The organism is Bartonella melophagi K-2C (assembly GCF_000278255.1).
Classification (GTDB): domain Bacteria; phylum Pseudomonadota; class Alphaproteobacteria; order Rhizobiales; family Rhizobiaceae; genus Bartonella; species Bartonella melophagi.
On sequence record NZ_JH725082.1, the window covers coordinates 81575 to 139245 of the forward strand.

Consider the following 57671-nt stretch of genomic DNA (forward strand, 5'->3'; position numbering starts at 1 on the left):
TTCAATGAAGCGATGGAACACCAAAAAGCGGAGGCTCGTGCTAATTGGTCTGGTTCTGGTGAGTCTGTAACGGAAGCGGTTTGGTTTTCTGTTCGTGATCAAGTAGGTACTACAGAGTTTTTGGGTTATGAAACAGAAAAAGCGGAAGGTGTTATTACTGCCCTTATCTGTGATGGTCAGATTGTTGATAAAGTTTCTTCAGGGCAAAAAGCTATGTTTGTTGTTAATCAGACACCTTTTTATGGTGAGTCTGGTGGGCAAATGGGGGATAGCGGTATAATTTCTGGTGAACATTTTGTTTTTGAAGTACATGATACCCAAAAAAAGGCTAAAGGTGTTTTTGTTCATATTGGTGAGGTTAAAAGTGGTCAAGCAAAAACATGTGATTGTGTGGAATTAACAGTTGATTGTGTTCGTCGTAAAAAAATTCGTGCAAACCATTCTGCTACTCATTTATTACACAAGGCTTTGCGTCAAATATTGGGGAATCATGTTGTACAAAAGGGTTCTTTTGTATCACCTGACCGGTTACGTTTTGATTTTTCTCATCCACGGTCAATTTCACCAGAAGAATTGAAAAAAGTAGAAGATTTAGCCAATGAAATTGTGTTGCAAAATAGCAAAGTAATAACACGTGTGATGACAGTGGATGATGCAATTTCTGAAGGGGCAATAGCATTATTTGGTGAAAAATATGGTGATGAAGTTCGTGTTGTTTCTATGGGAAAAAGGCATGAGCAGATAGGGGAAAAAGACGGTTGGTCAATTGAGCTTTGTGGGGGCACGCATGTGCACAGAACAGGTGAAATTGGTTTGATTCATATTGTTTCTGAAAGTTCTGTAGCGGCTGGAGTTCGTCGTATTGAAGCATTAACGGGTACTGCTGCGCGCCTTTACCTCCGTAATCAAGATAAGCGAATTTATAAAATTGCTGCTCTTTTAAAAACTTTCCCTGTTAATGTACAAGAACGTATTCAAACTTTACTGGATGATCGTCGTAAGCTTGAAAAAGAATTAAGTGATTTACGTGGGAAAATTGCTCTTAATTGTGGAACTACAAAGAACAATAAAGCAGATATAAAAATTATTAATGGCATTTCTTTTATGGGGCATGTCATTCAAAATATTTTACCAAGAAATCTTAAGACATTAGTGGATTCTGGAAAAAAGAAGATTGGATCTGGTGTTGTAGCTTTCATTGCTGTTTCAGAAGATGGCAAGGGAAGTGTTGTTGTTGGCGTAACTGATGATTTGATTGATAGACTGAATGCTGTTGATTTAGTACGTATTGTATCAGATACTCTTGGTGGCAAAGGTGGTGGTGGGCGTCCTGATATGGCGCAAGCCGGTGGTCCGCAGGGGGATAAAGCTTATGATGCTATTGCAGCATTAGAAGTTTTTCTTGAAAACTTGTAATTTATCTTCGTGTTACTTAAACTTAGGCCTTGTAAGGAGTTAGAAAACTGTACTTTAGATAAAGTTGGCGTTTGAAGATATAGAAAAATAACTGATTTTACGATGCAATAGATTCACGTAGTGGAATCACATTTTCATTTTCTACTTTTATCATTGGTTGATCGTTTGTTAACCCACCGGCTTTTAATAGTTTATAGAAACGGCCACCTTTTTTAGTCAATTCTTGAAAACTACCTTTTTCAATTAAGCGACCGTGATCTAGAAAAAGTATAAGATCAGCATTGCGAATTGTTGAAAGTCGATGCGCTATAATAAAAGTTGTACGATTTTGGCTTACGTAATCGATAGCGTCTTTAACGCGTGCTTCTGTTTCAATATCAAGAGCGCTGGTTGCTTCATCTAAAATGAGAATAGGTGCATTTTTTAAAACAGCACGTGCAATTGCTAATCGCTGTCTTTCTCCACCTGATAATTGGGATCCCCGTTCGCCAACTAATGTATTGTACTGATCGTTTTTATTCAAAATAAAGTCATGAGCAGCAGCTATTTTTGCAGCCTCATAAAGTTCTTTATCTGTTGCAGTCGTTCTACCTATTGCAATGTTATCACGAATGCTACGGTTGAAAAGACCAGCATCTTGAAATACTGTTGCTAGAGTTTTGCGTAAGGATTCACGGTTAATGGAACGTATATCTATTCCATCAATTTTAATATACCCAACCGTAGGGTCGTATACGCGTTGCAACAAATTGATTAGTGTCGTTTTTCCTGCGCCTGTAGGTCCTACAATAGCAACAGTTTGTCCTGTTTTGACTTCAAATGAAATGTCAAAGACACCTTGAGAGGTATTTGGGAATGCATAGGTCACGTGATGAAATTGAATCTCACCTTTAACATTGTGGAGACAAGGAAGGTTGTCAGGTTCTTTCATATTAAAAGTTGAGTCTTCCATTTCAAAGAATTCTTGTAATTTTGCTTGTGAGGATACAGCTAAATTAATAAAGCCACTAATTTGATCAAGACGGCCAATCATTAATTGAGCAAATCCAACAAAAGAAACGACTTCACCTACACTTAGTTGACCTTTTGTCACAAAAAAAGCTCCAAGAAGAAATACACACACTATTGAAATGGTTGAAGCCATTCTATTTAAACCACTAGCAAGTGCCCACCAGTTTAGAACAGGATTTTGTGCTTTAAGAAGATCACTGGTGTGTTGATGAAGCTCTGATGTTTCTTCTGCTATTCGGTTATAACTTTGTACAATTGAAACGTTAGAAATTGAATCACTGATATGTTTGAAAACACTATGATGATAACGTTCTACAGCGGCTTGTCCGTCTTTTGTTTTTTGCATCACTAAGCGTGCAATTAATACATAGATGACGGCAAGAACCACTAAGACTATTAAAAGGCGCCAGTTCATATTAAAAGCTATGGGCACTAGAACAAATAATGCGACAAAGGTAGAAAGGTGTTGGCGCATAAAATCAAGCCATATAGCTGACATGGAATCTGTAGCACGCAATAGCGTATGAAGGGTATTAGAAGTTCCACGTTGTTGATGCCAAATTAATGGCATGGTAATGATACGTCCAAAAGATTCTGTTAAAACACTTAAACGTCGTCTGTGAACTAAGCGATCCGAGCCACGAGCTACAAGGATATAAGCAATAATATTGAAAACACCAAAACACACCCAGAGTGAGAGGTTAAAAATAATACCTGATTTGTCTGCAATTGCATCAATGACGTGACCAAACAAGATAGGTTCTGCTATCGTAATGATAGCTAGTATAACATTAGCACCACAGATTAAAAAAAATACGCTTTTTTCTCTATCTAGATAAGAAAGAACACGCACGTATGTTTTTAATAAAAGCATGGGATAGTTATCTCCAACAGCTATTGCAGTTACAAAATTAGGATTACTAATTTTTTATCTAGTTGTTTTCTTTGAAGTAATGAAATTTATACAGAAAGAAAATGCAATTTTGGATACTGATTGTAATGCAATGTGATAAAGTCTAATTTTAAAAGGATGTAGTTTTTGCATTTATAAAGACGAGAAAATACAATTGGTAAACAAAGAAATTGTGTAGCAAGAGGGTCTGTTACAGTGGGTGTAGAAATCAAAAAGGTTAAGGAAGGTGAAAGCGGAATGCGCTTAGATCGTTGGTTTAAGGTGCATTATTCAGGACTTGCGTTTGGGTATCTACAAAAACTGCTGCGTTCTGGTCAGATACGCGTTGATGGCAGGCGTGTTAAAACTGATATACGTCTTGTTATAGGGCAGTCTATTCGCGTGCCGTTTTTATCTGTTGATAATAAGAAAAATCTTTCTGTAACGGATAAAACTATTCATGATCAGGACAAATTGGCCATTTTAGAAGAAATGCTTCTCTATAAAGATCCAAAAATCTTTGTATTAAACAAACCTGCAGGTTTGGCTGTACAAGGTGGTTCAGGTTTAACGTGCCATATCGATGGTATGCTTGAAGTATGGCGTAATAAAAAAGGGGAAAAACCACGGTTAGTTCATCGTCTTGACCGTGAGACATCAGGTGTACTTATTATTGCTCGATCAAGAGGGGCTGCACAAGCATTGACTGCCGCTTTTCGAGCACGAGAAACGAAGAAAACTTATTGGGCGTTAGTACGGGGAGTGCCTAGAAAAAAGCAAGATAAAATTTCAACATGGATGGTAAAGGAAACAACTACACAAGGCGATAAAATGCGTGTTTGTGAACATGGAGAACCAGATTCTAATCATGCGGTTTCTTACTATCGTGTTTTAGATACACGAGGGCGGGCTCTGTCTTGGTTAGAAATGGAGCCTTATACTGGTAGAACACATCAGCTACGTGTTCACGCAGCTTATATGAACCATCCAATTATTGGTGATTCAAAGTATTTTTTTTCAGACAATAATTGGGAATTACCTGGTGGCATTCAAAATCGTCTACATCTTCATGCACGCCGTATTCGTATTCCTCATCCTTCAGGAGGCATATTGGATATTATAGCTCCTTTACCACCTCATATGGTACAAAGTTTTAATCTTTTGGCTTTTAATGAAAATGATGGTGATACAGAGTAATACAGAAAACTTCAGCTTAATTTCTATAATTGTAGTAACGAAGTTTATTAGCAGTGTTTAATTACTTATTATTATAAAAAGGCATTTGAAAAATTTGGTTATAAACTACCAAATTATGAATAGGTCGAAATATCACTAAAGTTTTACTTTATTTAAAAATGAAAGTTTTAGCAACTTTAATTCATATAAGCTAGATATCCTACCTTTTCTTGGTGTGGTGGTTTGGAAATTACACTGTATTTTCGATTAGGTATATCAGTTTTATTATTTAATTATTTTATTGGTAATGCGAATGGTTAATAATTATCTTCTTAATCACCACCTTTATAATTTTGTTTGAGTCTCATAGAGAGGTTGGTATGAAAGTAAAAGAATGCTACGCTAAAAATTCAATCTTGGATATCAATAGTAAAATCAGCTAACTATAAGTACAATTGATTTTTCCTAAGCTTGTCACATGATATTTAATGTATGAGAAGTGTATGGATTCTATTCTAGAAAATTCAGTGGATTAATTGAACATATTAGAAGTAGAACAATATGCGTAAAATTTTAGATAATTTTAATATGCCGTTAGATGACGATAATCCTGTTTACAACGTACAAAAGCTTTCATGTCAGCCACTACCTAAACGATTTTATCAAGAAGTAAGTATCACGCATGAAGAAGGAGGTTTTTCCATATTATTAGATGGAATCCCAGTAAAGACACCTGCGAGACGCTGTCTTCTCATGCCTACAAAAGCACTTGCTGCATTAGTAGCACAGGAATTTACTGTGCAGGAAGAGAGCATTGATCCAGGAAGAATGCCAATTACGCGTCTTGTTAACACTGTTGTTGATGGTATAGCCGATAATATGCAAGTTATTTTTGAAGATTTATTGCGTTTTGTTGCGTGTGATATGATTTTTTATCGTGCACAAACACCAAAAGAACTTGTAGAACAACAATGTGAGCAATGGGATTTTTTACTTGATTGGGCAGAAGAAAAACTTGGTGCACGTTTTAATATAGCAGCAGGACTTATGCATATTGAACAACCGTGGGAAGCTATTCAAGCGGTGAGTAATTATTTACGTAAGATAGAATCCCCTTATATACTTGCTGCACTTCATGCAATGACTACTTTAACAGGCTCTGCCCTTATTGCTTTTGCTGTAACTGAAAAGAAAATTAATTTGGATAATGCTTGGGATATTGCTCATTTAGATGAGAACTGGACGAAGAAACAATGGGGTGTTGATAAGGAAGCGATGACGCGGCGAGCTTACAAGAAGAGTGAATTTAATGCAGCTGCTGCAATCATTATTGCCTGCGCATAAGTGGAAATTTCTTTTGCTCATACATGAATATGAAATTTCCAATTACGATATTTTTATAATTTTAGTTGAATTAATTTTTATTTTTTCAAGTCCAAGGAAAGCTTCATTGATTATGTTTAAAGTCGTGTCGTCATTGCCACGAATAAAATACCACTGATTATTTTCGAGAAGAGCAATAATCTCACTTTTAATATAACACTTTTTTCTACTATTTATCGTAATTGCAATTTCTAAAGGCATAATAAAATAAGGAATACCGTTATCGAGTTTTCCTTCATGTTTTTGTGTTTGGTCGATTTTTATATTCTCGATTTTATAATTTCTCGCTAGCTGATCTATTTGGCTTTTTATTATTTGTTGAAATTGTGCTTTATTGAGATTTTTTTTGATAGCTAAACTCTCAATAATTTTTGGGGGAATAGAATTTAAGATAGCATTTGAATTAATTTCTTTAAGTGCTTTATTATAAATAGAAATTTCATTTTGTAGATTTATCAATTTTTCATCGGCTACTCCATTGGCTTGCACTGTTGATATAATAGGAGCAAGACATAAAAGAATAAAAAAAGATCGATAAATCTGCAGCATTAGAAATCTTGATTATTGATTCGAAAGGATTCAATCTCTTTTATAAAGGAAAAATATCTCAGTAAAAGAGTAGTAATGCTCTTTAGAAAAAAACATCACAAAAAATGGAGGTGAAGCCTCCATTTTTTAGATTAAACAACGTGACTTATTCTTTAAACAGAATAATACATATCAAATTCAATAGGATGCGGAGTCATTTCATACCGCAAGACTTCTTGCATTTTCAATCCAATGAAAGAATCGATTTGGTCATCATCAAAAACATCTCCTGCTTTAAGAAAACTACGATCTTTATCAAGAGCTTCAAGCGCTTCCCGCAAGCTACTTGAAACTGTGGGGATGTCTTTAAGTTCTTTAGGGGGCAGATCATAAAGATCTTTATCCATAGCTTGTCCAGGATGAATTTTGTTTTTAATACCGTCAAGACCAGCCATTAAGAGTGCTGCAAATGCTAGATATGGATTTGCTGTTAGATCTGGGAAACGGATTTCTACGCGTTTTGAATTTGGTGAAGAGCTGAATGGAATACGACAAGATGCCGAACGATTGCGTGCAGAGTAAGCAAGAAGAACAGGTGCTTCAAACCCAGGAACTAAACGCTTATAGGAATTAGTAGATGGGTTTGTGAAAGCGTTGATTGCTTTTGCATGTTTAATGATACCACCGATAAAAAATAAGCAGGTTTCTGATAATCCGGCGTATTCATTTCCTGCAAAGGCTGGTTTTCCATCTTTCCAGATTGATATGTGAACATGCATGCCTGAACCATTATCACCAAAAATTGGTTTTGGCATGAAAGTCGCTGTTTTTCCATAACTGTTTGCAATTTGATGCACAGTGTATTTAAAAATTTGCATTTTATCAGCTTCTCGAACTAATGTATCGTATCGAATACCCAATTCGTGTTGAGCTGCAGCTACTTCATGATGATGTTTTTCAACATTTACGCCCATGTCTTTTAGTGCAGTGAGCATTTCAGAACGCATGTCTTGACAAGAGTCAATAGGAGGAACTGGAAAATAACCACATTTCATACGTGGTCGGTGCCCGAGATTGCCCATTTCATATTCAGTATCATCATTTAATGGAAGTTCACTTGAGTCAAGCTTAAAGCCTGTATTGTATGGCTCATTTTTATAACGTACGTCGTCAAAAATAAAAAATTCTGCTTCTGGGCCTATATTAACTGTATCACCTATACCTAAGGATTTCATGTAAGCTTCTGCTCTTTTTGCGATGGAACGCGGATCTCTGCTATACAATTCTCCAGAAACAGGATCGAGTACGTCACAAAGTATGACTAAAGTAGACTGAGCAAAAAAAGGATCCATATGAGCTGTTTCTGGATCTGGCATCAACACCATGTCAGATTCATTAATTGTTTTCCATCCAGCAATTGAAGAACCATCAAACATAACGCCATCGGTGAATGTATCTTCGGTGATTGCGGTAACATCTATTGTGACATGATGTAACTTACCCCATGGGTCGGTGAAACGTAAATCGACAAAGCGTATGTCATTATCTGCAATCTGTTTAAGTATGTCTGATACGGTTGTCATATGCAATTTCCTTATTGGATTGTGGTAGATAGAAAAAGTAAAAATTTTTTTTAAATGTTAAAGAGCATCGATGCCAGATTCACCAGTACGAATACGAATAGCATCATCAATGGATGAAACAAATATTTTTCCATCTCCGCGATGTTTTGTTTGAGCTGCTTTACGTATTGCTTCAATAGCTTGTTCTAAAATTTCGTCTGCAATAACAACTTCAATTTTTACTTTAGGTAGAAAATCAACAACATATTGAGCACCACGGTAAAGTTCTGTATACTCCTCTTGATTACCAAAACCTTTTGCTTCTGTTACAGTAATCTCCTGTAAGCCAACTTTTTGAAGTGCTTCTTTCACTTCATCCAGTTTAAAAGGTTTTATAATAGCTTCAATTTTTTTCATGCTGAAATGATCTCCAACGTTGTTTTATCTTTTTAGGCTACTATACATTATATTGACAAGCACGAGATATGCCAACAAATAGTTTCTGTACGAAAAAATCAAAAATAATATAATTGTGTGTTTTTTTGGCAAACAATTCCAACATAACATATGAAGTAAAATATTATTGTATTATAGCGTAAAACAGCTTATGAAGAATAAAAACGGTACAATTATGAGTTATAAACCTTATTTTTGTACATCAACATCATTAGGTGCGTAAATTATTTTCGACTTATTTTAAGAGTCTGAATCATGCAAGGGTCGGCGTAACAAAAGCTCTTTTAGAAATTTCCCAGTATAAGATTCAGGGATATTTATAATATCTTCAGGGCGGCCAATTGCAACGATTTGACCACCACCATCTCCACCTTCTGGTCCTAGATCAATGATCCAATCAGCTGTCTTAATGACTTCAAGATTATGCTCGATAACTACAACTGTATTACCTTGCTCGACGAGTTCATGCAAAACTTCAAGAAGTTTTGCAACATCATGGAAATGTAAACCAGTTGTTGGTTCGTCTAAAATATAAAGTGTGCGACCTGTTGTTTTGCGTGAAAGTTCTTTGGCAAGTTTTACACGCTGAGCTTCACCACCAGAAAGCGTTGTAGCCTGCTGCCCAACTTTAATATAGCCAAGGCCAGTTTTGACAAGAGTCTTCATTGTGTTGTGAATAGCAGGGACAGTTTGGAAAAATTTTTCAGCCTTTTCGACTGTCATATCAAGTACGTCAGCAATGGATTTTCCTTTAAATTTTACTTCTAGCGTTTCTCTATTATAGCGTTTTCCTTGGCATATATCACATGTAACATAAATATCAGGTAAAAAGTGCATTTCAATTTTAATAACACCATCGCCTTGGCATGCTTCACAACGCCCCCCTTTGACATTAAATGAAAAACGTCCTGCTTGATAACCACGAGCCTTTGATTCAGGAAGTTCGGCAAACCAATCGCGGATTGCGGTAAAAGCACCAGTATAAGTTGCTGGATTAGAGCGTGGGGTGCGCCCAATAGGTGATTGATTAATATCAATGACCTTATCAAGCAATTCTAGTCCTTCAATTTTGGTATAGGGTGCCGGATTTTGATGACTTCCCATAACGTGGCGCGATGCAGCTTTAAACAGAGTTTCAATGAGAAATGTTGATTTTCCTCCACCTGAAACACCAGTTACGCAAGTGAAGGTTCCAAGAGGGATGTCGGCATTGATATTTTTAAGGTTATTACCTTGAGCACCAATCACTTTGAGTACTTTTGATTTTGATATTTTACGTCGCTTGGCGGGCATAGTAACTGCCATTTTTCCTGAAAGATATTGGCCTGTAAGCGAGGATGGATTGTTCATAATTTCCTGCGGTGTACCTTGAGCAATAACTTCTCCACCATGAACACCTGCAGCAGGGCCAATATCCACTACATAATCTGCGGTAAGAATGGCATCTTCATCATGTTCAACAACGATAACTGTATTGCCAAGATCACGTAAATGGCACAGCGTTTTTAGAAGAAGTCCATTATCGCGTTGGTGTAAGCCAATAGACGGTTCATCTAAGACATAAAGAACACCTGTGAGACCAGAACCAATTTGAGATGCTAGCCGAATACGTTGACTTTCTCCACCTGAAAGTGTTCCTGAATTTCGAGATAAGGTAAGATATTCAAGCCCAACATGATTTAAAAATTCTAAACGTTTACGAATTTCTTTTAAAATACGCGCTGCAATACTACGTTGTTTTTTATTAAGATATTGATCAATATTAGCAAACCAATCATTTGCTTTTAGGATAGAGAGTTCTGATACTTGCCCAATGTGCATTTCGTGAATTTTAACACAAAGTGCTTCTGGTTTTAACCGATAACCATTACAGGCTCGGCAAGGTGAAGAAGACATATAATATTCGATTTCTTTATATGAACCAGCAGAATCGGTTTCTTTCCATCGCCGTTCCATATTTGGAATAACACCTTCAAAATATTGGGTTTTTGTGTTAGAGCAGCCTTCATCTTCATGGATAAGGGGGATTTCTTTTGTTTTTGTACCGTATAAAATAGCACGCCTGGCTTCACCTGAAAGTTCACACCATTTATCTGTGAGTTTAAATTCATAGGCTTTGCCTAACGCTTTTAGTATTTGGTTATGGTAAGGTGAGGTTGATTTAAGCCAAGGGGCAATAGCTCCAGATTTTAAAGTAAGATTTTCATTGGGTACAATTTTTTCTGGGTCGATTGCTTTTTGAATACCAAGCCCATCACAAGTGGGACAAGCACCAAAAGGATTGTTGAATGAAAAAAGACGTGGTTCAATTTCAGGAATAGAGAATCCAGATATAGGGCAGGCGAATTTTTCTGAAAAAATGAGTCGTTTATGTGTTTCATTTTTTGATTTATTGGCAGATTCCTTTGAGGTTTCCTTTATTGTCAAAGGTTGATCTGCCATTTCAGCAATCGCAAGTCCATTTGCAAGCTGCAGACAGGTTTCTATACTATCAGCCAAACGAGAAGTAATATCATGACGTACAACAAGGCGGTCTACCACTACATCTATATCATGTTTGTATTTTTTGTTAAGAGGAGGAATATCAGGAATCTCATAGAATTTGCCATCAACTTTGGCACGTTGGAATCCTTTTCTTAAAAGTTCTGCTAGCTCTTTTTTATATTCGCCTTTTCTTCCTCGCACTAAAGGCGCCATAATAAAAATCCGTGTATTCTCTGGTAAGGCCATAATTTGATCAACCATTTGGCTGATTGTCTGATTTTCAATAGGAAGGCCTGTAGCAGGTGAATAAGGAATACCAATACGAGCAAAGAGAAGGCGCATATAATCGTAAATTTCAGTTACAGTACCAACTGTTGAACGAGGATTACGACTAGTGGTTTTTTGTTCAATGGAGATAGCAGGGGACAGGCCATCTATTTGATCAACATCTGGCTTTTGCATCATTTCCAAAAACTGGCGTGCATAGGCAGAAAGGCTTTCAACATAACGACGTTGGCCCTCGGCGTAAATTGTATCAAAAGCTAAGGATGATTTACCTGAGCCAGAAAGCCCTGTTATAATAATTAATTTATTACGAGGTAGGTCAAGATCGATGTTTTTAAGGTTATGTTCACGTGCGCCGCGTATAGAGATATATTTTTGGTGAGACATGCTAATCCTTGGCGTATGAACAAAAATTTTACACTATTATGTGAAATAAGACCTTTTCTTTGAAATTACAATGTGTTCCATTATTATAATGGGAAAGAAGAGTGTAAATTCTTTTGGAAAAAGGCACAGCTTTTTTCTTTTATGATGAACATAGCTATATGTTTTTATCATCTTTTATTATAATGAATTAATTTAAACTTTTGGAGTTTGTATAATGGCTGGTAGCCTTAATAAAGTTATTTTGATTGGTAACCTTGGTGCTGATCCTGAAATCCGTCGTTTGAACTCTGGTGATCAAGTGGCAAATCTACGTATTGCCACCTCGGAAAGCTGGCGTGACCGTAATACGAATGAACGTAAAGAACGCACTGAGTGGCATAGTATTGTTATTTTTAATGAGAACCTTGTAAAGATTGCGGAGCAATATCTAAAAAAAGGCAACAAAATTTATATTGAAGGTCAATTGCAAACACGCAAATGGCAAGATCAAAATGGTAATGATCGTTATACGACAGAGATTGTTTTACAAAAATATCGTGGTGAATTACAAATGCTTGAAGGTCGTGGCGCTATGGATGGTGGCGAGAGAATGCAAGACACAAGTCCGTTAGGCAGTGATAACTTTGGTGATAGTAGTTTTGATCGCAAAGAGGATTTTAGTCAGAACAATAATTATTTGGAAGGGAATTTTTCACACCAATTGGATGATGATGTGCCTTTTTGATAATCTATGAAATGATATTATTATTGCTTTTTCATTTTCAAGTAAGAAGGGTAAATTTCTAATTTGAAGCTTATTTTCTTATAAGAAAAACAGAAAAATTTATTTTGTACAGTTAAACTGATCAGTAAATATATTAGAAGATATTGCGGTAGGTTATAACATAGGGTGCTGCTATCGTACCCTCATGTCAAAAAGTATGTAAGTAGACTGAAAATGATGAAGATTATTGTAAAGGCAATGGTCTATTTTAAAAATCTTTATTTCAGTGTTTTTATTGAAAAGATTGCTTAAAATACGCGGGGAATTTGAAGAAGATTCACTGGGTATTGTTTATTTCGTTTTTTAACTCAGGGGAGTGAGTTATATTTATTTTATTTTTGATTCTTCATATAAACAAATAATATGTTGGAAATTATTGTTCAATTCTCACTCTCTTGTGGGCAGGGGAGTTAGCATTTTAAAGTATTTTTCGATATAAACGATCAAAATGATTCTTTTTTGAAAGTATTGAAACTGTGACCGATCTTACTCCACTGACAGAACGTGATGTGCTGACCGGTATTGAGCCAGTTAGTATTATTGAAGAAATGCAACGCTCTTATCTCGATTATGCGATGAGCGTGATTGTGTCACGTGCATTACCTGATGTGCGTGATGGATTAAAACCTGTTCATCGTCGTATTCTTCATGCGATGAATGAAATGGGTCTTTCTTTCAACAAATCTTATCGGAAATCAGCAGGTGTTGTCGGTGAAGTGATGGGGAAATTTCATCCCCACGGTGATGCTTCGATTTATGATGCATTAGTGCGTATGGCACAGGATTTTTCTTTGCGAAATCCGCTGATTGACGGGCAAGGAAATTTTGGCTCCATTGATGGTGACCCACCTGCAGCGATGCGTTATACAGAATGTCGTTTAGAGAAAATTTCAGAAGAACTTTTAACTGATATTGATAAGGATACTGTTGATTTTCAAGATAATTATGATGGGCGTGAACGTGAGCCTATGGTTTTACCAGCACGTTTTCCTAACCTTTTGGTAAATGGATCGGGTGGTATTGCTGTGGGAATGGCGACCAATATTCCTCCACATAATCTTGGTGAAGTTGTTGATGGGTGTATCGCTTTAATTGATGACCCCAGTATAACGCTAGATGAAATGATTAAAATCATTCCTGGTCCTGATTTCCCTACAGGGGGTATTATTCTTGGCTGTTCGGGTATTCGTTCAGCGTATGAAACGGGGCGGGGTTCAATTATTATGCGTGCTAAAGTCGATATCGAAGAAATTCGTAATAATCGGCAGGCAATTATCGTAAGCGAGATACCTTACCAGATTAATAAAGCTACAATGATTGAAAAGATAGCTGAATTAGTTCGTGATAAGCGCATTGATGGAGTTTCTGATTTACGCGATGAATCTGATCGTGACGGGTATCGGGTTGTTATTGAGCTTAAGAGAGAAGCTGTTGCGGATGTTGTTTTAAATCAACTGTATCGTTATACGCCGCTGCAGGCCTCTTTTGGTTGTAATATGGTTGCGTTGAATGGTGGCAAACCTGAGCAGATGACGTTGCTTGATATACTTCGTGCATTTGTTTCTTTCCGTGAAGAAGTGGTGAGTCGAAGAACAAAATATCTTTTACGTAGGGCGCGTGAGCGTGCGCATGTTTTAGTTGGGCTTGCTATTGCTGTTGCTAATATTGATGAAATTATAGCATTAATTCGCAAAGCATCTGATCCACAAATAGCGCGCGCGCAATTAATGGAGCGGCGTTGGTTGGCTATTGATATAGCGCCTTTAATTAAGCTTATTGATGATCCTCGTCATATTATCCATGAGGATAATACATATCATTTATCAGAAGAACAGGCGAGAGCTATTCTGGAATTGCGTTTGCAGAGGTTAACAGCACTTGGTCGCGATGAGATTGCTGATGAATTAAATAAAATTGGCGTAGATATTGCCGATTATCTTGATATTTTGGCATCGCGTTCACGAATTATGAGCATTGTTAAAGATGAACTAAATGCTCTTCGTGAAGTATTTGCAACTCCTCGGCGTACTGTTTTTGGTTTTGGTAATGCTGAGATGGATAGTGAAGATCTGATCGCACCAGAAGAGATGGTGGTGACGGTTAGTCATAGTGGCTATATTAAACGTGTACCTTTAAATACGTACCGTGCCCAACGTCGTGGAGGTAAGGGGCGTTCTGGTATGGCTACAAAAGATGAGGATTTTGTAACTCGTTTATTTGTAGCTAATACACATACACCGGTTCTTTTCTTTTCATCACGTGGAATCGTTTATAAAGAGAAGGTTTGGCGTTTGCCTATTGGTACGCCGCAATCGCGTGGGCGAGCTTTAATTAATATGCTGCCCTTGCAACAAGGTGAGCGTATAACAACAATTATGCCTTTACCAGAGGATGAGGAAGATTGGGGCAAACTTGATGTTATGTTTGCAACAATGCGTGGGACTGTACGTCGCAATAAATTATCGGATTTTGTTCAAGTTAATCGTAATGGTAAAATTGCGATGAAATTTGGTGAAGAAGGAGATGAGATTCTTTCCGTAGAGACTTGTACAGAGTATGATGATGTTGTCCTTACAACGGCGAATGGACAATGTATCCGTTTTCCTGTGAATGATGTTCGTGTGTTTGTTGGGCGTCATTCAATGGGGGTGCGGGGTATCAACATGGGTGATAATGATAAAGTCATTTCTATGACTATTTTAAAGCATGTTGAAGCTACGTCGACTGAGCGTTCTGCTTATATTAAACGCGTAATCAGTGAACGGCGTGCAGCTGGTGCAGATGATGAAGATATTGTCATTGGTAATGAAGAGTCAGAAGCAACCGTAACAGAATTAACAGATGAACGTTATATGGAGCTTAGTGCCCATGAACAAATGCTCTTAACAGTTAGTGAGTTTGGTTATGGGAAACGGTCTTCCTCTTATGATTTTCGTATTTCAGGACGTGGCGGAAAAGGGATTCGTGCAACCGACCCATCCAAAACAGCTGAAATTGGTAAGTTAGTAGCAACCTTTCCGGTGGAAGCACAAGATCAAATTATGCTTGTCTCAGATAAAGGGCAGCTTATTCGTGTTCCTGTTAATGGTATTCGCATAGCTGGTCGTTCAACTAAGGGAGTAACGATCTTTAATACAGCAAAAGGTGAGAAGGTTGTATCAGTTGAGCGTATTTCTGAGCCTGAAGTTAATGCTAGCGAACCAGATGTGGAAGAAAGTGAGCAGCATTGCAATGTGGTTGATGCGAGTGACGAAATATAATTGTGAAAACATTGGAGTAAATGATGACCATTGCTCTTTATGCAGGTTCTTTTGATCCTATTACAAATGGTCACCTTGATGTTTTACAAGGCAGTTTATTATTGGCCGATGAAGTGGTGGTGGCTATTGGTATACAAAGTGGAAAACAATCACTTTTTAGTTTTGAAGAGCGTGTTGATTTAATTACACAAGTCGGGAAAGACTTATTAAATATAGGTCCTGATCGGCTGCGAGTTATTGCATTTGATAATCTTTTAATTAATAAGGCGCGTGAAATCCAAGCTTCGTTTCTTATTCGTGGTTTGCGTGATGGTACTGATCTCGATTACGAAATGCAAATGGCAGGGATGAATAAGATTATGGCTCCTGAATTACAAACTGTTTTTTTACCGGCAAGCGTTTCTAGTCGTCCAATAACTTCTACATTAGTGCGCCAGATTGCCGCTATGGGGGGGGACGTTATGCCTTTTGTTCCTCAAAATGTTGCACAAGCTTTATGTTTGAAATTTAAATCCTTGAAGGAAAAATGATTGTGTATACTAGAATTTTTGCCATTTTAACATGTATTATTTATCTTTTTTTATTTAATGCTTTAGAAAATGAGCATAATACCCTTGTTTTATCTCTTTAAAATGGTGATATTGTTATTCGTTTGCGTCCTGATTTTGCACCAAAACGTGTTGCTAGAATCAAGCAATTAACACAAGAGGGTGCTTATAATAATGTCGTATTTTATCGTGTGATCCCTGATTTTATGGCACAGACAGGCGATGTAAAATTTGGAAAAAAAGATAGTACTAATTTTGACCTTAAGCGCGTTGGTATGGGTGGTTCAAATTATCCTAATTTAGTATCAGAGTTTTCAAAACAGCCATTTAAGGGTGGTACTATTGGTATGGCACGTTCACAAAATCAAATTCTCAATTTTTCATTTGTTTTGATGATGCTACTTTTTTAAATGAACAGTATACTGTTGTTGGGGAAGTTGTAAAAGGAATGGATGTTGTCGATAAAATTAAAAAGGGCACTGTAAGTAACAATGGATCTGTAACAAATCCTGATGTTATTGATACTGCTCATTTGCAACGTAATCAATAAATCAAAGGAATAATTATATGGCTGAGATAAAAGACCCAGAAAATACATTAATTCTTGAAACAACAAAAGGCAATGTAGTGATTGAGTTATTTGCTGATTTAGCTCCTGGTCATGTGGTACGTATTAAAGAGTTAGTGCGTGAAGGTGCTTATGATAATGTTGTTTTTCATCGTGTTATTGATGGCTTTATGGCTCAAACTGGTGATGTGAAGTTTGGAAAAAAAAATAATGAGAAATTCGATTCATCACGTGTGGGTATGGGAGGGTCAGATAAGCCTGATTTGAAGGCAGAGTTTTCAAATATTTCTCATAAACGTGGTACAGTTTCTATGGCACGCAGTCAGAATCCAAATTCTGCTAATTCGCAGTTTTTTATATGCTTTGAAGATGCTCCCTGGCTTGATCGTCAATATTCTATATGGGGGCAAGTTATGAAAGGTATGGAAAATGTTGATAAGATCAAGCGTGGTGAGCCTGTTGTAGAGCCTGATGCGATTATCAAAGCCAGAATTGCTGCGGATACAAAGTAGTACTAGAATATTGTGCAGATAATTTTTGTTTACGGTTTAATTTAGAATTTTATCGAAGTTAGTGTGAACTGTGTATTTTGTGTAAATAGAATTTTTCGATTTTGAATTTTCGAAATAACAAGCCTTATTGAAATTGGCTTTTTTACATCAGAATACACGTTTGCTTTATATTATGTTTTTCAAAACAAATATTACAAGATTTTTTATGTTTGTAATTTTTTAAGCTTTTTAGTGAAAAAATGCACTAGTTTTCATGAAGTAAAATATTATTCCGGTATAGCTACAAAGCATTTATTTTTGTTTTGGTTCTGTTACTTTAATTTATTCGAGTAAAATATTATTTCTGCCTTATTTGTTGCGTTTTAAATGTTGAGAAGATATTGAAAAGGGAAGAAATGCTAAACTATTTTTATTTCTGAAATAAAGTAACCGCCCAGATTATCAGTTTATATTTTAGCAAAAAATTTCACGATAGGCTTTAAAGATATAAAATAGAACACTATTTTGTTTTATAATGTAGAGGCTGTGTAATTTTTATTCTGAACGTAATAAGTATGCGTGATCATAAAATGGATTCAGACAAATTGATTATATTCGTACTAAAATTATTCAAGCATTTATGGCACTAAAAACATAAAAATAAAGTCATTGTTATCGAAATACAATACTTAAGGTTATTTAAGACCGTAGTGAATAATGTTAGTATTTTGGGGTATATAAGCCGAACGACACTACAGATATTTTTATTTGTCAGGCTATTTTTAGTGTGTTGATTGTTTGATAGTAAATTCTCATTTATTTTGCTCAATTCTCTTAAGGCTGATTTCAGTGTTTAATAGAGTAAAATTATTTATAACACTTATAATAATGTGATCAAAACGAGAATTATGTTTGGTTTCTAGACGATATGAATTTGTTTAATCAAAAAGACGAAAATGATGATTAAGACGTTTCACTATAATAAAATCGCTCAAGATGGACAGGCTCGTTTGGGTGAAATCATAACAGGACGTGGACGTATTCGCACACCCGCATTCATGCCAGTTGGAACTGCAGGGACCGTTAAGGCTATGTATATGGATCAGTTACGTGCTCTTGGGGTAGATGTTATTTTGGGTAATACTTATCATTTGATGTTACGGCCTGGAGCTGAACGGATTGCGCGCTTAGGAGGCTTACATAAATTTGCACGTTGGCCTGAACCTATTTTAACGGATTCTGGTGGTTTTCAAGTTATGTCGCTTTCAGGGATTTGTAAAATCACAGAGAAATGCGTGATTTTCCGTTCTCATATTAATGGAGCGTATTATGAAATGAGTCCGGAGCGTTCTATTGAAATCCAAGGACTGATTGATTCTGACATTCAAATGCAGCTTGATCAATGTATTGCATTACCTGCAAGTGAGAAAGAAATAGAAGCTGCTATGGAACTTTCATTGCGTTGGGCACAGCGTTGTAAGACAGCTTTTGGTAATCAGCCAGATAAAGCTATGTTTGGTATTGTTCAAGGTGGTGATAATATGAAATTGCGTGAACGTTCTGTTCAGGCATTAAAAGAGATGGATTTGAAGGGCTATGCTATTGGAGGACTTGCAGTTGGTGAATCTCAGGATGTTATGATGGCTGTGTTAGATGCTACTTGTTGTATTTTGCCAGAGAATAAACCACGCTATCTCATGGGAGTGGGCACGCCAGATGATATTTTAAAAAGTGTCGCTCGAGGTATTGATATGTTTGATTGTGTTCTACCAACGCGTGCAGGGCGTCATGGTTTAGCTTTTACCCGCTTTGGTAAGATGAATTTGCATAATGCACGTTATGCAGAAGATTCTCGTCCTCTTGATCCACAATCACCTTGCCCTGCTGCACGTGATTATAGTCGTGCTTATTTGCACCATTTAGTCAAATCTAATGAAGCTCTTGGTGGCATGTTATTAACTTGGAATAATCTTTCTTATTATCAACAGCTTATGCAAGATATTCGTACTTCCATTAAAGCAGGATGTTATGCTGATTTTTGTGCAGAAACGAGTGCTTTATGGAAGCAAGGCAATAAGCGTTAGCACATTAAGTGTGTCTATTTTTTACGGTATTTGATTTGTTTTTCATTGTGTTAAGTTTATTCTCTCATGGAGAGAGTTTTTCTTAACGATTTTGATTGACTAGAGTAACTTTTTTGAAAAATATAAAACTGCGCTATCATAAAAAATGAATTGCGCAGTTTTATTGAAATATTTTCTCTGTACTGTCAATTTAACAGAGATTATTACTCCGATACGCACTACCTGATCCGGAGAAAAACAGTTTGTTTTCTGTTTCTGGATAATTGTTTAAATTAACAATGTTAATTACAGGTTAGTGATTTCTTAAAGAAGTATGAAAATTGCATTTTTTATATAAGATAACTTTTAGATACGCAGCCATATTGGCATGGTGCTATTTATTATGTTTCAACCAATATTATTAATACTCGTTTTTTGTTTTACTTAATTAGTGGTGTTACAGTTTGTAAGCAGTTGCTTGTATAGCATTTATTTCGAAATTATGACTATGATTGATTTAAATGTTGAAAAAATAACGTCTGAGAGCTGTTGTTAATAGTATTACACTTGTTTTGACGAGTTACGATTGTTATCCAGGCTATACAACTTAAATTGGATGAGCTTGCAGGGAAGGGGTAAGTTGCTTTTATTTTTGTGATTGTTGTTATTTTATGGGTTTAATACTAAAAGCTATTGAATAAATAGATTTGATAGATACTTCAAAGTATCTCTCTTTTGTAAGATTCACATTAGAAAATGTGTATATATTAATATTAAAGTGTCAATATTATTTCTATGAAACAGTATTGTTGTTTCATTATTTTTTGCATTGATAAAAGAATTACCTGTTTTACTTAGAATACAGTTATTTAATTTTACAAAAATCCTCAAACTCTCCTTTCGCAGAGCTTGAGGATTTTAATTATATTAATTGGCCATTTCTTTTTTTAGATTTGCATCAATTTTATCAAGAAATCCTGTTGTAGAAAGCCATTTTTGTTCTGGTCCGATCAAAAGTGCGAGGTCTTTTGTCATAAAACCTTCCTCAACAGTGTGAACACAAACTTTTTCTAATGTAACGGCAAAGTTTTTCAATTTCTCATTGTTGTCAAGTTTGGCACGATGAATCAGACCACGTGTCCATGCAAAAATGGAGGCGATAGAATTTGTTGATGTTTCTTCGCCTTTCTGATGCTGACGGTAATGACGTGTTACTGTACCATGCGCAGCTTCTGCTTCAACAATTTTACCGTCTGGTGTCATGAGGACAGAAGTCATAAGACCGAGGGAACCAAAACCTTGAGCAACGATGTCTGATTGAACATCACCATCATAGTTTTTACATGCCCAAACATATCCACCTGACCATTTGAGTGCTGAAGCGACCATATCATCAATCAAGCGATGCTCATAATGTAGTTTACGGCTTTCAAATTCAGTTTTAAATTCTGTATCAAATATTTCTTGAAAGATATCTTTGAAACGACCATCATAGGCTTTTAAAATAGTATTTTTTGTCGAAAGATAAACTGGAACATTTCGTTGTAAGCCGTAATTAAAAGATGCGCGAGCAAAGTCGCGGATTGATTCATCAATATTGTACATGGCCATAGCAACCCCTGCGCTTGGGGCATCAAAAACATCGTGTTCTATAATCTGACCATCATCACCAACAAATTTGATACTTAGTTTCCCTTTACCAGGGAATTTAAAATCGGTTGCTTTATATTGATCACCAAAAGCGTGGCGCCCAATAATAATAGGTTTTGTCCAGCTAGGAACGAGGCGTGGGACATTTTTACAAATAATGGGCTCACGAAAAATGACCCCTCCTAAAATGTTACGGATTGTTCCATTTGGCGACTTCCACATTTTTTTTAAGTTAAATTCTTTAACACGTGATTCATCAGGAGTAATAGTTGCACATTTTACACCAACCCCATATTGTTTAATAGCATTGGCAGAATCAATAGTAACTTGATCATTGGTTTCATCTCGGTTTTTGATGGAAAGATCATAATATTTAAGATTAATATCGAGATAAGGGTGGATCAATTTGTCTTTTATATGCTTCCAAATAATGCGAGTCATTTCATCGCCGTCGATTTCAACGACGGGATTTTCTACTTTGATCTTTTCCATTAGAAGTCCTTTTTCATTTAAGTAATATTATCTTCTATAACACTTTCAAGTCTATGATGAAAAGTAAAAATAAGTGATAATAGAAGAATATTAAATTTCATAAGCAAAGAGTTATTAAATATATCAATAAGCTGTTTTGTAATTTTTATTTTTAAAAACAAAATTATAATGGGTAAAAGTAAACTTTATAAAATAACCTTTGTTTTTCTGTATTTGTTTTAATATTTATTTATGTTATATAAAAGTGTTATTGGAATACATCAGCTCAAATGGGGAGGGGAGAAGAATGGTTTATATTAATTCATCTCAGTTAAACATAAAAAATGATGAATATCAAAAGCACAGTTTGCCTATAGAGCAGTATTTTGGCAAAACGCTTCATGATACTGTTCAGGCACCATCTGTATCTATTGATACTAAAGATATTTTTCCTTTAAAATTCTATGATGCATTATCATATATTAAATATTAAAGAGGTATCTGATGATAAAATTCAAGCTACCGAAATTTTATCTCCTGTAATGGAGTCCACTCATTCTGTTGTTTTGTGGGGGAATTTAATTGACACTGATTCTTCACAATTTCAGAGGTATGATGATATCCCAAATGGTCACTTTCAAATTTATGCTCCTTTGACAATAAACGATAATCAATTGAAGGATCTTATACATTCCTTGGCAAAAGAAGGCAAATTGCTTGGAGGGTCACAAGCTTTATTTAAAGCTTTAGATCATAATACTGCCAGAATATACAATCAATCGGCTATGAAAAATTTTACTGGAAGACCTGTTGATTGGAAAAAAGGCTATATGTTTGACATAATGTGGGATCGCCGCATGATTGATGAAAAATTAATTCAACAGTTTCAACAAGAAGGTAAGCAGATATTTACCGGAGCTGTAGGATCTATACATTTTTCTATTGTGTATTAAATATTTTATAAAACTATTTTCTCCATTTATAAATTTGTTAAAATTTTATAATAATTTTTTTTAAATATCGCGTTTTGTAAGTAAATTAATCAAAAAGATTATAAATCTCTTGTAGGCATTTTGCTTTCTATTAAAACTATGAACTACTAGTTTGAATAAAACTCAATACTATAAGAAAAGAGCTGTAACTCAAGAATAAATTCACCAATCTTAGCTCTGAGCTAGTTTTTTGAGAAAAAGTAGAAAATGTTAAAGTCTGTAGCATAAATTTTATTTAGTTTTTTTAATAGTGGGAGCATTTCTTGACATTACAATTAGGGATAACAGTGCAACATTAAAAATGGGGAAATGTCCAATTTTAAATTTTTTTCCAAATTTATGAAATCCACTTAGAGCATGTAAGTAGCAATGAACGCTTTTAATGGTATTTGAGTTTCTGTAGTCTTGACTGATAACATTAAAATAACAGAAACTTCTTCAACCAAACTGTAAGTAGAGGCTTGTGGTAATCGAGATTTCAGAAGGTACAGAATACTCTTAAATTATTCTTTTACTTTAAAAGTTTAACAACCATTCCTTTTTATCTGAGAAGATAGCTCTCAATTTTGCTGAAATTCTTTTAGTGTATAGTTTTTTGAGTATCGTCAATTTCTCTCATTTCCAATTTTGGAAGATTACGAATAATTTTCATTGTTTCTAAACTTACAGTAATGATCCGTTGAAACAATTCTAAGGGGTAAGCAGGATTACCAACAGTTTCTACGGCATAGCGATTAGCATCATTAACAATGCCACTTGCTTTATCGGTTTTTACAATCTGGCGCTCCATAACCCATTCAAGAGCAGGTCTACCGCTTACTATATAGTCGTAAGCTTCAAGAGGAATGTTTTGCATAGTAATTTGTGCATTATAAATTACAGTGCTTTTATCAATAGCACCACGTTTACCAGCAAATTTCATCCTCTCAACACGGTAGAAACTGACCTTATCATCAATAATCCAAGTGCTTGGATCACCCTGTTTATATGTAATGGGATATGGCTCGACTTCTTCATAATTTGTATGCAAATCACCAAGCTTTTGACCTGCTTCAACAAAAGCCCAAAAGTCCTCTACTTTTTTAACCGTTGGGATACGAGGCAATTGTTTGGAAAGATTATGGGCGTAGCGGGTACGATAATCTTCAGAATGTAACACCCCGTAGACGTAAAAGAAGAGATCATCCTTTGTAATTGTTTCACCAGGGTAGGCTGCCTTAAAATATGCTAACCCTTCATCAGTTATAGCATCACGTCGTTGTAAGCCAGCTGTCTTGATTTCCTCTACACAGTTTTCAAATAAATAGATCTGCTTTTCATCTTCATCTTCTAAAGACGCAGCATTTTCGTAAAGATACTGCGGAAAGCATAAACCAGTATCCATTGCATGGAGATTAGGTAAATCCTTAACCATAATAACAGAAAAGCCTGCTCTTGCTCCAGTTCCTGTGATTTGAATTACCCTGTTTTTAACTGTTTCTTTTATAGGAAAGATACGTGGCATTTGGTATACCATCTCATTGAAAGCACGATTATAATAAAGCCACTGGCGTGTAAAAGGCCGATAAATGCTCTGGATAAGACTGTCACCCTCAAATGCGAAAATGTTTCCTTTAATTAACTGTTGTTTGATAGAATGACTCCAACTTATTTTTTTGCTGTCTGTGTTAACGAAATCCTCTACAGCATTTGCTGGTGTTTTACGGTCAGAGTGTGGACATACAGCATTAAAATGTTCTACTTCACTGTTATAGAAAGCAATCATATTATTCATATTTTTTGCTAAAGATTCGCGGCTTGAGTTGTATGCCCAAGCATCACGATTAGTTACAATACCACAGGAAAAAGTTTCAAATAATTTTAAATCACTACTTTTCCTATCCCCTAAGGCTAGAAATTTTTCAAAGTCACTGTTGCGTTTATTAAGCCAATCGCCATGTTCATCTGGTGTAATTATTTGCCAGCCGTGTTTATGCTTGATACCACCAATACTACTTAAACGCTGAAGTTCAGAAAGTTTCTCTCTTCTCGTGAGATTATCACCAATGTCATAATAATAAATTTTTCCATGCTTTTGTGCTTCTGGATTTTTGATGAGAATAGAAATAGCAATACTTGTCATACTTCCACTCCCAAAAACATTCTGGCCTTCTTGAGCACGTCCTTTGCTTAACATATTTTTACGAATATCACCCCGTAAATTGAGTACATAAATGCTTGAGAATTCTTCATTCAAACATTTTCGTAAGCCATCCATAGAACGTGTATTAATAAATCCAGCATTTGTGATAAAGCCAACGACACCGCAATCTTCTATACGATTACTTGCCCAACGAATTGCACGAATGTAACTGTCATAAAGCGATCGTATTAAATTACCTTTAGACTGAGCAATATAGGTCTCACGAATACGGTTGTCTAATTTAGGATAGCTGATATTTTTAGCATTGTCATTTTCACTCTTTTGTCCGACAGAATAAGGCGGGTTACCAACAATAACACAAATATTCAGGTTTTGCTGATGTAACCGACGTGTACTATTATCCTCCATCAGATCACTAAGCAGGTCTTTTTCTTGTTCCTGCTGTTGTTTGTGCTCATAAAGTTGGAATGTATCAGTTAAACAAACCCCCTCGAATGGTACGTAATCTCCACCCATAATGCTATGATATGTCGCCTCAATATTAATGGCAGCGATATAGTATGCTAACAACACTATTTCATTAGCGTGAATCTCATGACGGAATTTGTATTCCATTTCCTCCTGTTTAATTAGACCAGATTGTAAAAGCCGTGTGATAAAAGTTCCCGTTCCCGTAAAGGGATCCACGATATGAACATCGGGTGAACCAAGTGTCTGCCCAAATTCAGTCTGTAACACCTCATTGACCGAGTGAATAATAAAATCGACAATTTCAACAGGAGTATAAACAATACCCAGTTTTTCGACGGTACGCGGAAAGGCATAACGAAAAAACTTATCATAGAGCTCTAAAATTAAACTTTGTTTTGCTTGTGGATCAGTAATTCCACGGGCTCGTGATTTTACACTGTCATAAAAGCGTTTAAGATCTTTGGATTCCTTCTCAAGATTAGCTTCATTCAGAACATCGAGCATACGCTGCATAGCACGTGACACAGGGTTCTCACGAATAAATTGATGCCCTTCAAACAAGACTTCAAACACAGGGCGCGTGATAACATGCTGTGCCAGCATCTCAATTGCATCACCCTCTGTTATGGCATCATTTAAATCATTACGCAATTCTGCCAAGAACTTGTCAAAGGCTTGCCGAGTTTCAGTATCTGGCTCTGCTAAAATGCCTGTTAAGCGCGTGATATGATTTTTAGCGATTTCAGCAATATTGCTAGCCCAATCCTCCCAATAATGACGTGTACCACAGTTCTTAGCGATCTTTGCCATGATCGCAGAAGAAAGTTCATCAATACAAAAAGAAAATTCCCCTTGTACTTCACTTGTAGCAATAAAATCTTGCCCTGATGTTCCTATGCTCAATGATGCAGATTTTGACCGCGTCGGAAGGTCATCTACAACAGAAGTAACAGCTTGCAACTCAGAATTTTGAGTAATGCCGATAATTTCTATCCTATTGCTTACATCTTGCCCTAGTGATGCTTGATTGATCGTAGTATCAAGACGATCATCATGAGCACGTAAAGCATTTAAAATTTGCCAGATAACGCGATACTTCTCGTTGTTGTTTAAGGCTTGCTCCACTGGAATACCGAAAGGAATTCCAATTGGTAGAATGACGTAGCCCATTTTTTTGCCTTCAGACCTACGCATCACACGCCCAACGGACTGGACAACATCTATCAGGCTCTTACGCGGGTGTAAAAATATGATAGCATCAAGAGCTGGAACATCTACCCCTTCAGATAAACAGCGTGCATTCGTCAAAACACGGCAAACATTATCCTCAGCATCTGATTTCAACCAATCAAGCAATATACTCCGCTCTTTAGCATTGAATTTGCCATCAACATGTTTAACTTCACATTTCAGAAATGGCTTGTTTTCAGTATTTTTTTTGTTGATATAATCAAGATATTCTTCAACAACTGCAGAAAACTCGTCACGGAGCAATTCAGAACTTTTGATATCTTTACAAAATGCTAAAACACGCTGCATGGGGGCAGGGTCAGTTTTAACGTCAGCTTTCATATCGGTTTTATTTAGGGCTTTATAACACCCAATGATCTTTGTTGCATCATCAAGGATAAGTGACTTGCTGTCACTAAGGCGCTTTTGTACAGCTGAACTCACAAGTCCTTCATCCATTGCTAATACGATGACTTTGTAATCTGTTAAAAGACCTTCTTGCACTGCCCATGAAAAGCCGCGATAAAAAAGTGTTTTGCCAAAGAGCTCCTCATCATCCATTGAAGCAACAACTGCACCAACTTCGTTGGCTCGACTTTTTGCGTTATCACCGAAAATACGGGGTGTTGCTGTCATATAAAGGCGTTTCTTTGCACGAATAAACTCATTAAAGTGCACCTTAACGAAATTAGATTCATTTGCTCCACTCAGTGTTGCACCTGTTGTACGATGTGCTTCATCGCAAATGACAAGATCGAACGCGGGCAAGCCATATTCGTTTTGAGCATCAGAAACAACTTGAATGGATTGATAGGTTGCAAACACAACGGTCATTTCGTCTGCCACAACATCGTTAGCATTTTTTGCAAGTTGAACAGCATTGGTTGTTGCTGGAACAACAAGATCCGACACATCAATTTCAGCAATATCGTCATTACTTTTACGACGCTTTCCAACTTGTGTGTCTGAACACACCGCAAAGGATCTTAAGCAGATTTGTGCATCATTTGCCCATTCATGTATTGTTTGTGACATAAGAGCAAGGGAGGGAACAAGAAATAAGACACGCTTACCTTTACCTGCCAAGTCCTCAGCAATCTTGAGACTGGTAAATGTCTTACCTGTACCACAAGCCATAATAAGCTTACCACGGTCTGCTTCAGCAAGCCCGGCACGCACAGCATGCAATGCTTCCTTCTGGTGTTTACGCAAATCTTTTTTGGGTGCCAGAACAATTTGATTGTTAGTTGCAAAGGTCTCCCAACGGATAGGACTTTGTTGCATATCAGAAAGATTGATCCGTATAATAGGGATGTCTTGCCCCTCTTTCATTGTTTCAGCATTGTCACTCCAAGGTTTTTCAGTACTATCAATAACGACACGTCGCTTGAATGGAGATTTACCTGATGCTGAAATAAAGCTATCAATATCTTTTTTTTTAATTCTATAGTCTGCATCATAGAATTTACATTGGATGGCTGCAAAACCTTCTTCTTTATGAAGCTTTGCGACAAGATCTATACCAGTATCCCGGGAATTCCAACCATTTTCTTTAGCCCAATCTTTAAAGGTTTGAACATTTTCATATTCTTTACGCTGGAGAGGATCATGCATGAGATAAGCAATAGCAAGACGCTCAAAATATGTTCCTTTATCTCGTTGGGTACGTGCTTCTTCACGATATGTCTGCAAAAGCGACTGTAGCGTCTTCTCTGCCATAATATGCCCCGCTCATTATCCCGCATACAAATGTCTTCAACTATCGCGCTGAGACAAATTCGTCAACATTGCAATGTATTGTTCTACACAAAAGATACAAAATTACTTAACAAATAATGAGATATTTTATTTATAAGTAGAATAAATCTATAAATTTTTATTATTTTTATAATAAAATAGGGAAATTATACTGTCTGTTAGTGTTATTTCTCATAGTTAGAATACTATTCATAGTATGCGCTTCAGTTGTTCATTTATATAACTATTGGCTATATCCTCTTGATGAGTGTAATTTGAGTGGTTATAAAATATAACATTGCGCATATGCCGGTCGTATTTTCTTACGCTTCATTAAACAGTTCACACTCTATACTTATTGTATAATCGTCCGCTGTATCCAACCTATGTTTGACACTTTTAATGCGCCATTGCTTTGAAATGTAAGAGCAGAAAGATGGTTCTGTTATTGCCAGTTCAGCTTTTATAGAAGCAACACAAATGGGAGCATTCGGTAATCTTAAACTTGATAGGAAAAATGAATGCCATTATAGAGCCACTTGATTTATATTGGCACAGCAATTTCAAAGCATTAATGAATTGAGACTATTTTTGTGGACTTGATTATTTATATTCGTGTCAAATCGCGTAAAAGAGTTTGCTTGAAAGCTTACAAGAAAGGCAGAGTAATCTAGGAGATATCTTTTAAAGGTAGAAGAGAATAACGGTGAAAAAATATTTTACGATTATACTTGATGCATCCGCTGTTTTTTTGGAAATTTTGGTGAATGTCTGCCAGATTAGAAAGAAAGTTGAAGAACACAAATAAACAGAGGATTTTTTAAAAGCAGTAACACGTGACTAGAAATAAAAGGCGAGATTAGAAGAGAAGTGACGTTGATGTGTGTTCTAGTCTTTCTAACTGGGTGTATAACAAATGAAGATGCTTCATGTGTTAGGTGATTTGCCAGTGTATTTGGTTCAAAAAGATTACAATGTGACCAGTTCAAGCTTAGCAAGAGATATTTTAAAGAGTAATGAATATGGAAAATATTTGTGTGGGTTGTTAGAAAACCAATTCACAAGAATTTAAGGTAATTATTAGAGGGTAAGTCGGAAGATCTTATTCTCTAATCTTACTATTTTATTTTTGAACTTAAAAAAGGATAATAAAACCAAATAGATATAAAGATAAAAAAGCAACTGGTACGCCCAAGGGGAATCGAACCCCTGTTTCCGCCGTGAAAGGGCGATGTCCTAACCGCTAGACGATGGGCGCAAACCAGTGATGAGGCTTATAGAGAGGATCTTTTTACTTCGCAACCCCTATGAGTGATTTTTTTACAAAAAACGCATTTTATTGGATTAGTTTAAATATATGTTGATGCAATTCACATTATTCCACACCTTATTAAATGAGGAAATCTACAAAATAATTATAAAAGTTTGTGAAAAATCTTAACGTTAGTAATGATAATAACCAAATGATATTTTATTATTTCCAATTTCGGTAAATAAATGAGAATGATAAAAATTGGTAGCGTTTGATGGTTAAGAAGCAATTTGACAAAACATACTGATAATTAACTAAGAAATGATGCATATCATATGAAAGCTATTTTTTAAGACATAAATCGCAGATTCATTAAATTTAATTGAGAAATAAGAGAATATTGCGTTATGAAATTGAAAAGCGTTGTACCAGGCTGCATGAAACGAAAATCGGTAATTATTAAATACAGCGCTTTATTTTAAGGGTAATTTATTTATCAATTTCAAGCTTTCAGATGTTTAAACGCAATATATAAACGTTGGATTTATATCAAGCTCTAAAATCTTTGCAGTATTAGAACGGGTAGATGAGGGGGTGCTGTTGGATATAGAAAATAACAACTGCTTTAACATGTATGACCTTACTTAAATTCTGCAGAATTTATATACCCATGCAAGTTATAATTTTTAAGTTTATTCTTTAAAAATGCAAATTTTGTATTCTTCATAGTTTTTGAATGTTTTATTAAATGAACGGGTGTTGTTGCATTTTAAAGTAGGAGTATAATAAGTACGTAGTGTATTTATTGTGAATGAGTATGATTTGCATCAAAAGCAAGCGTTATTTTAAATATTTTTCAATAAAGATAAGAAATTAACAGGCAGTTTAAATAATGGCGAAAGCTTTGAGGGTTGGAATCGGAGGCCTTGGAACGGTTGGTGCTTCAGTTATTCGAATTTTACACGAAAAAGCAAATATTTTAGCTTGTCATTGTGGACGTCCCATAGAAGTTGTTGCTGTTAGTGCGCGTGATAAAAACCGTGACCGTGGAATTGATTTGAGTCATGTTAAATGGTTCGATTCACCTGTGCAAATGGCTTCTTCTAATGAAATTGATGTTTTCGTTGAATTGATTGGTGGTGAATTAGATGTTGCGCATGCTTCGGTTGAGGCAGCTCTTAAGGCAGGACATCATGTTGTTACTGCCAATAAAGCGCTGTTAGCCCGACATGGAGTAGCGCTTGCTACTCATGCAGAAGAAAAAGGCGTTTTTCTTAATTTTGAAGCTGCTGTCGCAGGTGGAATTCCTGTTATCAAAGTGATGAGAGAATCTCTTTCCAGTAATCATGTGTCACGAATTTATGGGATTCTTAATGGGACCTGTAATTATATATTAACGCGCATGTTTACTGGAGGTTTCTCATTTAAAGATTGTTTGGCAGATGCACAAAAACTTGGTTATGCTGAGGCTGATCCGATTTTTGATATTGAAGGTTACGATACCGCTCATAAATTAGCTTTATTAACAAGTTTGGCGTTTGGAACTGTTATTTCATTGGATGATGTTTATGTTGAGGGGATTAGTAATATCTCGCAAGTTGATATTCGCGCAGCTGATGAATTGGGTTACCGTATTAAACTTTTAGGGGTTGCGTTAAAAACTGATACGGGAATTGAGCAACGTGTTCATCCGGCAATGGTACCCACATCATCGGTAATTGCACAAATTCATGGTGTCACTAATGCACTTGCCATTCAAAGTGATTTATTGGGTGAATTACTATTTTCTGGTCCTGGTGCTGGAGGTGCAGCAACAGCTTCAGCAGTTATTGGGGATTTAGCTGATATAGCAAAAGCACATCCTGGTTTTCAGTGTGGATCTATTTTTGGACGGCCAGCATTAGCGCTTACTCCTTATAAAAAAGCATGCATTGCTACCCATGCAGGTGGTTACTTTATTCGTTTGAGTGTTTATGATCGTGCTGGTGTTTTTGCGGCGGTTGCAAAGCATATGGCTGATCATAACATTTCATTGGAGTCCATTGTTCAGAGATCTTTTGTAGAAGGCCAAATTGGGGGGACAAAAACAATTATTTTAGTTACGCATGAAATAACAGAGGCAAACATACAACAGGCGCTTGCAAGAATTGCAGAAGATGGTCACCTTGTTGCAAGAGCTCGATTCATTCGTATCGAACGTATGACATAAAATTACGGAGATTTATTTTATATAATCCTATTTATTTTATGATGATAAAGGGGAAAGTTGATTATTTTTTGTAGAAGGCTTTCATTTTTACGAAAAAGTTTTATTGTTAACATTTGATAGTGAATGCTAATGTTATTAGCTAAAATGCCAATCTGGTAGGATTTTTATATGCCCAAAGTAACTCAGAATATTTTAAATGGACTTGATCGTATTTTAACGCTTGAATTAGTCCGTGTGACTGAATGTGCTGCTGTAGCAGCTGCGCGTTTACGAGGGCGTGGTGATAAAAAGGCAGCTGATCAAGCTGCTGTGGATGCAATGCGTCAGGAACTTAATCGTTTACCTATTGATGGTACGGTTGTGATTGGTGAAGGTGAACGCGATGAAGCTCCTATGCTTTATATTGGAGAAAAGGTAGGGCTTCGCACTGGGCCAGAAGTTGATATTGCACTTGATCCACTTGAGGGAACGACAATTTGCGCTAAAAATTTAGCTAATTCGCTTGCGGTAATTGCGATTGCTGAAAAAGGTAATTTGCTTTATGCACCGGATGTTTATATGCAAAAAATTGCTATTGGTCCTGGCTATCCGAAGGGTTTGGTTGATATAGATGCTGAACCTGGAGATAATATTTATGCTCTTGCAAAGGCTAAGGGAGTAGCTGTTGATCAAATTACTGTCTGCATTATGGATCGGCCTCGCCACACAGAACTGATTGGTAAAGTACGTGCAACTGGTGCGTCGATCCGTTTGATTGGTGATGGTGATGTTGCTGGTGTTATTCATACAACTGATCCAGATGAAACGGGTATTGATATTTACATGGGTATTGGTGGAGCACCAGAAGGGGTGTTAGCTGCAGCGGCTTTGCGTTGCATTGGTGGGCAAATGCAAGGGCGTTTAAAACTTGATACAGAAGAAAAGATTGCACGCGCTGCCAAAATGAGAATTAGTGATCCCAATAAAGTTTATACAATGGAGGAAATGGCAAAGGGTGATGTCTTGTTTGCTGCAACAGGCGTGACTGATGGTAATATACTTTCTGGTGTTAAATTTACACGCAATTATATTCAGACAGAAACTATTGTGATGCGTTCATGTACGGGCACAATTCGTAATATTAAGACACAGCACAAAACCCAATCAAAATTTAGCTGATTTTTTTATTCTTTTAAGCTGTTGTTTTTTTTAATAAAAGAAGCTTTTTAAAAGCTAAATTCTTATAAAATTTTAAGAATGAATCTTAGAGATTTTCTCTAGTTTTTACGAATTTTTAAGTGAGTTGAACCGGGTAGACCCAGCCATTTTTATCTTCTATATTTCCTTTTTGAATACCAATTAGTTGTGCGTGAAGTTTTGCTGTAATCTCACCAATTGCTTCGTTCCCAATGGCAAATTCTCCTCCTTTATATTTAAATCGTCCAATTGATGTGATAACAGCAGCAGTACCACAAGCAAAAACTTCTTTAAGTTTACCATTTTTTGCGTCTTCTTTTAGAGATTCAAAAGAATAAGGACGCTCTTCTATTGTTAGATTCATTTGTTGCGCTAACTTCAAAATTGAATCACGCGTTATTCCTGAAAGAATAGTGCCATTTAATGCAGGTGTTACAAGAGTATTATTTGCCATAATAAAGCAAATATTCATACCACCAAGCTCTTCAATCCACTTATGTTCAACCATATCAAGGAACAGCACTTGACTACAATTATTTTTAATTGCGTTATTTTGTGCAAGTAAGCCTGCTGCATAATTTCCACTACATTTGACAGCTCCCGTGCCACCTGGACCAGCACGACTATATTCTGTTTCAAGCCATACACTAACAGCTTTTTCCCCTGTAAAATATAACTCAACTGGAGATGCTATAATGCAAAAAATATATTCTCGGGAAGGACGGACTTTTAAGAAGCTTTCATTACCAAACATGAACGGGCGTAAATAGAGGCTAGCATTTGGATGGCCAGAAACCCACTTTTGATCAATTTTCACCAATTGATTAATAGCATCTAAAAAGATATTTTTTGGCAGTTCAGGCATAGCTAATCGTTTGGCAGATTCTGCAAAACGTTGCGCGTTAGCATCAGGACGAAATAATAAAATACGTCCATCTTTTGCACGATATGCTTTCAAACCTTCAAAAATTCCTTGAGCATAGTGCAAAACGGTACTTGCAGGATTAATCTCTAGAGATTTGTACTGAGAAATAGTGGCATTGTGCCAACCTTTTTCTTCATTCCATTGAATAACCCCCATATGATCTGTAAAAAATTGACCAAAACCAGGATTTTTTAGAATTTCTTCTCGTTTTTCGTTTGATAAAGGCGACGGATGCTTTTCTATTGTAAATGGGAGAGATGATGTAAAAGAAGTCATAAATGAAACCTTCTGAGATTATGTTTTATTTTTATATATTTTTACTGAGAAGATAACAAAACATTTCAATTATACAATATTATGATTAGCAATTTCTTAGTGTCAATGTTTTTATTGCAGCTGTGAGATTATTCTTAAATATTTTAAACTGTATTATTAGAGTTTTACTTTTGAATTTTTTACAAGTTTACAAAACACATCTTTATAAAGTAATGCTACAACAAAAAATAAGTAAAATATAGCAACAGTTTTTTAAGCTGTTACTATATTATTTAGCGTGTGACAAAGCAATTTCCGCCAGAGATTTTGATATTTTCGCAAAGGTTTATAGCTTCATTACGATTTTGAGTTTGAATACGGACACGATAATAGGTCCCTTTTTCTGGTATAGAAGTAGATTGAATATTGAAAGGACGCTCACCAATAAGAGATCCGAATTTAGATTTTAATTTTTTCAAAGAATTTTCAGCTAATTCAGACGTTGGGTGCGATGCAAGTTGTACATAGTAGTTTTCTGAGTTTTGTGTCGTTACTTGTGCCGATAGACTTGAACGATCACTACTGTGTGTTTGTACAGTTGGATTAGGTTTTACAGATAAAGGCACTGGTATGAATGAATCTTTAGTTTTTTCTTCAGCACTAGAAATAGAAGGATTTTCATTGGGAGTGAAAAAGTTTCCATCATCAGGGATAGAAGCACTTTCCGCGATAATTGTGTCAATATTTGTTGCAGTATCATCTTCTGCTTGATTATTGTTGGTATTGGACGATTGCACGGAATCTACAGAGTCATCTTGAAGTTGATCAGCAGATTGATTAATTGTTTCAGATTGATTAGTGGGTTCTGTAGACTGACCTGCTAGTTTTTCATTTGTCTGATGCGCTGGAGTAAGTACCATTGTACCATCTGCTTTTACAATAACAGTTTGAACTTCTCGTGTTGGTACAGTATGGCTGAGAGCTTCTGTAATTGCATCTTCAATATTAGGTTCATCATAAGAAGAAGCAGAAGAGGTATTTTCAGGTGCCTTTTCATTTAATGCTGTTAAATTTTCAGGCGTTTCAGAACTGTCAACAAGAGGCTGTTGTGCGCTTTTTTGTGTTTTGTCTTTACTGTTTTTTTGATTGTAAATATTTAAATCATGAGTAACATTATTTTCAGTTTCAGTTGTTTCTGGCTTGACTTTAAAAAGTGTGTTATCAGCATGGATAATGAGTGGGCTTTCATTTTCACTTGATGATATAAAAAAGCGAAAATAGCTAAAAATACTAATTGCAATCAGAGTAAAAAGAATAACACCTCTAATAAAACTTTTTCTGATAAAATTTCTCGAATATGAAGTTGCCAGTACATGAGTGTACACTTCGTCTGCAGATTTATGTTGGGAACTATTGGAAAAAGGAGGGAAAGGTTGTTCTTTGTTTTCAACAGAAGAATGGTTAGCACTCTGTTGCAAGGTGTTTAGCGATGAACTTTCTCCTGGATCTTGCTTAGTATGATGAGAAATTTCGTTAAAAAAGTCATTTTGTTGCTGCTGTAAAAAATCTTCTGAAGAGACATTTCCTACATTGAATATTTCAGAGAATTCTTTTTGAAGACCATCAACAGGTACATTATATTTGGGCGCTTCATAGAGAATTTTTGAAGCCATAATGGGTTCAGTTTTTTCTACGATTTCGTCTGCAAGTTTATAAGTATCAATCTCTGGAGGAGGATTGTCATTGTGAGAATGCCCATCTACAAAAAAATTTTCTGTTTGTGTAGTATTAAGAGGTTCTGATGAGGCTTGTGTATCACTTAAATTATTTTGATTGTTCCAGATCTCACTTGTACTGTTTTGATGAGAGAGACCTTCAGTAGTGTTTATATTGTTTTGGGAATATTGGGTTTGCACATCTTTATATTTTGCAATTTTGTCTTCTTGTTTTAAGAATCCACTATCATAATGATTATTACCCAAATTTTGTTGATTAACCCGCATCTCATAAGGAGAATTTACGGGTGTGTGATAAACGCTTTGCTTGTCATCATAGTTTGATTGTGTATTGTTAGTTGTGGGCTGTTGTGCATTTGTTTGTAAAAAAGCTTCAGTTTTTCCATATGCTTTTTTTATGACTGTATTTTTATTTTGTTCATCTATCTCATCAAAAAATAAATTTTTTAGATTTGTGTTAAAATCATCTGTTTCAAAAAAAGGATCAATATTAGTTGGTGCTGTTTTATCTTGCAGCCCTTCATTTTTCTGAATGGGTAATGGGGAAAGTGCTTCTAAAATTTGTTCTTCATCATTATGGGAAGAATAAGAATGCATTCCTTCAGAAAAAGAACTATCTTTTTCTGAGTGATTGGGAGCAGGGGGAGCTGTATCCATTGAAGTTGGATTGTTAATATTTGATTGTAAATTCCATTGCTCATTTTGACTGTTAAATGGCAATTCACCCCCTAAATTATTTTCAAAATTGTCTTCTAAAAAAGGAAGGTCAAAATCATTATTTTGGAATGGAGTTTGAGGTGTAGAATAATCAGATTCTAACAAAGAGTGAGTATGATGAGAATTTTGATTTCTATTTTGTGTGTTTGAATTGAAAATTTGAGTAAACTCTTCCACAGAATCATGCTGTTCATGATTTTGTTTTTCTTTCTGCAAATTTTTGCGATTATTATCGCTCATAGGTTTTCTCACATGATGATCTGCGTTTGAATGCAGTAAATTTATTAATTTAGATTTATTGTGTTTGGAATTATAAAATCTTTTCTTTCAATCAAAAAAATGCATTTTTATAAAAGAAGTATACAAAAAACATTTTTAATAAAAAGTTCATTTTATAGCTTTGTAGGACTTTTTCAACGCATTTCTGTTGATGCTTTTATTCCTACAATTTGAAGTCCTGATGATAAAATATTAACGACAGCTTGGATCAAACCTAATCTAGCCAAGGATAATTCTTTATCTTCAAGTTTTGTAAAGCGTAAATCAGGATTATCATTACCTTTATTCCAATGTCCATGAAAGTTTGAAGCAAGATCATAAAGATAAAATGCTAGTCGATGCGGTTCTTTATGAATTACAGCTTGTTCAATAATACGTGGATATTCAGCAAGTTTACGTATCAAGGATATTTCGCTATCGTCTATTAACTTATCAAGATAAGGAATCATTATATTGCTTGAAAGGTTGTCGATATGCAGACTTTCTTGTGCTTGACGAAAAACTGAATGACAACGTGCACTTGCATATTGCACATAAAAAATAGGATTATCTTTTGATTGTTCTGTCACTTTTGTGAAATCAAAATCAAGAGGTGCTTCACATTTACGATAAAGCATCATAAAACGCACTGGATCACGACCAACTTCTTCTACAACATCGCGCAGGGTAACAAACGCCCCCTCTCTTTTGGACATACGTACAGGTTGACCGTTACGAAAGAGTTTCACTAATTGGCATAAGAAAACAGCCAGTTTAGCTTTATCTCCAGAAATTGCTTTTGCTACTGCTTCTAATCGTTTTACGTATCCGGTGTGATCTGCACCCAAAATATAAATCATCTCGTCAAAATGGCGGTTAAATTTATCACGAAAATACGCAATATCAGCGGCAAAATAAGTATAAGAACCATCAGATTTAATCAAAACACGGTCTTGATCATCACCAACATCAGTTGAACGGAACAAGGTTTGCTCATGTGGTTCCCAATCTTCTATGATTTTCCCTTTTGGTGGAGAGAGTGTACCTTTATAGATATAACCATTTAAAGTGAGGTCATTGATTGCACTGCGAATGGCTTGCGCATTATCAGCATAAAGCATTCGTTCGGAAAAAAAAACGTCATGATGAATGTTCAAGGCAGATAAATCATCGCGAATCATAGCCATCATTGCATCAATTGCATGCTCTTTTACTATAGATAAAGCTTCGGATTTATCTATAGTAAGTAATTGGTCACCAAATTCTTGAGCAAGTGATTGCCCTAATGGTATCAGATACTCACCAGGATACAGCCCTTCTGGAATTTCATTGATTGTTTGCCCAAGCGCTTGGCGGTAGCGCAACAAAACAGAATGCGCTAGTACTTCAACTTGCCCACCAGCATCATTAATGTAATATTCTTTAGTGACATTATAGCCAACAAATTGAAGCAAATTAGAAAGAACATCTCCAATAACGGCACCTCTGCAATGTCCGACGTGCATTGGACCTGTTGGATTTGCAGAAACATACTCAACATTGACTCGTTTATCCTGTCCTATTTGGCTGCTACCATAGGCTATACCTGCTTCAATCATTGATTTTAATACGTCTTGCCAAAATGATTTTGTCAGTTTGATATTAATAAATCCAGGACCAGCAACATTAATACATTCAATAGACTGATCATTTTTTAGAAGTTCTATAATTTTTTCTGCGAGTATGCGTGGGTTAAGTCCAACAGATTTTGCAAGCACCATAGCCGCATTGGTTGATAGATGACCATGCGAAGGGTCTCGTGGGGGGTCAACAGTAACTTTTGATAAATCTAAAGTTTCTCTATTTTTTTCTTTTATATCAGATAATTCGATTAATTCTTTAATTTTTTTTTCGAAACTTTTAAAGATATTCATATTCTAATTCCATATTGTATTCGAAATTAATTAAACGAAATCATCTGTATGGTCAAATAGTCGGTGGTATTCACGCAATGCATAGTGGTCGGTCATACCTGATAAAAAATCAGCAATGAGACGTGCCAATTCCTGATTTGTTAAATGAGCTATTTTGTTGCACCAGTTTTCAGGCATGAGTTCTGGATTTTTATAATAACAATCAAATAATTTTTGTATGACTTGTTTTGCTGCATTTCGACGCGTGAGGACTTGGTCATGATAATAAAGATTTTTAAATAAGAAATCCTTTAACTGTTTTTCTTGAATGGCCATTGTGGGAGAAAAGGTAACAATAGTTTGTCCTGCCTGGTGAATGTCGTTTACACTTTCAGGTTTTATGAGTGTTAAGTTTTTTTGTGATTGTTCGATAACATCCTCAACCATGACTGTTATTTGTCTGCGTACCAGTTCGTAACCACGTCGAGTTTGATCAAGCTGTGGGTATTCTTGTTCAATATTGTGTAATAATGAAGCGGTTAACGAAATATTTTCGAATTGATTAATTGTTAAAAAATGTGCGCGTAAACCATCATCAATATCATGAGCATTGTAAGCAATGTCGTCAGCAATAGCAGCACATTGCGCTTCTAATCCAGCAAAACAATCAAGCTCAAGATCTTGTTGTGTATTATATTGAAAAATATCAATAGGGACATTTTTATTGGAAGAATGAGGGCCTAAAAGAGGTCCATTATGTTTCACAAGTCCTTCAAGTGTTTCCCAGGTGAGATTTAATCCATCAAAGTTTGCATAACGGTGTTCAAGCTTTGTAACAATACGTAATGCTTGTGCGTTATGATCAAAACCGCCATAAGGTGCCATTGCTTCATTAAGAGCATCTTCCCCTGCATGCCCAAAAGGCGTATGCCCAAAGTCGTGCACAAGAGCAATGGCTTCGGCAAGATCTTCATCAAGATATAATGCACGAGCTAATGTACGCGCGATTTGGGAAACTTCGATCGAATGGGTAAGGCGAGTGCGATAATGATCACTTTCGTCGGCAATAAACACTTGGGTTTTATGTTTAAGACGTCGAAATGCATTAGAGTGGATAATACGGTCCCTATCTCGTTGAAAAGGTGTACGTGTAGCACTTATAGCTTCATTAAATAATCTACCACGACTTCTTTGTGGATTTGTGCTATATATTGCCCGAGATTGGTAATTGAAATTGGTATTATTATCCATTGCAAGTTATCCATTCTCACCTTAAATTTAAAATTAATTTGTTATTAACAAGCTTTTATCTGTTTAGGATATGCTTTCTCAACAGTTTAATGCAAGGGTGTGAAAAATGAGTGTAAAAATATCAGATTTTGCTGCTAAGCGGATTACACAGATACTTTCGAGTAAACCCGATAAAATAGCGTTACGAATTTCTGTTGAAGGTGGTGGGTGTTCAGGTTTTTCATATAAATATGATTTGGTTTCTGAAAGTAGAGAAGATGATCTCGTTATAAAAAAAGATGGAGCGGTTATATTAATTGATTCACTCTCTCTTCCTTTCATGAAAGGGGCAGAAATTGATTTTGTTGACAATCTCATGGAGCAGTCTTTTCAAATACATAATCCCAATGCTACCTCATCATGTGGTTGTGGTGTTAGTTTTTCAATTTAGAATAGTAATTCTCTGACATTGCTTCTTGAAAAGATCGTTGCTTTGGTCAACAATGTAGAAATGAGCATATTTACAAAAATATTACGTCAGACTTTACGGTTAGCTATAATACCTGTTTTGTTGATTTGGAACGATAGTGCATTTTCTGAGGAAAAAGAGCTTCAAAACTATCAACAAGAGCGACCAATAACTTCCATTACACATTCTGAAAATCATGAACAGGAGCATTCTCAAGCTAAACTAATACTCAATGCTCGATTAACTCGTAACAGTGAGAATATTACAAAAGGATTAATATGGCGTGTTTATACACCTATCTTGGGAATTGATAATAAATTACCATTGATCGCGACTTTTGAAGGTGGCACTGCACATTTTGATTTAGAAGAGGGCAATTATCTTGTGCATGTTTCATTTGGTCATGCAAGTATGGTAGATCAGGTAAATTTAAAAAATAAACAAGAGTTCGTCAAAAATTTTAATCTTAATGCTGGTGGTATTGTTTTTAACAGCACACTACTTAATGGTACAGTTAACGAAAAGGAATTACATTTTACTATCTATAAAGATGCAGAGGAAAATGATGATACAGGCGTGATCTTGTCGAATGTAAAACCTCAATCGATTGTACGTTTAAAAACAGGTCATTACCATGTTGTTTCTCATTATGGTTCGGTTAATGCCATAACCCGTTCGGATATCCAAGTAGATGCGGGCAAAATTATTGAAGTAACCTTTCAACATCAAGCAGCTCAGATTGTATTAAGGTTGGTTCGTCAAGAAGGAGGAGAGGCGTTGGCAGATACAAGTTGGTCGATTACTAATGAGTCTGGTGATATTGTTTATGAAACAGTAGGGGCTTATGTTTCACTTGTATTGGCTGAAGGTGATTATATTGCGATTGCTAAAAATAAAGATCAAATTTATCAAAAGGTTTTTTCAGTAACTTCTGGCCGAGATGAAGATGTAAATGTCATAGCAGATACACAAAATATACAGAAATTTGATGAGTCGATGTATTGATTATTATTTGTGAGTATAAACTTATAATTTGAGGATAGGTATAAAATTTGGTCTTAGAATTTTCAATATTAAGTGTGTTTTTTGCCGGTGCATTATCTTTTTTATCACCGTGTGTTTTACCGTTAGTTCCTCCTTATTTGTGCTATATGGCTGGTATTAGTGTTGATGATTTTCGTTCAGAAAAAGAGAATGGAAACGCATCTGTACGTTTGGTACTTTTATCTTCTGTTTTTGCTTTTGTGCTTGGGTTTACAACTATTTTTGTTGCTTTAGGAGCAAGTGCAAGTACAATTGGTAAATTCATAGGTTATTATCGTGATTGGTTTGCTATTGCTGCTGGAATTATTATCATTATTTTTGGTTTAAATTTTTTACATGTTTTTAAAATTAATTTATTATCGCGAGAAGCACGCTTTCAAACGCATAAAATTCCTACTGGGCCTTTAGGGGCTTATGTTATAGGTTTAGCTTTTGCGTTTGGTTGGACGCCATGTATTGGTCCAATCTTAGGCCCTATTATAACCCTTGCTGGAACAAAAGAAACTGTAGCAGAAGGGGCCATCCTTTTAGGATTTTATTCATTAGGTCTTGCTGTGCCTTTTGTATTAGCAGCTTTATTTTCAAGCAGCTTTATGAAATTTTTGAGAGCTTTTCGTGTTCATTTAGGGAAAGTTGAAAAAATTATTGGTATTTTTCTGGTTATTACAGGTATTTTATTTTTGACAGGCTATATTCAAAATTTTTCATTTTGGCTTTTGGAAAATTATCCTTTACTGAGTAATGTCGAAGTTATCAGTTGGCATGATATTTCTCGTTGGTTTGGCTTTTTTCGTTAATCTTTGTGTGTTTTATGGTTAGAAGTTGTCTTTCTATTGTTCTTGCGGCAGGGGATGGAACGCGTATGAAGTCGTTTCTTCCTAAGGTACTTCATAAGATAGCAGGGTTACCGCTTATATGCCATGTGGTAAAACAAGTAGAATTGGCAGGTTTTTCCCAATTAGCAGTTGTCGTAGGCGCTGGAGGTGAAGATGTTACTAAGGTTGTTCAATCATGTGTAAAGGATGTCATGATTTTTGAACAAAAAGAGCGTTTAGGAACTGCTCATGCTGTTTTATCTGCTCGATTAGCTTTACAAAAAGGGATAAATGATGTTCTGATTATCTTTGGTGATACTCCTTTGATTGAACATGCTTCGTTGACACGGATTCGCGCTCCTCTTGCTATGGGAGCAGATGTTGTTGTGGCTGGCTTTTATGCTTCTGATCCAACGGGATATGGCCGCCTTATCGAAAAAAATGGTAAATTTATAGCTATTGTAGAAGAAAAAGATGCAAGTGATGAAGAGAAAAAGAATTCTTTTTGTAATGGCGGAATAATGGCTATTAATGGAAAGTATGTGCTTTCTCTCTTGGATGAAATTAGTAATAATAATGCGCAGCAAGAATATTATTTAACAGATATTGTTTCTATTGCATCACGTGAAGGGCTAGATGTTCGAGTCATTGAAGTACCTTTTGATAATGTTATAGGAGTTAATAACTGTTTTGAACTTTCTGAAGTTGATACTTTATGGCAGAAACGTAAGGCACGTGATTTCATGTTATCTGGTGTGATAATATTGAAGCCAGAAAGTGTTTATTTTTCTTATGATACAGAAATTGAACCAGGTGTTTTGATTGAGCCAAATGTTTATTTTGGGCCGGGGGTGAAAGTGCAGTCTGGTGCAGTTATTCGCGCATTTAGTTATTTAGAGGGGGCTTTTGTTGGTGCAGATACACAAATTGGTCCTTATGCACGTTTACGTTCTGGGACAGAGTTAGCACGATCAGTTAAGATTGGAAACTTTTGTGAAATTAAACAAGCAAAGGTAGGGGAAGCTGCTAAAATTAACCATTTGAGTTATATTGGTGATGCAGAAATTGGTGCACACACTAATATTGGAGCTGGTACAATTACGTGCAATTATGATGGCTTTTATAAACATAAAACTATAATTGATGACAATGTTTTTATTGGATCTAATTCAGCACTTGTTGCTCCATTGATTATCGGAAAAAATTCCTATATCGCTTCAGGAAGTGTTATCACTGAAGATATTCCTGTAAACAGTTTGGCTTTGGGGCGTGCACGCCAGGTAATAAAAGAAAATCGTGCAACAAAATTGCGTAAACGTTTATCAATAGAAAAACGAAAAAAGTAAATATTTTCAATTTCTTTTTTTGTTTTATGGTGATCTAAGCATTTATGATAAAAATTTATCCCTTTATTATGATTATAGCATATTCTATTTCACATGGTCGCTTAAAATTGCGAATAGAATTAGTCTAATTATTTATGGGACTTGTTATGAACTTAAGGGTGTAGATTGGAGTTTTCTAATGTGCGGAATTATCGGAATTGTTGGAAATAAACCTGTTGCATCCTATCTGGTTGATGGTTTGAAACGTCTTGAATACAGAGGTTATGATTCATCTGGTTTAGCAACAGTATTTAATGGGCACCTTCATCGTATTCGAGCCAAAGGTAAGTTGGCTCATTTAGAAGAAAAACTAAAAAGCACACCTTTAAAAGGTAATTTGGGAATTGGCCATACACGTTGGGCTACACATGGCGTCCCCGTAGAACGCAATGCTCATCCCCATATGACCGATCGGCTTGCAATTGTGCACAATGGTATTATTGAAAATTTTGTAGAATTGCGAAAAGAACTCATCGAAGACGGTTATACCTTTGAAACGGAAACTGATACAGAAGTTATTGCTCATTTAATTACTCGTGCGTTAAAAGATGGTCTTTCTCCGAAGGAAGCAACATGCACAAGTTGGAAAAAATTAAAGGGTGCTTTTGCGATTGCTCTTATTTTTGAAGGTGAGGATAATCTGATAATTGCTGTTCGTTCTGGCCCTCCTTTAGCTATTGGCTATGGTAAGGATGAATTTTTTGTAGGATCAGATGCAATTGCTTTAGCTTCATTTACAAATCGTATAAGCTATATGGAAGATGGGGATTTGACTGTTCTTACGCGTGAGGGGGTAACAATTTATAATGCAGACGGTCAACAGACAAAACGCCCCATTACAACGTTGTGTGATGGCACTTTGTTTGTTTCTAAAGGTAGTCATCGTCATTTTATGCGCAAAGAAATATTTGAACAACCTGATGTTATTTCTCGTAATTTAGCACGTTATCTTGATCTTGGAAATTATAAAGTTCGCCCACTTAAAAACTCAATTGATTGGAAAAATGTTAACCGATTATTATTTGCAAGTTGTGGAACTGCTTATTATTCAACCTTAGTTGCACGTTATTGGTTTGAAAGTCTTGCTGCTTTAAGTGTTGATAATGATGTGGCCTCTGAATTTCGTTATCGGGAACCGCCTATGACAACTGATGCATTGTCGGTATTTGTTTCTCAATCCGGAGAAACAGCGGATACATTAGCATCTTTACGTTACTGTAAGGATTGCGATCTAAAAACAGCGACAGTTGTAAATGTTGAGCAATCAACAATGGCAAGGGAAGCTGATTTTGTTTTACCGACATTAGCTGGTCCAGAAATTGGTGTTGCTTCAACAAAAGCTTTTATCTGTCAATTGTCAACACTTGCTTCAATGGCTTTATGTGCAGCTAAACAACGTGGACGCCTTTTAGAAACGGTAGAACAGCGGTTAGTGCAACAGTTAGCAGAGATACCACGAATTTTAAATGAGGTTTTGAAACTTGATAACACAATTGAGCACATTTGTCGTGATTTAGTGAATGCAAAAGGTGTTCTCTATCTTGGGCGTGGTACTTCTTATCCGATTGCTTTGGAGGGAGCACTCAAACTAAAAGAGCTTTCTTATATTCACGCTGAAGGTTATGCAGCGGGTGAATTGAAGCATGGACCAATTGCATTGGTTGATAACACAATACCAGTTATTGTTATTGCGCCTTATGATAAATGGTTTGAAAAGACTTTTTCTAATATGCAAGAAGTAGCAGCACGCAATGGCCGTATTATTTTGATAACGGATAAAAGAGGAATGGAGGCTACACGTTTTAGTTCTTTGTCGACTATTATTTTGCCAGAGATTCCAGAATTTATTGCACCTATTATTTATACTTTACCTATTCAGTTAATTGCTTATCACACAGCTGTTTTGTTGGGAACAGACGTTGATCAACCTCGTAATTTGGCAAAATCGGTAACAGTCGAATAAAAAATAGTTTTATGTCTTTAGGAGGTGTAGAAAATAATTAAAGCTAGAAATCAATATGTAATAAATTAGGATTGGTATTCATTATTAATGATAAGCATTTTATTGTCTACTGAAATCTTTTTTACTGTAACAACAATATTTATCAATTTATTGTTTGAGTTATTAAGGAAGAATAGAATAGTTCTTTTAAAAAGGTGCGAGGAAAATAATATATTTTGTTTTCCAATGTTTTGTGCAAAACAGCAGTTTTAAAAACTCAGATATTCATTTAGTCCACACATAGTTTTTTGTAAAAATACTTCTTGTTAGGATTGATTAAAACTTGTTCAGCAATAAAATTTTGGATGATTCTGTTCGTAAATAGGCTTTTTAAAAGTTAGCCTGAACGTAAAAGCTGAATAGCATCGCCATGTCCAAAAAGGTAAAGAAGTAAGCGTAAAGCTTGTCCTCGTGGTGAGGAAAGATCAGAATCGTATTGCAAGAATAACTGTGCATCTTTTCTTGCCATTAACAAAAGTTTATGGTGCGCTGTAAGATTTGCTATGTGAAATTCAGGCATACCAGATTGTCGTGTTCCTAAAAGTTCACCTTCTCCTCGCAAGCGCAGATCTTCTTCAGCAATTTTAAAACCATCTTCTGTATTACGTATGATATTAAGACGTGTTGCAGCCATTTTTGTAAGTGGAGCTTTATATAGTAAAATACAGGAAGATTTTTTTTCTCCTCGTCCAACACGTCCACGCAATTGGTGTAATTGTGAAAGACCAAAATGCTCTGCGTGTTCGATTATGATGATTGAGGCATCGGGAATATCTACTCCTACTTCAATAACTGTAGTTGCAACTAAAATACATGTTTCTCCACATTTAAAAGACGCTATTGCTGCATTTTTTTTAGCGGTGGACATTTTTCCATGTATCATACCAACACATGTACCAAATCGTTTATGGAGAATGGCAAAACGGTTTTCAATCGAAGTGAGTTGAAAGTTTTCTGATTCTTCTACCAAGGGACAAATCCAATAAAGTTTTTCTCCTTTTTCTACTGCAACTGCAATTCGTTCTATAAGTTCATCGATTCGTTCTAAAGGAAGGATTGCTGTAGTGATTGGTTTTCGTCCAATTGGTTTTTCTGTGATTTTTGATACATCCATGTCGCCAAAGGCTGTTAATACCAGCGTGCGTGGAATAGGGGTAGCTGTCATTACTAATATATCAGGTTTATGACCTTTTTCTGTAAGGGCAAGACGTTGATTTACTCCAAAACGGTGTTGCTCATCAATAATGGTTAAAGCAAGATTATTATAAGTAACATTTTTTTGTATCAAAGCATGGGTGCCGATAATAATAGAAGTTTTTCCTGATAAGATATCACCAAGGATATTTATGCGTGATTTTCCTTTTTCTCGTCCAGTTAAAAGAACTGTTTGTAAACCGATTTTTTCAGCAAGAGGGGCAATCATAGTAAAATGTTGTCGTGCAAGTACTTCTGTGGGTGCCATTAAGGCTGACTGACCTAAATTTTCAGCAATTTGTGCCATTGCCATTAGTGCAACTACAGTTTTTCCTGTTCCTACGTCACCTTGGAGAAGTCTTAACATAGGTTCGGGTGAAACTAAATCATTTGCAATATCTTGTATTGCTTCTTTTTGTGCATTTGTTAATTGAAAGGGTAAGGCTTCAAGCAGTTTTTCTGTATAAACGCCTGTTGGTGGACGAGAAGCACCTGAAAGAGATTTTGTTTTTAAACGTACAAGACCAAGAGCTAACTGACCAGCAAGAAATTCATCATAGGCAAGACGTTGACGTGCTGCACTTTTTAAGGTCAGATCATTGGGATCTGTGGGTGCATGAATACAATGTAAAGCATCAGAAAAAGAAAAAAATTGTTGCTGTTTTTTGAGGTTTTCATCTATCCATTCTGGCAAAGGAGGAATACGCTCAAGAGCACCTTGCATTGCACGTTTTAGCACTCTTGCTGATAGCCCAGCGGTAGAAGGATAGATAGGTTCGATTAGTGGCATCTGATTTAGCTTTTCGCTGGGCGCTATATGATCAGGGTGAACTATTGAAAGCTGTCCATTAAACCGTTCAACTTTACCTGATACAATTACTTTTTTTCCTTCAGGGAGCTGTCTTTCTAGCCAAGAAGGTTGAGCGTGAAAGAACACTAAATTTATGTTGCCTGTTTTATCATGACCAATGACACGATAAGGTGATCGGTTGTTGCTATTTGATGGCGGTGGTCGGTGTTGATCAATTATGATTTCAAGAGTAACGATTTTTCCTTCTGGTGCAAAAGCAATATCGGGCCGCATTCTTCGGTCTATAACGGAATGAGGCATCAATTGGAGCAGGTCAATTATGGTCGGTTCATGTTGTGAGAGATTGACGTTTAAGACTTTAGCCAGTAAAGCGTATATTTTCGGGTTCACCCCTGGAAGAGTGCGAATAGAGGTTGAAAGAAGATTAAAGAGGTTTGAATACATAAGGAAATTTAGCCTGCTCTTTTTATTTTTTCTAGTACTTTAAAAGAGCTTTTTGGGGATAAATTACTTAGTTTATGAGAATAAATTGCTTTTTAGCCTTGGATAGTAAGAATAAAGAGTTAAATTAACAAATGTGATAAGAACAGAGCAAGAAGGGTGGCTAATATCAGTAGTATTATATATGATATGAAGTGAATTGAAGTACTTTCCGAATATGCAATAGTCCTAAAATTATAAATTGAATATGGGGAAACTAGAACACTTTGTTATTATGAAACAAATAAGAATTGCAGTTTGGCATTTATTTTGTGATGGGGAATTATGAAAATGCCAGCAAAAAAAAGCAAAATATTAAACAGTAAAAATTCTCTTCCTCGTTTTATTCATTTGAGGGTGCATTCAGCTTATTCTCTTCTTGAAGGGGCTTTGAAGATCAGGCAAATTATTCAACATGCAATTTCTGATCATGCACCAGCAATAGCTATTACAGATACGAATAATTTGTTTGGTGCGTTAGAGTTTTCTCAGTATTGTTTTACGGATGGTATTCAACCTATTATTGGTTGTCAGCTTGCGATTGATTTTGAACATAAGAATTATGATCCACGTTTAACCAAACCACGCAACCCTTCTGATTTTGCTTCTATCGTGTTGTTTGCTGCTAGCGAAGCAGGCTATGCTCATTTGATTAGCCTTGTTAGTCGCGCTTATCTTGATAAGAGTGATACGGATCTTCCTCATATTAAAGCTGATTGGCTATTATTGCAAAATGAAGGAATTATTGCTTTAACTGGGGGGTGGAATGGCCCTATTAATTTGGCTTTAGTAGAAAATAAAAAAGAACGGGCTGTCGAGTATTTAACTTATTTGAAGCAAATTTTTGGTAATCGTCTTTATGTTGAATTACAACGACATAGTTCTTACGATCGGAAAGTTGAAGCCGCGCTTGTTGAATTAGCTTATGCGCATGAAATTCCTCTTGTTGCAACCAATGAGGCTTTTTTTCTGAATAAAGAAGGGTACGAGGCTCATGATGCATTGATGGCCGTGGCGGAGGGGCAAATTGTTTCTAATCCAAATCGCAGACGTGTGACGCCAGATCATTATTTGAAGTCACAAGATGAAATGGTTTCATTATTTTCTGATCTTCCGGAAGCTTTAGAAAATAGTGTTGAAATTGCGTTACGTTGCCATACTTATGTACCAACTCGAAAGCCTATTTTACCCCGTTTTACAGAGCGATCTGTAGATCCAGATTCTGCTTTAGAGGAAGAGGCTAAGGAATTATTAAATCAGGCTAAAGCTGGTTTAAAAATGCGTCTTGAAACAATTGGTTTGGCTGAAGGTTATACAGTTGAAGATTATGAGCAACGACTGGATTATGAAATTTCAGTTATTACACGTATGCAGTTTCCTGGCTATTTTCTTATTGTTTCGGATTTTATAAAATGGGCAAAAGTCCATGATATTCCTGTCGGTCCAGGGCGTGGCTCTGGCGCTGGTTCACTTGTTGCTTATGCTTTAACTATCACTGATGTTGATCCCTTGCGCTTTTCTCTCTTGTTTGAGCGTTTTCTCAATCCAGATCGTATTTCCATGCCAGATTTTGATATCGACTTTTGTCAAGATCGACGAGAAGAGGTTATTCATTACGTTCAGGAAAAATATGGTCGTGATCAAGTCGCTCAAATTATTACATTTGGTAAATTACAGGCACGTGCGGTGTTGCGTGATGTTGGACGTGTTTTGGAAGTGCCCTATCGTCAGGTTGATTACCTTACCAAATTAGTCCCTGCTATGCCTGGCAGTAATGTTGAGCTAGCAGTGGCTATTCGAGATGAACCTAAATTTAAGGAAGAAAAGAAGAAGAATCCTGTTATTGGACGCATGTTGGATATAGCACTTCAGCTTGAGGGGCTTTATCGCCACGCATCAACCCATGCTGCAGGAATTGTTATCGGCGATCGACCATTGTCAGAACTCATACCAATGTATCGTGATCCACGTTCTGATATGCCAGTTACTCAATTTAACATGAAATGTGTTGAGCAAGCTGGTTTAGTGAAGTTTGATTTCCTTGGTTTAAAAACGCTTACTGTTTTAAAAATGGCCACGGACTTTGTTGCACGAAAAGGTATAAAAATAGATTTGTCGAATATCTCTCTTAATGATGAAACGACTTATACTATGTTAGCACATGGTGAGACAGTTGGTGTATTTCAAATTGAAAGTTCTGGTATGCGTAAGGCACTTATTGGGATGAAGCCAGACCGCATTGAAGATATTATTGCGCTTGTAGCGCTTTATCGTCCTGGCCCAATGGAGAATATTCCAACATATAATGCACGTAAACATGGGAAAGAGGAAATTACTTCTATCCACCCTAAAATAGATCATCTGGTTAAAGAGACACAAGGCGTTATTATTTACCAGGAACAGGTTATGCAAATTGCGCAGGTGCTTTCTGGTTATTCTCTTGGAGAAGCGGATTTATTGCGCCGAGCTATGGGTAAAAAAATCCACAAGGAAATGCAACAACAGCGTACACGTTTTGTAAGTGGTGCTGTTGATGGTGGTATTGATAAAGATCAGGCTGATATTATTTTTGACCTTTTAGCAAAATTTGCAGATTATGGTTTTAATAAGTCACATGCTGCCGCTTATGCAATTGTTTCATATCAAACAGCTTATATGAAAGCACACTATCCAGTTGAATTTTTAGCTGCTTCCATGACATGTGATATGACAAATACGGATAAGTTGAATGATTTTCGACGCGAGGCATTAAGGCTAGGAATTGAGGTTATTGCACCTTGTGTACAAACATCGTGTCGTGTTTTTGAAATTGGTGAAAAGTGTATTTATTATTCCCTTGCTGCTATTAAAGGCATAGGGGATTTAGTGGTTGACCATATTGTCGCTTGTCGGGGAGATAAGCCTTTTAAAAATCTGGAAGATTTTTGTGAGCGTATTGATCCTCGTATTGTTAATAAACGTGCGATGGAAAGTTTGATTTATGCAGGTGCTCTTGATTGTTTTCAGGTTGCACGTGAGGTTTTATTGGCAAGTCTTGGAACTCTTAATGCACGTGCTATTCGCATTCTTGATGATAATTCTAGTGGGCAGACTGATATATTTGGGATGATGGATGGACCAAAAGAACCTTTGATTTTATCACAAGCATCTCCATGGTCTTTGGCTGAAAAACTCCATCACGAATTTCAGGTAATAGGTTTTTATTTTTCTGCTCATCCTTTGGATGAGTATCAAACTATTCTTACCAAAAAACGCGTTCAAATTTGGAGTGATTTTGCTGATGCAGTTAAAAAAGGGGCGACGGCTGCTCGGCTTGCTGGAACCGTTGTAGCAAAACAAATTCGCAAAACAAAAGCTGGTAAAAAAATGGGGGTTATTCAGTTTTCTGATACAAGTGGGCACTATGAGGCAGTTATATTTTCTGAGGGACTTTTTATTTACGAGGATATGTTAGAACCGGGAAAATCTTTTATTGTTACAGTGATTGCAGAAGATCGCTCTGAAGGAATTGGTTTACGTATTGAAACTATTCAGTCTTTAGAAAAAGAATCAATACGAGATCGTAAAACAATGCGCGTTTTTATAAAAGCAGCAGACATTCTTCCACAAATTGAGCAGTATTTAAAGCTCGGTGGCAATGGAGAAGTGGCGTTTATTTTGATTCAAGAAAATGGGTTACGGGAAGTTGAAGTTATGCTTTCAAAGCGATATAAGGTGAATTTACAGGTAGCGAATGCTATAAAAGCAATTCATGGTGTGATCAATGTAGAGTTGAGTTAAATCACAACGGTGAAATGACCATTATTTAGAGTGCAGATTTTGTAATTTTTTACTACATCGTTTTTAAATATTATTTTTTACCAGATTCATAGCATCATAAGTGTAAAGCCAGTCAAGGTCGGATATAATATTTTCTGATGAACGAATTTTCATTATAAAGTTGCGTGCAGCCGCTAAAGGACCAGTTGCATGATAGACTAGTCTATTAAAATCTCCACGTTTTTTTATGGCTGTAACGCGAGGTTTGCGTATTTTTTCATAAAGTAAAATAGCTTCAGTAAGTGAAAGGTCATTGATTGAGAGCACTTCTGCTAATGTGGCGGCATCTTCTATCGCCATAGCAGCACCTTGTGCTGCAAAAGGTAAGGCTGCATGCGCGCAATCACCAACAAATACTTGCTGTTTTAAACCTACAAAACGGTCATAATTCATGTGAAACAGTGGCCAATAATTCCAATTATTAATATGATCAAAAATTTCAAGGATTTTAGGATTCCAGTTATTGAAAAGAGCTTTGAGTTTTTCTTTATCTCCTTTTTGATTCCACTTTTTTTGTGAATTATCTCCATGAGTAATAGCTACAAAGTTAAAAATTTTTGTTGATTGAATAGGGTAGACAACAAGATGGTTTTTAGGTCCCATCCAGGCACTAATTGTCTTTATATTTTGCAATAAGGAACGAAAGTTTTGGGGAAGATTTTTGAATATTTCTGTTGCACGCCAAGCAATTAAACCACTAAAATTTGCTTTTTCATGGAAGGGAGCAAATTGGCGTAACTTCGACCAAACGCCATCACACCCAATAAGAAGTGATGTTGAATAAAATTGATGTTGTTGTATTTTAATTAATTCTTCCGTTTTTATAGTTTCTATATTAATGTTGTGACTTGTAGTTGGAGTAACTGATACGATATTTTCGCTTAATTTGCATGTAATAAGAGGATCTTCAAGAACAGCATTGTATAAAACTTTCTGCAAATCAGCTCGATGAATTGTAATGTAAGGAGCTTTCCAACGTTTTTCAGATAAATTGATAAGATCAATATGAAGATGCGTTTTTAAAGATATGCCGTCTTTTAGTTCAAGAAAATGCGGTTTGAGGCCTAATTCGATTAATTTATTTAAGACACCCCAACGGGCAAGAATACGGGTCACATTTGGGGTGAGTTGAATACCAGCACCTATACTATCGAACTGTTTACGTTTTTCAATAAGGACACTTGCAATTCCCTTTTGGGCAAGTGCTAAAGCAGAGCTTAAACCAGCAATTCCCGCCCCGATAATGATTGGAGGTTGATCAATGATAGCCATTGTATATTGTATTAAAAGTTATAGCGGGTTATCCTATGTGATATATGCACCCTATTGGATTTGTTTGATTGAATGGCAATAAATGATTATAACGGTAAAGCGTTGAACAATAGGGACAAATTTTTTCATCATCTGCTCCCATATCGATAAAAATATGAGGGTGGTCGAATGGCTCTGTAGCACCTACACACATGAATTCTTTTACACCAATTTCAATTATTTTATATCCACGGTCATTTTGGAAATGGAGAATATTGTGGTCAGACATTGTGTAAAAGCCTCCAGCTAAATTGTCTGATAAGACATGATTGGGATCAAATATTTTAAATCACACGTTAACTTTATTAGTTTGTAATTAAATACACTATAATGCAAAATGCTTTTTAAGACAATTTGCAAATGAGAATTCTTCCAATTATTTTAAAATTAATGTAAAGACAGATTATCTGAGGGATATGAAACAGACGATAACGGATCAGATTGCTACTCAGGATATAACGATGCAAAATCCAGCACGATTTATTAATCGAGAATTTTCGTGGCTAGAATTTAATAATCGTGTGGTAATGGAGGCTGCTAATCCGAAGCATCCTTTATTAGAGCGCCTACGTTTTCTTGCAATTTCAGCAACTAATCTTGATGAGTTTTTTATGGTCCGTGTTGCTGGCCTTGTTGGTCAAATTTGTGCAGGGATTGTAGAACGCAGTGCAGATGGACGAACCCCACAGGAGCAACTTGATTTTATATTAACTGAGATTTCATATCTGCAAACTAATCAGCAACAGAAATTTTGTGTTTTACGTCATGAATTAAAGCAGAATAATATTGAAATTATTCACTCTGATAGCCTTTTAAAACTTGAAAGATTGTGGCTTGAAAAGCATTTTTTAAACACGATTCTTCCTATTTTAACGTTTTCATTTATTGATTCTGCTCGCTCTTTTCCATTTATTCCTAATTTAGGGCTCTCTATTGTATTCCAATTGTTGCACTATGTTGATCAACGCCCTGTGACGGCATTATTGTGTATGCCGGCTGATTTGAAACGTTTTATTTTACTTCCTCAAGAGAGGAATAGTTTTCGTTTTATCACGTTTGAAGATGTTATTGGCCTTTTTGCTAGCCATTTATTTCCTGATTATGAAGTTAAAGGAAAAGGTATATTTAGAATTATCCGTGATAGTGATATAGAGGTGGAAGAAGAGGCTGAAGATCTTGTCCACCTTTTTGAAACTGCACTTAAAAGGCGTCGTCGTGGACAAATCATTCGAATTGAATTTGATGTTAAAATGCCTGAAGATTTACGTCAATTTATAACAAGTGAACTTTCAGTTTCTGATAATTGTATCGGTACTTTAGATGGATTGTTGGCACTTGATATGATATCAGAAATTGCTTCTATCCCACGTGATGATTTGAAATTTGTTCCTTATAATCCTTACTTTCCTGAACGTGTTCGCAAATATAATGGTGATTGTTTTGCAGCTATTCGTGAAAGTGATATTATTATTCACCATCCTTATGAATCATTTAGTTTTGTTGTGCATTTTTTACGTCAAGCTGCTCAAGACCCTAATGTTGTTGAGATCAAGCAAACTCTTTATCGCACGTCGAAGAATAGCCCAATTATTGGTGCTTTGATTGATGCTGCCAAACGAGGTAAATCAGTAACCGCTTTGGTAGAACTTAAAGCACGTTTTGATGAAGAGGCTAATATTCGCTGGGCACGTGATCTTGAACATGCGGGTGTTAAAGTTGTTTTTGGTTTTATTGAACTTAAAACACATGCTAAAATGTCTTTAGTAATGAGGCGCGAAGAGAATAATCGTTTTCGCTTTTATGTACATCTTGGTACAGGCAATTATCATCCAATTACCGCTAAAATTTATACTGATCTTTCTTTTTTTAGCACTGATGATAGCATTGGTCATGATATTGCATTACTTTTTGATTATATTACTCAATATAAACAACCAAATGAAGCAATGAAAATTGCTTTTTCTCCATTAACATTGCGCAATCGTATTCTTGAACATATCGAAGAGGAAATTGTCAATGCGCAACAGAGGCAACCTGCTGCTATTTGGATGAAAGTAAATTCGTTGGTTGATCCTGAAATTATTGATGCTTTATATCGCGCTAGTCAAGCTGGTGTACAGATTGATTTGATTGTCCGTAGTATATGTTGTTTAAGACCTGGTGTTCCAGGCATTTCTAATAATATTCGTGTAAAATCAATAATAGGGCGGTTTCTTGAGCATAGCCGTATTTTCTGTTTTGGTAATGGTGAAGATTTACCGAGTGAAAATACCATAGTTTATTTTGGTTCAGCCGATATGATGACACGTAATTTGGATCATCGTATTGAAGTGTTGGTTCCAGTTTTTAATAAGGCAGTTCGTCAACAAATTCTTTCACAAATTATGTTGGCTAATATTATTGATAACCAACAAAGCTTTGATATATTGAGCAATGGAACATCAAAACGTATAACACCGTTAAAAGGTGAAAAACTATTTAGTGCGCAGGAGTATTTTATGACCAATGCAAGCCTTTCTGAGGAGGGAAAATCTTTTAAATCTTCTGCTTTACGTTTAATTGCATTGCATCGGCAGAAAAAAAAGACAGATAAAGACTGAAATATCAATGACATATATAAATGGTCAAGGTCGACTGAAAGGGCGTAAACCCATTGCTGTGGTCGATATTGGTTCAAATTCTGTTCGACTTGTTGTCTATGAAAGTCTTGTACGCTCGCCGACGGTTTTATTTAACGAAAAAATTCTTTGTGGTCTTGGTCAAGGTGTTGCAAAAAGTGGCTTTTTAGAAAAAAAATCAACTGAAATGGTATTGCACACATTGAAACGATTTCGTGCACTTTGCCAACAGATTGGTGTGGATCAGATTCATGCTTTAGCAACAGCAGCAGTACGAGAAGCAAAAAATGGGGTAGCTTTTATTCAGGATGCTGAAAAGATCTTACACGATAGAATATGCATTCTTTCAGGAAATGAAGAAGCAGTTTATTCGGCTTATGGAGTTATTTCCACCTTTTATCGGCCAAATGGTGTTTCTGGTGATCTTGGTGGTGGAAGTCTTGAGCTTATTAATATCTATAATTCTAACTTAGGTGAAGGAATAACGCTACCATTGGGTAGTTTGCGGTTGCAATATATGTCTAATAACAATATTGCAGCAGCAGCAAAGATTGCTCATGAGAAGCTTTATGAAGCTTCTTTTATGCATAAAAGTACGCCACATTATTTTTATGCAGTAGGAGGTACGTGGCGTAATCTAGCAAAACTTCATATGGCCGCCAAACATTACTTGTTACCTGTTGTACACGGTTATGAAGTTGATGCACTTGAGATGAAGGATTTTCTGCACTTTGTGGCTAGTGATAATATTGATAATTTGAAAGGTATTTCAGCTATTTCAAAGAATCGTCGTCAACTTTTAGCTTATGGAGCAGTCGTCCTTATTGAACTTATTCAGTATATGGGTTTAAAAAGAATAGTTTTTTCTGGGGCTGGAGTTCGTGAAGGTTTTCTCTATTCACAGTTATTGCAAGAAGTTCGCATTTCTGATCCTTTAATTGCAGCCTGTCAAGAAATGGCTATTTTACGAGCACGCTCACCAAAGCAGGCAGATGAACTCATTGATTTTACTACAAATGCATTTGAAGCTTTTGGCATTTTAGAAACTGAAGATGAATATCGTTATCGTAAAGCTTCTTGCCTTCTTTCTGATATTGGTTGGCGTATACATCCAGATTATCGAGGTAATGAGGCAGCTAATCAAATAGCGTTAGGATCCTACCCAGGGATTTCTCATGAGGGGCGCATTTATGCTGCATTAGCTGTTTTTTTTCGTAATGCGGGGTTATTTGCCGATAAAGAAATTCCAGATGTTCTTAAATTAACGACTCGTGATATGGTTGAAAAGGCACGTATCCTTGGGGGGGTTATGCGTATTGCTAATCTTTTTAGTGCTTTTACTACAGGGATTTTACCTGATCTATTATGGCAGAAAAAACAAGATCACGTTATATTACATATTCCAATGTGTCATGCTGATTTAATAGGTGAACGGCCTTTGGGACGATTGAAACAATTATCAAAGATAACAAAATTACCTCTGACATTTGAAATTTCATGATTCTTTCATAGATGAATTAAAAGTTTATTATTTTCTAAAATAACAACACGTTCAGACTTATTATATATTTAATGTGTATATCTCTCTATAGAACTATCTTTTGCAAACTAAAGTTGCTTAGTTGTTAGCTCTCCATTATGAAAATAAAATGCTAGCTGGCCTTTTAGCATTTGTTCTGCTTTTTGACCAAATATTTCATAACGCCAACCACTCATAGCAGGAATATCTTCCGTTGTACCACCATGAGCGATTTTTTCTAAATCATTGGAAGTTGCGATAATCTTAGGAGCAATGTTATTTTCATTTGCAACGAGTTTTAATAATACTTTAAGCAGGTCAATTGCAGCAGCTGTTTTATCATGAATAGGATTATGCTTGGGAAGGTCAGGTAAAGAAGCAATATCAACTTCAAAACTTTCATGGATAGCTTTGATTAATGCTTGTGTTATTGATGAATGATACCCACTTTTTTTTAGGCTGCGTAAATGTTTTAGTTCAAGTTCGTCTTTTGGTTGTTGAATTGCAAGTTCGATAAGGCATTCGTCTTTCATAATATGACGACGCGGAACATTATGCTTGCGTGCTTCACGTTCACGCCAAGCAGC

The 57671-nt window shown here is 36.0% G+C and carries 35 protein-coding genes, 1 tRNA gene and 1 pseudogene (2 of these 37 running past the window's edge); 21 read left to right on the forward strand and 16 right to left on the reverse strand.

The features are described from left to right. Positions 1 to 1416: the 3' portion of an alanine--tRNA ligase gene (gene alaS, locus ME3_RS03265; RefSeq protein WP_007477104.1), read on the forward strand. 1251 nt of this gene lie to the left of the window's left edge; the window shows 1416 of its 2667 coding nt (coding positions 1252–2667); its start codon lies off the left edge, out of view; it ends in the stop codon at positions 1414 to 1416. A 97-nt stretch (positions 1417 to 1513) separates the two neighbouring features. Here the strand turns inward: alaS and ME3_RS03270 are convergent, their stop codons facing one another. Further along, positions 1514 to 3301, reverse strand: coding sequence for a glucan ABC transporter ATP-binding protein/ permease (locus ME3_RS03270; RefSeq protein ID WP_007477106.1), 1788 nt, complete (start codon positions 3299 to 3301; stop codon positions 1514 to 1516). A 276-nt stretch (positions 3302 to 3577) separates the two neighbouring features. Here ME3_RS03270 and ME3_RS03275 point away from each other — a divergent pair, with 276 nt between their 5' ends. After that, on the forward strand, positions 3578 to 4516 hold the full coding sequence (locus tag ME3_RS03275) for an RluA family pseudouridine synthase (RefSeq protein WP_051011129.1): 939 nt from the start codon (positions 3578 to 3580) through the stop codon (positions 4514 to 4516). A gap of 540 nt (positions 4517 to 5056) precedes the next feature. Next, positions 5057 to 5839: an ATP12 family chaperone protein gene (locus ME3_RS03280; RefSeq protein ID WP_007477110.1), complete on the forward strand. Its 783-nt coding sequence runs from the start codon at positions 5057 to 5059 to the stop codon at positions 5837 to 5839. Between the two features lie 42 nt (positions 5840 to 5881). Here the strand turns inward: ME3_RS03280 and ME3_RS03285 are convergent, their stop codons facing one another. The 4 genes from ME3_RS03285 to uvrA all read right to left on the reverse strand — a co-directional run bounded on the left by ME3_RS03285 (position 5882) and on the right by uvrA (position 11580). After that, complete coding sequence (locus ME3_RS03285) at positions 5882 to 6427, reverse strand: hypothetical protein (RefSeq protein WP_007477112.1); 546 nt, start codon at positions 6425 to 6427, stop codon at positions 5882 to 5884. Positions 6428 to 6579: 152 nt separating this feature from the next. Continuing rightward, entirely contained in the window at positions 6580 to 7989 is a 1410-nt protein-coding gene (gene glnA, locus ME3_RS03290; RefSeq protein WP_007477114.1) for a type I glutamate--ammonia ligase, read from the reverse strand. 57 nt (positions 7990 to 8046) lie between these two features. Next, entirely contained in the window at positions 8047 to 8385 is a 339-nt protein-coding gene (locus ME3_RS03295) for a P-II family nitrogen regulator (RefSeq protein ID WP_007477116.1), read from the reverse strand. 279 nt (positions 8386 to 8664) lie between these two features. Next, positions 8665 to 11580: an excinuclease ABC subunit UvrA gene (uvrA, locus tag ME3_RS03300; RefSeq protein WP_007477118.1), complete on the reverse strand. Its 2916-nt coding sequence runs from the start codon at positions 11578 to 11580 to the stop codon at positions 8665 to 8667. Between the two features lie 214 nt (positions 11581 to 11794). On the opposite strand from uvrA, the gene ssb reads away from it, so the two are divergent. The 6 genes and pseudogenes from ssb to tgt all read left to right on the forward strand — a co-directional run bounded on the left by ssb (position 11795) and on the right by tgt (position 19294). Beyond that, entirely contained in the window at positions 11795 to 12304 is a 510-nt protein-coding gene (gene ssb, locus ME3_RS03305; RefSeq protein ID WP_007477120.1) for a single-stranded DNA-binding protein, read from the forward strand. Between the two features lie 515 nt (positions 12305 to 12819). Then, positions 12820 to 15603: a DNA gyrase subunit A gene (gene gyrA / locus ME3_RS03310; RefSeq protein ID WP_007477122.1), complete on the forward strand. Its 2784-nt coding sequence runs from the start codon at positions 12820 to 12822 to the stop codon at positions 15601 to 15603. A gap of 23 nt (positions 15604 to 15626) precedes the next feature. Further along, positions 15627 to 16133: a pantetheine-phosphate adenylyltransferase gene (gene coaD / locus ME3_RS03315; RefSeq protein ID WP_007477123.1), complete on the forward strand. Its 507-nt coding sequence runs from the start codon at positions 15627 to 15629 to the stop codon at positions 16131 to 16133. Between the two features lie 2 nt (positions 16134 to 16135). Then, positions 16136 to 16701: pseudogene (locus ME3_RS03320) on the forward strand (peptidylprolyl isomerase). Positions 16702 to 16718: 17 nt separating this feature from the next. Further along, a complete protein-coding gene (locus tag ME3_RS03325; RefSeq protein ID WP_007477126.1) occupies positions 16719 to 17231 on the forward strand; it encodes a peptidylprolyl isomerase in 513 nt (170 codons plus the stop codon). Positions 17232 to 18169: 938 nt separating this feature from the next. Beyond that, a complete protein-coding gene (gene tgt / locus ME3_RS03330; protein WP_039952534.1) occupies positions 18170 to 19294 on the forward strand; it encodes a tRNA guanosine(34) transglycosylase Tgt in 1125 nt (374 codons plus the stop codon). A gap of 906 nt (positions 19295 to 20200) precedes the next feature. On the opposite strand, the gene ME3_RS03335 is transcribed toward tgt, so the two are convergent. Next, positions 20201 to 21415 (reverse strand): NADP-dependent isocitrate dehydrogenase, encoded by a 1215-nt coding sequence (locus ME3_RS03335; protein ID WP_007477129.1) that lies wholly within the window; start codon positions 21413 to 21415, stop codon positions 20201 to 20203. Positions 21416 to 21701: 286 nt separating this feature from the next. Between ME3_RS03335 and ME3_RS06720 the strand changes: the two genes are divergently transcribed. Further along, the gene (locus ME3_RS06720; protein WP_007477130.1) at positions 21702 to 21887 is read left to right on the forward strand and encodes a hypothetical protein; all 186 of its coding nucleotides are present in this window, start codon (positions 21702 to 21704) and stop codon (positions 21885 to 21887) included. Then, entirely contained in the window at positions 21859 to 22347 is a 489-nt protein-coding gene (locus ME3_RS03340) for a hypothetical protein (protein WP_007477132.1), read from the forward strand. The genes ME3_RS06720 and ME3_RS03340 overlap by 29 nt, the downstream gene beginning before the upstream one ends. A gap of 619 nt (positions 22348 to 22966) precedes the next feature. Here ME3_RS03340 and ME3_RS03345 read toward each other — a convergent pair. Then, the gene (locus tag ME3_RS03345) at positions 22967 to 27949 is read right to left on the reverse strand and encodes a DEAD/DEAH box helicase (protein ID WP_007477134.1); all 4983 of its coding nucleotides are present in this window, start codon (positions 27947 to 27949) and stop codon (positions 22967 to 22969) included. A 1201-nt stretch (positions 27950 to 29150) separates the two neighbouring features. Then, positions 29151 to 29225: transfer RNA gene (locus tag ME3_RS03350), tRNA-Glu, on the reverse strand. Positions 29226 to 30111: 886 nt separating this feature from the next. Between ME3_RS03350 and ME3_RS03355 the strand changes: the two genes are divergently transcribed. Continuing rightward, positions 30112 to 31428, forward strand: a complete 1317-nt coding sequence (locus tag ME3_RS03355; protein ID WP_007477136.1) for a homoserine dehydrogenase — start codon at positions 30112 to 30114, stop codon at positions 31426 to 31428. 168 nt (positions 31429 to 31596) lie between these two features. Further along, positions 31597 to 32586: a class II fructose-bisphosphatase gene (gene glpX, locus ME3_RS03360; protein ID WP_007477139.1), complete on the forward strand. Its 990-nt coding sequence runs from the start codon at positions 31597 to 31599 to the stop codon at positions 32584 to 32586. Between the two features lie 115 nt (positions 32587 to 32701). Here the strand turns inward: glpX and ME3_RS03365 are convergent, their stop codons facing one another. The 4 genes from ME3_RS03365 to ME3_RS03380 form a co-directional block, all read right to left on the reverse strand. Beyond that, positions 32702 to 33805 (reverse strand): branched-chain amino acid aminotransferase, encoded by a 1104-nt coding sequence (locus ME3_RS03365; protein WP_007477141.1) that lies wholly within the window; start codon positions 33803 to 33805, stop codon positions 32702 to 32704. 272 nt (positions 33806 to 34077) lie between these two features. Continuing rightward, positions 34078 to 36477: an SPOR domain-containing protein gene (locus ME3_RS03370; RefSeq protein ID WP_007477143.1), complete on the reverse strand. Its 2400-nt coding sequence runs from the start codon at positions 36475 to 36477 to the stop codon at positions 34078 to 34080. Positions 36478 to 36650: 173 nt separating this feature from the next. Beyond that, a complete protein-coding gene (gene argS / locus ME3_RS03375; protein WP_007477145.1) occupies positions 36651 to 38408 on the reverse strand; it encodes an arginine--tRNA ligase in 1758 nt (585 codons plus the stop codon). 30 nt (positions 38409 to 38438) lie between these two features. Further along, positions 38439 to 39638 carry a deoxyguanosinetriphosphate triphosphohydrolase gene (locus ME3_RS03380; protein WP_007477147.1) on the reverse strand — a complete coding sequence of 400 codons (1200 nt, stop codon included), beginning with the start codon at positions 39636 to 39638 and terminating at the stop codon, positions 38439 to 38441. Between the two features lie 106 nt (positions 39639 to 39744). Between ME3_RS03380 and ME3_RS03385 the strand changes: the two genes are divergently transcribed. The 5 genes from ME3_RS03385 to glmS all read left to right on the forward strand — a co-directional run bounded on the left by ME3_RS03385 (position 39745) and on the right by glmS (position 45293). Beyond that, positions 39745 to 40068, forward strand: coding sequence for a HesB/IscA family protein (locus tag ME3_RS03385; protein ID WP_007477149.1), 324 nt, complete (start codon positions 39745 to 39747; stop codon positions 40066 to 40068). 60 nt (positions 40069 to 40128) lie between these two features. Continuing rightward, positions 40129 to 41091 (forward strand): carboxypeptidase regulatory-like domain-containing protein, encoded by a 963-nt coding sequence (locus ME3_RS03390; RefSeq protein ID WP_198002715.1) that lies wholly within the window; start codon positions 40129 to 40131, stop codon positions 41089 to 41091. Between the two features lie 47 nt (positions 41092 to 41138). Next, positions 41139 to 41927 (forward strand): cytochrome c biogenesis CcdA family protein, encoded by a 789-nt coding sequence (locus tag ME3_RS03395; protein WP_007477152.1) that lies wholly within the window; start codon positions 41139 to 41141, stop codon positions 41925 to 41927. Between the two features lie 14 nt (positions 41928 to 41941). Continuing rightward, entirely contained in the window at positions 41942 to 43291 is a 1350-nt protein-coding gene (gene glmU / locus ME3_RS03400) for a bifunctional UDP-N-acetylglucosamine diphosphorylase/glucosamine-1-phosphate N-acetyltransferase GlmU (RefSeq protein ID WP_007477154.1), read from the forward strand. A 178-nt stretch (positions 43292 to 43469) separates the two neighbouring features. Beyond that, complete coding sequence (gene glmS, locus ME3_RS03405) at positions 43470 to 45293, forward strand: glutamine--fructose-6-phosphate transaminase (isomerizing) (RefSeq protein WP_007477156.1); 1824 nt, start codon at positions 43470 to 43472, stop codon at positions 45291 to 45293. 376 nt (positions 45294 to 45669) lie between these two features. On the opposite strand, the gene recG is transcribed toward glmS, so the two are convergent. Then, entirely contained in the window at positions 45670 to 47781 is a 2112-nt protein-coding gene (recG, locus tag ME3_RS03410; protein WP_007477157.1) for an ATP-dependent DNA helicase RecG, read from the reverse strand. Between the two features lie 327 nt (positions 47782 to 48108). Here recG and dnaE point away from each other — a divergent pair, with 327 nt between their 5' ends. Beyond that, a complete protein-coding gene (gene dnaE / locus ME3_RS03415) occupies positions 48109 to 51597 on the forward strand; it encodes a DNA polymerase III subunit alpha (protein ID WP_007477158.1) in 3489 nt (1162 codons plus the stop codon). A gap of 63 nt (positions 51598 to 51660) precedes the next feature. On the opposite strand, the gene ME3_RS03420 is transcribed toward dnaE, so the two are convergent. Both ME3_RS03420 and ME3_RS03425 read right to left on the reverse strand, forming a co-directional pair. Next, a complete protein-coding gene (locus tag ME3_RS03420) occupies positions 51661 to 52899 on the reverse strand; it encodes an FAD-binding protein (protein WP_039952556.1) in 1239 nt (412 codons plus the stop codon). Between the two features lie 37 nt (positions 52900 to 52936). Beyond that, positions 52937 to 53176, reverse strand: coding sequence for a zinc-finger domain-containing protein (locus ME3_RS03425; protein ID WP_007477160.1), 240 nt, complete (start codon positions 53174 to 53176; stop codon positions 52937 to 52939). Between the two features lie 187 nt (positions 53177 to 53363). Between ME3_RS03425 and ME3_RS03430 the strand changes: the two genes are divergently transcribed. Beyond that, a complete protein-coding gene (locus ME3_RS03430) occupies positions 53364 to 55547 on the forward strand; it encodes an RNA degradosome polyphosphate kinase (RefSeq protein ID WP_007477161.1) in 2184 nt (727 codons plus the stop codon). A gap of 7 nt (positions 55548 to 55554) precedes the next feature. Next, positions 55555 to 57066: an exopolyphosphatase gene (ppx, locus tag ME3_RS03435; protein ID WP_007477162.1), complete on the forward strand. Its 1512-nt coding sequence runs from the start codon at positions 55555 to 55557 to the stop codon at positions 57064 to 57066. A gap of 107 nt (positions 57067 to 57173) precedes the next feature. On the opposite strand, the gene rnd is transcribed toward ppx, so the two are convergent. Next, positions 57174 to 57671, reverse strand: the 3' portion of a protein-coding gene (gene rnd / locus ME3_RS03440; RefSeq protein ID WP_039952537.1) for a ribonuclease D. 657 nt of this gene lie beyond the right edge of the window; 498 of the gene's 1155 nt are visible here — the last part of the coding sequence; its start codon lies beyond the right edge, outside the window; the stop codon is at positions 57174 to 57176.

Coding starts and splice junctions, on each gene's coding strand:
- ME3_RS03270 (WP_007477106.1), bottom strand. CDS start 3,301: ATGCTTTTATTAAAAACATACGTGCGTGTTCTTTCTTATCTAGATAGA.
- ME3_RS03275 (WP_051011129.1), top strand. CDS start 3,578: ATGCGCTTAGATCGTTGGTTTAAGGTGCATTATTCAGGACTTGCGTTT.
- ME3_RS03280 (WP_007477110.1), top strand. CDS start 5,057: ATGCGTAAAATTTTAGATAATTTTAATATGCCGTTAGATGACGATAAT.
- ME3_RS03285 (WP_007477112.1), bottom strand. CDS start 6,427: ATGCTGCAGATTTATCGATCTTTTTTTATTCTTTTATGTCTTGCTCCT.
- glnA (WP_007477114.1), bottom strand. CDS start 7,989: ATGACAACCGTATCAGACATACTTAAACAGATTGCAGATAATGACATA.
- ME3_RS03295 (WP_007477116.1), bottom strand. CDS start 8,385: ATGAAAAAAATTGAAGCTATTATAAAACCTTTTAAACTGGATGAAGTG.
- uvrA (WP_007477118.1), bottom strand. CDS start 11,580: ATGTCTCACCAAAAATATATCTCTATACGCGGCGCACGTGAACATAAC.
- ssb (WP_007477120.1), top strand. CDS start 11,795: ATGGCTGGTAGCCTTAATAAAGTTATTTTGATTGGTAACCTTGGTGCT.
- coaD (WP_007477123.1), top strand. CDS start 15,627: ATGACCATTGCTCTTTATGCAGGTTCTTTTGATCCTATTACAAATGGT.
- ME3_RS03325 (WP_007477126.1), top strand. CDS start 16,719: ATGGCTGAGATAAAAGACCCAGAAAATACATTAATTCTTGAAACAACA.
- tgt (WP_039952534.1), top strand. CDS start 18,170: ATGATTAAGACGTTTCACTATAATAAAATCGCTCAAGATGGACAGGCT.
- ME3_RS03335 (WP_007477129.1), bottom strand. CDS start 21,415: ATGGAAAAGATCAAAGTAGAAAATCCCGTCGTTGAAATCGACGGCGAT.
- ME3_RS06720 (WP_007477130.1), top strand. CDS start 21,702: ATGGTTTATATTAATTCATCTCAGTTAAACATAAAAAATGATGAATAT.
- ME3_RS03340 (WP_007477132.1), top strand. CDS start 21,859: ATGATGCATTATCATATATTAAATATTAAAGAGGTATCTGATGATAAA.
- ME3_RS03345 (WP_007477134.1), bottom strand. CDS start 27,949: ATGGCAGAGAAGACGCTACAGTCGCTTTTGCAGACATATCGTGAAGAA.
- ME3_RS03355 (WP_007477136.1), top strand. CDS start 30,112: ATGGCGAAAGCTTTGAGGGTTGGAATCGGAGGCCTTGGAACGGTTGGT.
- glpX (WP_007477139.1), top strand. CDS start 31,597: ATGCCCAAAGTAACTCAGAATATTTTAAATGGACTTGATCGTATTTTA.
- ME3_RS03365 (WP_007477141.1), bottom strand. CDS start 33,805: ATGACTTCTTTTACATCATCTCTCCCATTTACAATAGAAAAGCATCCG.
- ME3_RS03370 (WP_007477143.1), bottom strand. CDS start 36,477: ATGAGCGATAATAATCGCAAAAATTTGCAGAAAGAAAAACAAAATCAT.
- argS (WP_007477145.1), bottom strand. CDS start 38,408: ATGAATATCTTTAAAAGTTTCGAAAAAAAAATTAAAGAATTAATCGAA.
- ME3_RS03380 (WP_007477147.1), bottom strand. CDS start 39,638: ATGGATAATAATACCAATTTCAATTACCAATCTCGGGCAATATATAGC.
- ME3_RS03385 (WP_007477149.1), top strand. CDS start 39,745: ATGAGTGTAAAAATATCAGATTTTGCTGCTAAGCGGATTACACAGATA.
- ME3_RS03390 (WP_198002715.1), top strand. CDS start 40,129: ATGAGCATATTTACAAAAATATTACGTCAGACTTTACGGTTAGCTATA.
- glmU (WP_007477154.1), top strand. CDS start 41,942: ATGGTTAGAAGTTGTCTTTCTATTGTTCTTGCGGCAGGGGATGGAACG.
- glmS (WP_007477156.1), top strand. CDS start 43,470: ATGTGCGGAATTATCGGAATTGTTGGAAATAAACCTGTTGCATCCTAT.
- recG (WP_007477157.1), bottom strand. CDS start 47,781: ATGTATTCAAACCTCTTTAATCTTCTTTCAACCTCTATTCGCACTCTT.
- dnaE (WP_007477158.1), top strand. CDS start 48,109: ATGCCAGCAAAAAAAAGCAAAATATTAAACAGTAAAAATTCTCTTCCT.
- ME3_RS03425 (WP_007477160.1), bottom strand. CDS start 53,176: ATGTCTGACCACAATATTCTCCATTTCCAAAATGACCGTGGATATAAA.
- ME3_RS03430 (WP_007477161.1), top strand. CDS start 53,364: ATGAAACAGACGATAACGGATCAGATTGCTACTCAGGATATAACGATG.
- ppx (WP_007477162.1), top strand. CDS start 55,555: ATGACATATATAAATGGTCAAGGTCGACTGAAAGGGCGTAAACCCATT.